59 protein-coding genes, 1 rRNA gene, 3 pseudogenes and 1 riboswitch (1 of these 64 running past the window's edge) are annotated in these 57,671 nt (G+C 36.2%); of the genes and pseudogenes, 11 read left to right on the top strand and 52 right to left on the bottom strand.

The annotated features are described in order from the left end of the window. The 4 genes from AC1FXZ_RS14470 to AC1FXZ_RS14455 form a co-directional block, all read right to left on the bottom strand. Window positions 1-269: the 5' end (the start) of a quinone oxidoreductase family protein gene (locus tag AC1FXZ_RS14470; RefSeq protein ID WP_480055209.1), read on the bottom strand. The gene continues 709 nt to the left of window position 1, outside the view; the window shows 269 of its 978 coding nt (coding positions 1-269); the start codon lies at window positions 267-269; its stop codon lies off the left edge, out of view. Between the two features lie 136 nt (window positions 270-405). Next, the gene (locus AC1FXZ_RS14465; protein WP_480054843.1) at window positions 406-1,986 is read right to left on the bottom strand and encodes a BCCT family transporter; all 1,581 of its coding nucleotides are present in this window, start codon (window positions 1,984-1,986) and stop codon (window positions 406-408) included. Between the two features lie 673 nt (window positions 1,987-2,659). Then, a complete protein-coding gene (locus AC1FXZ_RS14460) occupies window positions 2,660-3,268 on the bottom strand; it encodes a DUF6438 domain-containing protein (protein WP_480054841.1) in 609 nt (202 codons plus the stop codon). Window positions 3,269-3,517: 249 nt separating this feature from the next. After that, window positions 3,518-4,117, bottom strand: a complete 600-nt coding sequence (locus AC1FXZ_RS14455) for a TetR/AcrR family transcriptional regulator (protein WP_480054839.1) — start codon at window positions 4,115-4,117, stop codon at window positions 3,518-3,520. Between the two features lie 139 nt (window positions 4,118-4,256). On the opposite strand from AC1FXZ_RS14455, the gene AC1FXZ_RS14450 reads away from it, so the two are divergent. After that, complete coding sequence (locus tag AC1FXZ_RS14450) at window positions 4,257-5,201, top strand: zinc-binding dehydrogenase (RefSeq protein WP_480054837.1); 945 nt, start codon at window positions 4,257-4,259, stop codon at window positions 5,199-5,201. Between the two features lie 77 nt (window positions 5,202-5,278). Here AC1FXZ_RS14450 and AC1FXZ_RS14445 read toward each other — a convergent pair whose 3' ends face one another. Continuing rightward, the gene (locus AC1FXZ_RS14445; RefSeq protein WP_480054835.1) at window positions 5,279-5,887 is read right to left on the bottom strand and encodes a DUF6438 domain-containing protein; all 609 of its coding nucleotides are present in this window, start codon (window positions 5,885-5,887) and stop codon (window positions 5,279-5,281) included. Window positions 5,888-6,093: 206 nt separating this feature from the next. Beyond that, complete coding sequence (locus tag AC1FXZ_RS14440) at window positions 6,094-7,053, bottom strand: LysR family transcriptional regulator (RefSeq protein WP_480054833.1); 960 nt, start codon at window positions 7,051-7,053, stop codon at window positions 6,094-6,096. A gap of 263 nt (window positions 7,054-7,316) precedes the next feature. On the opposite strand from AC1FXZ_RS14440, the gene AC1FXZ_RS14435 reads away from it, so the two are divergent. Together AC1FXZ_RS14435 and AC1FXZ_RS14430 are read left to right on the top strand one after the other, a co-directional pair. Beyond that, window positions 7,317-8,753, top strand: coding sequence for a sodium:solute symporter family transporter (locus tag AC1FXZ_RS14435; RefSeq protein ID WP_480054831.1), 1,437 nt, complete (start codon window positions 7,317-7,319; stop codon window positions 8,751-8,753). A 133-nt stretch (window positions 8,754-8,886) separates the two neighbouring features. Next, on the top strand, window positions 8,887-10,428 hold the full coding sequence (locus AC1FXZ_RS14430) for an amidase family protein (protein ID WP_480054829.1): 1,542 nt from the start codon (window positions 8,887-8,889) through the stop codon (window positions 10,426-10,428). Window positions 10,429-10,588: 160 nt separating this feature from the next. Here AC1FXZ_RS14430 and wrbA read toward each other — a convergent pair whose 3' ends face one another. The 11 genes and pseudogenes from wrbA to AC1FXZ_RS14375 all read right to left on the bottom strand — a co-directional run bounded on the left by wrbA (window position 10,589) and on the right by AC1FXZ_RS14375 (window position 19,503). Beyond that, window positions 10,589-11,248 (bottom strand): NAD(P)H:quinone oxidoreductase, encoded by a 660-nt coding sequence (gene wrbA, locus AC1FXZ_RS14425; RefSeq protein WP_480054827.1) that lies wholly within the window; start codon window positions 11,246-11,248, stop codon window positions 10,589-10,591. Window positions 11,249-11,397: 149 nt separating this feature from the next. Next, window positions 11,398-11,814 carry a DoxX family protein gene (locus tag AC1FXZ_RS14420; RefSeq protein ID WP_480054825.1) on the bottom strand — a complete coding sequence of 139 codons (417 nt, stop codon included), beginning with the start codon at window positions 11,812-11,814 and terminating at the stop codon, window positions 11,398-11,400. Between the two features lie 129 nt (window positions 11,815-11,943). Then, complete coding sequence (locus tag AC1FXZ_RS14415) at window positions 11,944-13,251, bottom strand: diguanylate cyclase domain-containing protein (protein ID WP_480054823.1); 1,308 nt, start codon at window positions 13,249-13,251, stop codon at window positions 11,944-11,946. A gap of 107 nt (window positions 13,252-13,358) precedes the next feature. Continuing rightward, the gene (locus AC1FXZ_RS14410) at window positions 13,359-13,961 is read right to left on the bottom strand and encodes an alpha/beta hydrolase (protein ID WP_480054821.1); all 603 of its coding nucleotides are present in this window, start codon (window positions 13,959-13,961) and stop codon (window positions 13,359-13,361) included. A gap of 6 nt (window positions 13,962-13,967) precedes the next feature. After that, a complete protein-coding gene (locus AC1FXZ_RS14405) occupies window positions 13,968-14,909 on the bottom strand; it encodes a ring-cleaving dioxygenase (RefSeq protein WP_480054819.1) in 942 nt (313 codons plus the stop codon). A 28-nt stretch (window positions 14,910-14,937) separates the two neighbouring features. Next, a pseudogene (locus AC1FXZ_RS14400) lies at window positions 14,938-15,545 on the bottom strand (flavin reductase family protein). 22 nt (window positions 15,546-15,567) lie between these two features. Then, complete coding sequence (locus AC1FXZ_RS14395; RefSeq protein ID WP_480054817.1) at window positions 15,568-16,506, bottom strand: ring-cleaving dioxygenase; 939 nt, start codon at window positions 16,504-16,506, stop codon at window positions 15,568-15,570. 94 nt (window positions 16,507-16,600) lie between these two features. Next, a pseudogene (locus tag AC1FXZ_RS14390) lies at window positions 16,601-16,867 on the bottom strand (nitroreductase family protein); the annotation flags it as partial. Between the two features lie 88 nt (window positions 16,868-16,955). Then, window positions 16,956-17,417: a MarR family winged helix-turn-helix transcriptional regulator gene (locus AC1FXZ_RS14385; protein ID WP_480054815.1), complete on the bottom strand. Its 462-nt coding sequence runs from the start codon at window positions 17,415-17,417 to the stop codon at window positions 16,956-16,958. A 171-nt stretch (window positions 17,418-17,588) separates the two neighbouring features. Further along, window positions 17,589-17,744: pseudogene (locus tag AC1FXZ_RS14380) on the bottom strand (MFS transporter); the annotation flags it as partial. Between the two features lie 829 nt (window positions 17,745-18,573). Then, window positions 18,574-19,503, bottom strand: coding sequence for a tyrosine-type recombinase/integrase (locus AC1FXZ_RS14375; protein WP_480054813.1), 930 nt, complete (start codon window positions 19,501-19,503; stop codon window positions 18,574-18,576). Window positions 19,504-19,919: 416 nt separating this feature from the next. Here AC1FXZ_RS14375 and AC1FXZ_RS14370 point away from each other — a divergent pair, with 416 nt between their 5' ends. Continuing rightward, a complete protein-coding gene (locus AC1FXZ_RS14370; protein ID WP_480054811.1) occupies window positions 19,920-20,111 on the top strand; it encodes a hypothetical protein in 192 nt (63 codons plus the stop codon). Between the two features lie 118 nt (window positions 20,112-20,229). On the opposite strand, the gene phnE is transcribed toward AC1FXZ_RS14370, so the two are convergent. The 7 genes from phnE to AC1FXZ_RS14335 all read right to left on the bottom strand — a co-directional run bounded on the left by phnE (window position 20,230) and on the right by AC1FXZ_RS14335 (window position 26,438). Further along, entirely contained in the window at window positions 20,230-21,051 is an 822-nt protein-coding gene (phnE, locus tag AC1FXZ_RS14365; protein WP_480054809.1) for a phosphonate ABC transporter, permease protein PhnE, read from the bottom strand. Beyond that, window positions 21,011-21,811 (bottom strand): phosphonate ABC transporter ATP-binding protein, encoded by an 801-nt coding sequence (phnC, locus tag AC1FXZ_RS14360; protein ID WP_480054807.1) that lies wholly within the window; start codon window positions 21,809-21,811, stop codon window positions 21,011-21,013. Before phnC ends, phnE begins: the two co-directional genes overlap by 41 nt. Before the next feature lie 9 nt (window positions 21,812-21,820). Continuing rightward, the gene (locus AC1FXZ_RS14355; RefSeq protein ID WP_480054805.1) at window positions 21,821-22,795 is read right to left on the bottom strand and encodes a phosphate/phosphite/phosphonate ABC transporter substrate-binding protein; all 975 of its coding nucleotides are present in this window, start codon (window positions 22,793-22,795) and stop codon (window positions 21,821-21,823) included. 446 nt (window positions 22,796-23,241) lie between these two features. Beyond that, window positions 23,242-23,490, bottom strand: coding sequence for a hypothetical protein (locus AC1FXZ_RS14350; RefSeq protein ID WP_480054803.1), 249 nt, complete (start codon window positions 23,488-23,490; stop codon window positions 23,242-23,244). Window positions 23,491-23,795: 305 nt separating this feature from the next. Beyond that, complete coding sequence (gene ilvD / locus AC1FXZ_RS14345; protein WP_480054801.1) at window positions 23,796-25,463, bottom strand: dihydroxy-acid dehydratase; 1,668 nt, start codon at window positions 25,461-25,463, stop codon at window positions 23,796-23,798. Between the two features lie 441 nt (window positions 25,464-25,904). After that, on the bottom strand, window positions 25,905-26,099 hold the full coding sequence (locus AC1FXZ_RS14340; RefSeq protein ID WP_480054799.1) for a hypothetical protein: 195 nt from the start codon (window positions 26,097-26,099) through the stop codon (window positions 25,905-25,907). 102 nt (window positions 26,100-26,201) lie between these two features. Continuing rightward, window positions 26,202-26,438: a carboxymuconolactone decarboxylase family protein gene (locus AC1FXZ_RS14335; protein ID WP_480054797.1), complete on the bottom strand. Its 237-nt coding sequence runs from the start codon at window positions 26,436-26,438 to the stop codon at window positions 26,202-26,204. Between the two features lie 592 nt (window positions 26,439-27,030). On the opposite strand from AC1FXZ_RS14335, the gene AC1FXZ_RS14330 reads away from it, so the two are divergent. Continuing rightward, window positions 27,031-29,103, top strand: coding sequence for a sensor domain-containing protein (locus AC1FXZ_RS14330; RefSeq protein WP_480054795.1), 2,073 nt, complete (start codon window positions 27,031-27,033; stop codon window positions 29,101-29,103). Between the two features lie 385 nt (window positions 29,104-29,488). Here the strand turns inward: AC1FXZ_RS14330 and AC1FXZ_RS14325 are convergent, their stop codons facing one another. From AC1FXZ_RS14325 to AC1FXZ_RS14305, 5 genes are all read right to left on the bottom strand, one after another. Beyond that, window positions 29,489-29,983 carry a hypothetical protein gene (locus AC1FXZ_RS14325; protein ID WP_480054793.1) on the bottom strand — a complete coding sequence of 165 codons (495 nt, stop codon included), beginning with the start codon at window positions 29,981-29,983 and terminating at the stop codon, window positions 29,489-29,491. A gap of 539 nt (window positions 29,984-30,522) precedes the next feature. Then, window positions 30,523-31,545, bottom strand: coding sequence for a serine hydrolase domain-containing protein (locus AC1FXZ_RS14320; protein WP_480054791.1), 1,023 nt, complete (start codon window positions 31,543-31,545; stop codon window positions 30,523-30,525). A gap of 783 nt (window positions 31,546-32,328) precedes the next feature. After that, window positions 32,329-32,940, bottom strand: a complete 612-nt coding sequence (locus tag AC1FXZ_RS14315) for a WxL domain-containing protein (protein ID WP_480054789.1) — start codon at window positions 32,938-32,940, stop codon at window positions 32,329-32,331. Window positions 32,941-33,030: 90 nt separating this feature from the next. Then, window positions 33,031-34,074 carry a DUF916 domain-containing protein gene (locus tag AC1FXZ_RS14310; RefSeq protein WP_480054787.1) on the bottom strand — a complete coding sequence of 348 codons (1,044 nt, stop codon included), beginning with the start codon at window positions 34,072-34,074 and terminating at the stop codon, window positions 33,031-33,033. A gap of 107 nt (window positions 34,075-34,181) precedes the next feature. Next, window positions 34,182-34,742, bottom strand: a complete 561-nt coding sequence (locus AC1FXZ_RS14305) for a WxL domain-containing protein (RefSeq protein WP_480054785.1) — start codon at window positions 34,740-34,742, stop codon at window positions 34,182-34,184. A gap of 156 nt (window positions 34,743-34,898) precedes the next feature. Then, window positions 34,899-34,985, bottom strand: a riboswitch (cyclic di-GMP riboswitch). Between the two features lie 1,269 nt (window positions 34,986-36,254). On the opposite strand from AC1FXZ_RS14305, the gene AC1FXZ_RS14300 reads away from it, so the two are divergent. Next, complete coding sequence (locus AC1FXZ_RS14300) at window positions 36,255-36,827, top strand: LysM peptidoglycan-binding domain-containing protein (RefSeq protein ID WP_480054783.1); 573 nt, start codon at window positions 36,255-36,257, stop codon at window positions 36,825-36,827. A 114-nt stretch (window positions 36,828-36,941) separates the two neighbouring features. On the opposite strand, the gene AC1FXZ_RS14295 is transcribed toward AC1FXZ_RS14300, so the two are convergent. The 12 genes from AC1FXZ_RS14295 to AC1FXZ_RS14240 form a co-directional block, all read right to left on the bottom strand. Beyond that, window positions 36,942-37,559, bottom strand: coding sequence for an Ltp family lipoprotein (locus AC1FXZ_RS14295; protein ID WP_480054781.1), 618 nt, complete (start codon window positions 37,557-37,559; stop codon window positions 36,942-36,944). 155 nt (window positions 37,560-37,714) lie between these two features. Continuing rightward, on the bottom strand, window positions 37,715-37,876 hold the full coding sequence (locus AC1FXZ_RS14290; protein WP_480054779.1) for a hypothetical protein: 162 nt from the start codon (window positions 37,874-37,876) through the stop codon (window positions 37,715-37,717). A gap of 414 nt (window positions 37,877-38,290) precedes the next feature. Beyond that, window positions 38,291-38,440 (bottom strand): hypothetical protein, encoded by a 150-nt coding sequence (locus AC1FXZ_RS14285; protein ID WP_480054777.1) that lies wholly within the window; start codon window positions 38,438-38,440, stop codon window positions 38,291-38,293. Between the two features lie 496 nt (window positions 38,441-38,936). Then, window positions 38,937-39,152 carry a hypothetical protein gene (locus tag AC1FXZ_RS14280; RefSeq protein WP_480054776.1) on the bottom strand — a complete coding sequence of 72 codons (216 nt, stop codon included), beginning with the start codon at window positions 39,150-39,152 and terminating at the stop codon, window positions 38,937-38,939. A gap of 421 nt (window positions 39,153-39,573) precedes the next feature. Further along, a complete protein-coding gene (locus AC1FXZ_RS14275) occupies window positions 39,574-40,401 on the bottom strand; it encodes an AraC family transcriptional regulator (RefSeq protein WP_480054774.1) in 828 nt (275 codons plus the stop codon). Window positions 40,402-40,913: 512 nt separating this feature from the next. After that, entirely contained in the window at window positions 40,914-41,150 is a 237-nt protein-coding gene (locus AC1FXZ_RS14270) for a hypothetical protein (RefSeq protein WP_480054772.1), read from the bottom strand. 35 nt (window positions 41,151-41,185) lie between these two features. Further along, entirely contained in the window at window positions 41,186-41,764 is a 579-nt protein-coding gene (locus tag AC1FXZ_RS14265; protein WP_480054770.1) for a DUF2207 domain-containing protein, read from the bottom strand. A 75-nt stretch (window positions 41,765-41,839) separates the two neighbouring features. Beyond that, window positions 41,840-42,715, bottom strand: a complete 876-nt coding sequence (locus AC1FXZ_RS14260; RefSeq protein WP_480054768.1) for an ABC transporter ATP-binding protein — start codon at window positions 42,713-42,715, stop codon at window positions 41,840-41,842. Window positions 42,716-42,727: 12 nt separating this feature from the next. Then, window positions 42,728-43,120, bottom strand: coding sequence for a GntR family transcriptional regulator (locus tag AC1FXZ_RS14255; RefSeq protein WP_480054766.1), 393 nt, complete (start codon window positions 43,118-43,120; stop codon window positions 42,728-42,730). Window positions 43,121-43,138: 18 nt separating this feature from the next. Beyond that, on the bottom strand, window positions 43,139-43,879 hold the full coding sequence (locus tag AC1FXZ_RS14250) for a hypothetical protein (RefSeq protein ID WP_480054765.1): 741 nt from the start codon (window positions 43,877-43,879) through the stop codon (window positions 43,139-43,141). Between the two features lie 14 nt (window positions 43,880-43,893). Then, window positions 43,894-44,376: a small multi-drug export protein gene (locus AC1FXZ_RS14245; RefSeq protein ID WP_480054763.1), complete on the bottom strand. Its 483-nt coding sequence runs from the start codon at window positions 44,374-44,376 to the stop codon at window positions 43,894-43,896. Window positions 44,377-44,579: 203 nt separating this feature from the next. Then, window positions 44,580-45,344, bottom strand: a complete 765-nt coding sequence (locus tag AC1FXZ_RS14240; RefSeq protein WP_480054761.1) for a MerR family transcriptional regulator — start codon at window positions 45,342-45,344, stop codon at window positions 44,580-44,582. Between the two features lie 265 nt (window positions 45,345-45,609). Here AC1FXZ_RS14240 and AC1FXZ_RS14235 point away from each other — a divergent pair, with 265 nt between their 5' ends. Next, window positions 45,610-45,960, top strand: coding sequence for a DUF2200 domain-containing protein (locus tag AC1FXZ_RS14235; protein ID WP_480055207.1), 351 nt, complete (start codon window positions 45,610-45,612; stop codon window positions 45,958-45,960). Between the two features lie 102 nt (window positions 45,961-46,062). Here AC1FXZ_RS14235 and AC1FXZ_RS14230 read toward each other — a convergent pair whose 3' ends face one another. The 4 genes from AC1FXZ_RS14230 to AC1FXZ_RS14215 all read right to left on the bottom strand — a co-directional run bounded on the left by AC1FXZ_RS14230 (window position 46,063) and on the right by AC1FXZ_RS14215 (window position 48,428). Next, window positions 46,063-46,353, bottom strand: coding sequence for an RNA polymerase alpha subunit C-terminal domain-containing protein (locus tag AC1FXZ_RS14230; RefSeq protein ID WP_480054759.1), 291 nt, complete (start codon window positions 46,351-46,353; stop codon window positions 46,063-46,065). Between the two features lie 97 nt (window positions 46,354-46,450). Further along, window positions 46,451-47,179, bottom strand: a complete 729-nt coding sequence (locus tag AC1FXZ_RS14225) for a hypothetical protein (protein WP_480054757.1) — start codon at window positions 47,177-47,179, stop codon at window positions 46,451-46,453. Window positions 47,180-47,181: 2 nt separating this feature from the next. Beyond that, on the bottom strand, window positions 47,182-48,054 hold the full coding sequence (locus tag AC1FXZ_RS14220) for an ATP-binding cassette domain-containing protein (protein ID WP_480054755.1): 873 nt from the start codon (window positions 48,052-48,054) through the stop codon (window positions 47,182-47,184). Continuing rightward, window positions 48,054-48,428: a GntR family transcriptional regulator gene (locus AC1FXZ_RS14215; RefSeq protein ID WP_480054753.1), complete on the bottom strand. Its 375-nt coding sequence runs from the start codon at window positions 48,426-48,428 to the stop codon at window positions 48,054-48,056. Before AC1FXZ_RS14215 ends, AC1FXZ_RS14220 begins: the two co-directional genes overlap by 1 nt. A gap of 158 nt (window positions 48,429-48,586) precedes the next feature. Between AC1FXZ_RS14215 and AC1FXZ_RS14210 the strand changes: the two genes are divergently transcribed. Further along, complete coding sequence (locus AC1FXZ_RS14210) at window positions 48,587-48,730, top strand: hypothetical protein (protein ID WP_480054751.1); 144 nt, start codon at window positions 48,587-48,589, stop codon at window positions 48,728-48,730. A gap of 102 nt (window positions 48,731-48,832) precedes the next feature. Continuing rightward, window positions 48,833-49,195: a fluoride efflux transporter FluC gene (locus AC1FXZ_RS14205; RefSeq protein WP_480054749.1), complete on the top strand. Its 363-nt coding sequence runs from the start codon at window positions 48,833-48,835 to the stop codon at window positions 49,193-49,195. Here the strand turns inward: AC1FXZ_RS14205 and AC1FXZ_RS14200 are convergent. Continuing rightward, window positions 49,164-49,610 carry a hypothetical protein gene (locus tag AC1FXZ_RS14200; protein WP_480054747.1) on the bottom strand — a complete coding sequence of 149 codons (447 nt, stop codon included), beginning with the start codon at window positions 49,608-49,610 and terminating at the stop codon, window positions 49,164-49,166. The genes AC1FXZ_RS14205 and AC1FXZ_RS14200 overlap by 32 nt on opposite strands. Window positions 49,611-49,801: 191 nt before the next feature. Between AC1FXZ_RS14200 and AC1FXZ_RS14195 the strand changes: the two genes are divergently transcribed. Further along, entirely contained in the window at window positions 49,802-50,335 is a 534-nt protein-coding gene (locus AC1FXZ_RS14195; protein ID WP_480054745.1) for a DUF2179 domain-containing protein, read from the top strand. A 53-nt stretch (window positions 50,336-50,388) separates the two neighbouring features. Here AC1FXZ_RS14195 and AC1FXZ_RS14190 read toward each other — a convergent pair whose 3' ends face one another. The 5 genes from AC1FXZ_RS14190 to AC1FXZ_RS14170 all read right to left on the bottom strand — a co-directional run bounded on the left by AC1FXZ_RS14190 (window position 50,389) and on the right by AC1FXZ_RS14170 (window position 56,491). Continuing rightward, complete coding sequence (locus AC1FXZ_RS14190) at window positions 50,389-50,805, bottom strand: SMI1/KNR4 family protein (RefSeq protein WP_480054743.1); 417 nt, start codon at window positions 50,803-50,805, stop codon at window positions 50,389-50,391. A gap of 22 nt (window positions 50,806-50,827) precedes the next feature. Continuing rightward, window positions 50,828-51,712: an HNH endonuclease gene (locus AC1FXZ_RS14185; RefSeq protein ID WP_480054741.1), complete on the bottom strand. Its 885-nt coding sequence runs from the start codon at window positions 51,710-51,712 to the stop codon at window positions 50,828-50,830. 414 nt (window positions 51,713-52,126) lie between these two features. Next, window positions 52,127-54,379 (bottom strand): bifunctional glutamate--cysteine ligase GshA/glutathione synthetase GshB, encoded by a 2,253-nt coding sequence (gene gshAB / locus AC1FXZ_RS14180; protein ID WP_480055205.1) that lies wholly within the window; start codon window positions 54,377-54,379, stop codon window positions 52,127-52,129. A gap of 158 nt (window positions 54,380-54,537) precedes the next feature. Next, window positions 54,538-55,371 carry an S-formylglutathione hydrolase gene (gene fghA / locus AC1FXZ_RS14175; RefSeq protein ID WP_480055203.1) on the bottom strand — a complete coding sequence of 278 codons (834 nt, stop codon included), beginning with the start codon at window positions 55,369-55,371 and terminating at the stop codon, window positions 54,538-54,540. Between the two features lie 4 nt (window positions 55,372-55,375). Next, a complete protein-coding gene (locus AC1FXZ_RS14170; RefSeq protein ID WP_480054739.1) occupies window positions 55,376-56,491 on the bottom strand; it encodes an S-(hydroxymethyl)glutathione dehydrogenase/class III alcohol dehydrogenase in 1,116 nt (371 codons plus the stop codon). A gap of 273 nt (window positions 56,492-56,764) precedes the next feature. Here AC1FXZ_RS14170 and AC1FXZ_RS14165 point away from each other — a divergent pair, with 273 nt between their 5' ends. After that, window positions 56,765-57,127: a winged helix-turn-helix transcriptional regulator gene (locus AC1FXZ_RS14165; protein WP_480054737.1), complete on the top strand. Its 363-nt coding sequence runs from the start codon at window positions 56,765-56,767 to the stop codon at window positions 57,125-57,127. A gap of 425 nt (window positions 57,128-57,552) precedes the next feature. On the opposite strand, the gene rrf is transcribed toward AC1FXZ_RS14165, so the two are convergent. Beyond that, window positions 57,553-57,668 (bottom strand): 5S ribosomal RNA (gene rrf, locus AC1FXZ_RS14160). Window positions 57,669-57,671: the final 3 nt, after the last annotated feature.

Raw genomic sequence — 57,671 nt, 5'->3', positions numbered from 1 at the left:
TCAGGTAGTGCTATAACTTTTTGACCTACGTTAAAAGCGCTTACACCTTTTCCAATATCAACAATAATCCCACTAGCTTCAAGCCCTGGTATAAAGGGTAATTGTACTTGACCAGGATAAGTCCCTTTTCTTTTCTTTACATCTGCAAAATTAACACTGGTTGCTTTTACTTTTATCAAAACCTGATTCTCTTGTATTTGAGGTATTTCTATTTCTTTGTACTCTAAGCAATTAGTTTCTCCTAATTGGCTGACAACGATCGCATTCAGAAGAATCACTCCTCTCTTATAAATTTCACCTCATCTGCCATGTACCATGCAAGATTAACTTTAGTATATCTAGGCTTTCATAAAGAGTCAATTGATTTTTCCGAAATTTCAATAAACTTTTTCGGTATAATTTTATTCATCCTATATTAGCCTTTTTTTCTGTCCTTTGACTCTCACTTGTTTCGATTCCTTGTTCTCTTGCTAACTCTTTAGCAATTCTCGGTGCATGCCATAATGAAGGTAATAACAAAATCGATACCGGCACAGCAGCAATTACTACAAATGACTGTAGTGCACCAACGCCACCTGAACCACCTGAACCTAAATTAATTAAGATAATAGAAATTGCCCCCATAAGTACTGACCAGAATACTCGAACAAAGTTAGGAGGGTTCCCTTCACCTGTTACACCCATAGCTAGTGAGTATGACATGGAATCCACGGTTGTTATGACAAATAGAACTGTTAACACTAGGAAAATTATTGGCATTATTGTTCCAAGTGGTAACTGCTGTGAAATTGCAATAATCGCAGCTGGTAACCCATTTTCAAATAATGGTCCACTTACGGAGCCAACATTATTAATCTCATAAAAAATTCCAGATCCACCTAAAATAGTAAACCAAAAATTAGAGGTTAACGAAGCAACGACTGCAACGACAATAAAAAGTTCCCTTATAGTACGTCCTTTTGAGATACGAGCGACTAGTATAGCCATCATTGGTCCATAACCGATAAACCACCCAAAGAAAAAGAGCATCCACCAACTTAGCCATGCCTCATCTTGACGAAAACTGCTTATATTAACAAATTCACTTACATAAAACCCAAAAGACGAGATAAATGAATCAATAATAAAGCGCCCCGGCCCAAATACCAATATAAATACTCCAATAATGACTGCAAGGATAACATTTACTTTACTAAGCCATTGGATCCCTCTATCAATACCAGTAATAGTAGAAATAGCCACAACAACAATCAGACCTACTATCATAGATACTTGAACGAAAGGATTATCTGGTAATCCAATTATTTGATTAGCACTATAACTAACTTGTAGTCCAAAAAATCCAATTGTACCAACTGTTCCTGCTGCTGCTCCTATAATACAAATTGCGTCAGCAAGTGTACCCCATTTACTAGTTAAAATCTTTTCTCCTAGTATTGGATATAACAACGTTCTTGGCTTTAGCGGCATGCCCTTATGATAATGTGCGTACATAATGATAATTGCACTAATTGCACCGTACACGGCCCATGCAGTAAATCCCCAAGACATATAGGACTGTGCTAAAGCAGGTGCAATTGCTTCATAAGTACCTGGTGAAATATTGGAGTGCATAGGTGGAACTTCCATAAAATAATAGATAGGTTCTGCTGCAGCCCAAAAAACCCCACCTGCTCCTAAACCTGAAACAACAATTATTGAAGCCCACTTAAAAAAACTACCCTCAGGTTTTGTTAATGTTCCCAATCTTACGTTACCATACCTAGAAATTGAAAGAACCAAACCTACAGCAAAAGTAAAGAACAACAGTATTTGCCAGTAAGCACCAAAATATTTAATAGATAAATCAAACCCAGTATTAACCATAGCAGTTACAGCGTCTAAATTTATTAATGATACGAGAACGAATACCACTAGTAATCCACCACTGATGATAAAAACTGGCCAATCAATACTGCCTTTAATGGATTCCCACTTATTATTCAAATCAATTCCTCCTTTATGAATATAGCGTATTAGAATCGGATCCTTCTACTCTTTCTATTTACAATCGCTTAAAATACCTCCTTTCAGCACTCAGTAGAAAGCGCTTCCATTTGTTTATTGTTTAAACAACGACTCCCTCTTGCATGTACCATGCAAGTTTCTATTAGAATACAACACCACTTCGCTTTAGTCAATTGAATTTTCTAAAATTTCTAACTTATTGCAAGTGAACCATTTCCTGCATTCATCATCATTAAATTATTGGCCGTCACAACTTCCTGAAAAGATTCCTGACCCCATTGCTTTAAAGTGCCCGGGACAGGAACCTTTTTAGAAACTTATACAGACATAAGCAATTTTGCTAATAACTTTTAAGCAAATAAAAATAAAAAAGCAGGATGAAATTGTATCACCCTACACTTCGCATGGAATATGTTGTTGCTGGGACTAATCTTTATAAAATCTATAGATCTCATCAATACTAATATCAATCCCACTATTTATAAGCCTTTCCCTTCTACTCTCATATAACTTATTCAGTTCAGAAGATAGAGTATCAATAGCATTAGCATATTTATTTACTGAGCTTGGACTTAGTTTTTTATTGTTTTCTAACCAATTCTTGAATTCATTTTAATCGCCCTCATTATTAGCTAATTTAAAAAAGAACCCCTCATTTAATATTATCCAAAACTTTTTTATCCATCACAACATAAGGAACTATTCCTCCCGTTATGTCTTTACCAATCCTGTTCACATCCCAATTAGTAGCCTCATAATCGGTTTCTGCCAAACCAATTGCTTCTTTTTGGTTAGGAGCAGATACTACACATTCATAATTCTCTGATTTCAAATAAAAAAAATAGAATCGAGGGTGTTTAATATATTTTCGTAACCCTATTATTTGTTCAAGTCTTTTTTCAAATTTTTTAAGATTGTGAAGCGAATGTTTTTGCCCTACTAAATATGTTGCATCCTCCCCTAAATAGTGATCGACGTTCTTATCAAACCCATCTTGGAAGATTACACGTGTAACGCAGGAGGGCTGATCTGTCGCAAACAAATCCGGTTCTGGATAGGTGAATGAGCGAAAATCGAACTCTTCCAATAACTCTTCTAATTTTTGAATCTTATTGTTGGTAATTTTAAATTCTATTTCACCTAAACGAGCAACATACATTTCCCCACGCCATTTAACAGTGCCATCATGATGAACTTCCACATCAAATACGGGACAATCCCCATAGCATGGAGTTCTAGAAAGAAAGATTTTGTTGAACATGCTTGCATCTCCTCTGGTGTTCTAGTAATTATAAACTCGCAAATTGTGGATTTTATATTAAATAGTATGGTTGTACTGTGTAGTAAATGGATCTGCTATTTTTTCGACGTGCATATTCAACATTAGCACCCTAAACAAAAAAGTCGCGTTATGAGATAAACGCGCCCTTTAATGGAGTAACACTTCAACTACTATTAGCTGGTCTTGTTAAAATTAAAATTACTGAAAAGTATTTTTATTTTACCAACGTCATTTCTTAATTTGTACTGTGCCGAGTGAATATTGAAAAGTCTTCACTAGCTCTATTGAAAATTTTTTTGGTTCGATGGGAAAATCATCTATTATCCAATCCAAAATTAAACCAGCTAATCCATATGCACAATAACGTTTCAATAAAATCACTTCTACTTTTTTCTTATCTGATGTGCTTATAATATCAAATTCCTTCAGGTATAAATTGATGATTAAATTGGTTATTCTCTCGCGAAAATTAATTTGAACAGCATCACCAAGTAATAATTGATAATATTCTCCATACCTTATAAAATGATTTAATAAATTTAGTGGCTCGTCTACTAAGCTTTGTATATTAATCGACTTTTTATTTATATATGAACTACGATATGCCTTAGTCATTTCTTTAAATAGGAATTGAATAATATCATTTAATAAATCATCTCTATTATTATAATGTGTATAAAATGTTCCTCGACTACATCCCGCAAATTCAATAATATCTTTGATCGTAATCTTTACATACTTTTTCTGTTTTAGTAATTCAAAAAAAGCGCTGTATAGATCTTGTTTCGTTTTTTGCACGCGCTTATCCAAAAATTGAAACTCTGGCATCATCTCACCTCTTATAACTTTTCTTAGACACTTTATCAGGAATTGTCTAGTTTCGCTTTTTTCAATTTGAAAGGACTTTGATTATATTTTACACTTATTTTGCATAAAAGAATAAAACGATAACAGGGGAGAGATTTTAATGAAAGCATGGATTTTTAAAGGTACAAATCAACCATTAGAACTAACTGAAATACCAGACCCCACTCCAGAAAAAGGGGAAGTTGTGGTTGATATAAAAGCTTCTGGTTTGTGTCATTCAGATGTATCAGCGCTTGAAGACCCAGATTGGATTGTTAATTTTCCAAATCTACCAGTCGTACTAGGACATGAAGCTGCCGGTGTCGTATCCGCAATTGGTGAAGGTGTATCAAATGTGAAAGTTGGCGATCGTGTAGGAATTCCTTCTGGTCCTCCTTCCAATATTGGATATTACCGTAATGGGGCATATGCAGAAAAAATATCGATTCCATCTGATGTAGCTGTGAAAATTCCTAATTCAGTTGACTTCATCAAAGCTGCTGCAGGTACAGATTCTGGTAATGTTGCCCATCATGCAGTTGTTACAGTAGGTCAAATCAAACCAGGTGAAAAAGTGGGTATAATCGGTATTGGTGGTCTTGGACAAATCGGTGCTCGTATTGCTGCACTAAAAGGGGCGGAAGTATACGCAGCAGAAGTTAAACAAGATGTTTGGCCATTAGCTGAATCACTTGGTGTTAAAAAAGTAGTTTCTGATATTAGAGAACTTGCAGATGTCGGCTTAAATTTAATCGTAGACTTTGCTGGTTTTGGTACTACAACAGCAGGTGCTATTGATGTTGTAGCTGATCATGGTCGTGTTGTTCAGGTTGGTATGGGACGTTTACAATCTGAAATCAATACGAATTCACTAATTTTAAAACATGTACAACTATTAGGTTCAATGGGTGGAGGCGTAGATGATTTAGCCGGCGTTTACGAACTAATGGCAACAGGTGAGCTTGACCCAGCTTTATCGACAACTACCTTTGAAAAAATCGATATTGGTTTAGAACGACTAAAACAAGGTGAAGTAAAAGGTCGTCTTGTAGCTGATTTACAATAATTCCTTTATTTACAAAGTCTTTATTAAGAAAAAACAACTCTTAGTAAGGGCTTTTTATCATTTTTTAAAAAAACCCCTCATTTAATATTATCCAAAACTTTTTTATCCATCACAACATAAGGAACTATTCCTCCCGTTATGTCTTTACCAATCCTGTTCACATCCCAGTTAGTAGCCTCATAATCGGTTTCTGCCAAGCTAATTGCTTCTTTTTGGTTAGGAGCGGATACTATACATTCATAATTCTCTGATTTTAAATAAAAAAAATAGAATGGAGGGTGTTTAATATATCTTCGTAACCCTATTATTTGTTCAATTCTTTTTTCAAATTTTTTAAGATTGTGAAGCGAATGTTTTTGCCCTGATAAATATGTTGCATCCTCCCCTAAATAGTGATCGACTTTCTTATCAAATCCATCTTGGAAGATTACACGTGTAGCACAGGAAGGCTGATCTGTCGCAAACAAATCCGGTTCTGGATAGGTGAATGAGCGAAAATCGAAATCTTCCAATAACTCTTCTAATTTTTTAATCTTATTGTTGGTAATTTTAAATTCTATTTCACCTAAACGAGCAACATACATTTCCCCGCGCCATTTAACAGTGCCATCATGATGAACTTCCACATCAAATACAGGACAATCCCCATAGCATGGGGTTCTAGAAAGAAAGATTTTATTGAACATGCTTGCATCTCCTCTGGTGCGCTAGTAATTTGCTAGTTTTTTTAGATATAACAAAGATTGCTAATTAGTATCACTGTACTAGGAGTAAAAGCGCCTGCCCCCTTAACACAGAACCCCCTTCTACTCTAGATCTCCCATCTATTTCAAAGGAGTTTTCACCCGATGCTCTAGAAAAAATAGATTCAACATCAATAATCAAAATAAACTCAAGCATTCCTATGCAAATTCACTTTACAATACTCAAGCTTAAAGTAAGACTCTAATTCCTTCCTAATACTTTGAACCGGATCTTTGAAAATATCTGACTGAGTTTGAGCAAAGTCTATCCTAGCTGCTGGAAATTTTGTTCCTACAGGTATTACCCGGATAGGATATGAAAATTTCGTTAGCTCGGAGTAAACACCTGATTTAGGCAGAATCGTATAACCATCGCCATTAGCAATTATATTTAACATCACATTAATATTATCCACTACATGGAATTTTTCGATAGATAGAGTATCGATAATTAACTTTGTTGTGTCGCTATGATACGTTAATACAGGGTTATCGAATAAGACAAATTTTTGATCCTCTAGTAAACTTGTATTACTTAAATCATCTTCAATACGATATGGACTGTCATCACAATATAGGAGAACTAATTCATCTTCTACCAAGGGTACTGTTTCAAAAATTTGTCTTTGTTCATTATTGTAAAAAACACCCAAATGCAACCCGCTATATTCAAGTAAATTCCAGATTGTTTGTGTTGGTTTAACGACTATTTTATATTTCACATCCGGATATTGGGTACGTAGAATATCCGTTACTGGATTAATACATAATTCGACTAACCATTCATCAATTCCAATATGTAGACGTTGAGATTGACTCGTAACTTCTTCATAAGATGTTTTCTTTTCCCCTACATACCCTTGTAGAACGGATGAAGCGTTATCAATATTCTGCAGAAGTTGAATTGCATAGGGCAAGAAATAATATCCTTGTTTCGTTAGCTTCACCCCTTCCCAATTCCTTTCAAGTAAAGGGAACCCCAACCCTTCCTCCATTTTTTGGATTCTCATACTTAATGTTGGTTGTGTTACATGGAGTAGCAACGCAGCTTTTGATATACTTTTCATTTTTGCAACAGCTAAAAATGACTTTAACCCCTCTAGATTCATAATTACACTCCTCCCTTGTTTATCTATATTAGTTCTAATAATAATCCAAACAACAAGCCTTATTATGATTGTAATATAGGGGGGTATAAAAAGTATCTATATCTAATTATTCAGAAAAGTATGATATATATTAATTAACACAAATTTTCTAAAGGAAGTGGGGATGTAAATGAAATAACAAAAGCCCTCTTACTTTGTAAAAAAGTATTATCTATCTTTCTTTTGTAATTAAAATAAATCTTTTAGGTAAAGGAGGAAAACACATGTCTGTTTTTACGGTGATATTAGTTGCTTCCTTATTCACTCTAGCCATGATTGCCTTTTCTTACTTTGGGGCTGCAAAAAAAATTAATAGTCTTGATGATTACCTTGTAGCTGGTAGGAATGTTTCCCTTGGCTTGGGGAGTTCTTCAATTATTGCTGCTTGGTTATGGGCTGTAAGTTTAATGGCATCTGCAGAGTATGGTTTTATATTCGGGGTAAATGGAACCTTCGGATATGCCGTTGGGGGTGCAATTGGTTTATTAATTTTCGGAATTTTCTCTAAACGAATCAAACAGGTATTCAATCTAGGTACAACGATGCCTGAATTCATTAACCGTCGATACGGAAAGAAAAGCCATATTTTATATCTAACTGTCGCTATTTTTACTTCATGCTTTAGCTTAATGGTCTGTATAAGAGGTACTGCTTTAACATTAAGCGCCATTTCTGATATTTCATACGGCTGGGCCGTTGTTATAGCAGCAGTTACCTTTTCTATTTATGCCGTTGTTTCTGGAGCATGGGGAACGTTCATTACAAGTTTCCTTCAATTAATATTAGTTGCCGTTACATTATTATTGATTGTTCCGACTATCGTTTTTTCTATAGGGATTGAAAATATCCACAGTAGAGTTTACGAAATAAACCCAGAGCTTCTGAATCCATTCTTCACACCTGGTTTATTGTTCTTTATTGGATTTGTTGCATCAGCAGCATCTATGTTACTTCTTAATCAAAGTTATTGGCAACGTACACTTGCCTTAAAACCAAAAATGGAAAGAAAAGCATTTCTTATATCAAGTATAGGGTGGTTCCCATTCCCTATTTTAGCATCCTTTTTAGGATTGGCAGGCCTTGCCGTTTATGGTCCTACCTTTGCTGATCCTTCTGCAATCGCACCAACTATGGCTACAACATATACCTGGATGGCTATCCTATTCTTCTTAATGATATTAGGTGCTATTGCCTCTACAGGAAGTGGAGATGTAAATGCTATCTCAGCTATGCTGATAGTAGATGTCTTTAAAAAGCTAGGTTATGAATCAAAAGACCAAGCGAAAATGATTAGAATGGCTAGAATTATTAGTTCAATCGTTATCGTCATGGCCTGTCTCGTATCCTTACTACCTATTTCGTTACTCTATATATTAGTATGGATTGCTATTTTCCACATGGCACTTGTTTTCCCTTTATTAGCAGGTATTTACAGCGGGAAAATTACAAACGACGGTGCTTTCTATGGGGGTATATGTGGGATTGTGATCGGTCAAATTCTTTGGTTTAACGGTTTTGGCTTAGGTGATCCTTACTCCTTTGTATCGGTTTGGGGTTCATTCTTTGTTTCAATAATAGTTTGCTTAACGATTAGTAATATCCAAAAACCTCAACATATAAAATTAGAAACATTTATCGAAAAATCAAATATAGCTCAATAAATCACCAAAAAGGAAGTGTTTCTATTATGGTATCAGCGAATTTTCTCTTAGTAGAATTTCTATTAGCGTTTGTTGGTGTTGCTATATCATGTATCACCATGTCTGTCATCATGTTAAGGAAGGAGAAATAGCAATGACGAGAAAACGAATACGAGGTTTTATCCGTAAACCTGATGTAAATGAAATAGTAGAATTGGCCGAATTAGATTATATGAAACTTTCTGATGAAGAGGCACTAATTTATAAAGACTTGATTGCTGATGGATTAGACATGATCGATTCAATAGACGAAATGCCTCAACCTAAATATAAAATCAAATGGACAGATCGTGATCCTGGATATCGACCTGATGTAGAAGAAGATCCCTATAACTTATTTATAAGAAAATGTAAGGTAAAAGGAGCAACCAAAGGGAAACTAGCAGGGAAAAAGATCGCTGTGAAAGATAATATTGCCGTTGCTGGCGTTCCTATGACAAATGGATCCCGTGCATTCACTAGTTTCATTCCAGACTATGATGCAGTTGTAACTGAACGTTTACTGAATGAAGGCGCTACGATTGTTGGCAAGCTAAACCAAGATGACATGTCTTTTAATGGCACCTCCGACACTAGTTCATTTGGTCAAGTTAAAAACCCAATCAATCCCAAGTACTCACCAGGAGGATCTTCATCTGCAAGTGGAGCAGTATTAGTAACAGACGAAGTTGATATGACTCTAGCAATTGATAATGCAGGGAGCGCCCGAATGCCAGCTGCATGGACAGGAGTCTACTCTATTAAACCTACCCATGGTTTAGTACCATCTTTCGGTATTTTCCACATGGATCACACATTAGATTTTATCTGTCCTGTCACTAAAACGGTAAGTGATTTAGCTTTACTATTGGAAGCAATCGCTGGCGATGACCCAAGAGATCCCCAATGGGTTCGAGGCCCTATCCATACAGACAACTATACAGAATCATTAAATACAGGTACAGAAGGGATTAAAGCAGCCATTATAAAAGAAGCTTTTGATTGGGAATTTGCCGACCCTGAAGTAATTGACGGGGTTCACAAGTCTGTTGAACAACTAAAGAGTCTAGGTGTTACTGTCGAAGAAATTAGCTTACCGATGTGGAAACATGCTCTTCCCATATGGCTTACACTAACCACTCATTCTGTTTCAGCCATGATCGAATCAGAAGAACAAGGTTATTGGCATAAAGGAATGGCCATTCCCGAGTTTGCAGATTACTTTGGGAAAACAAGAAAACTTGAAAGTGACCATTTCCCTCCAATTGTAAAAATGAATTTAATCATGGGGAAATATTTAAGAAGAAATTATTACAATACGTATTTTGCCAAAGCCCAAAATTTAAGAAATGTACTACGAGAACAACTTGATGACTTACTTAATAAGTTTGATATTCTACTTACACCAACCATTCCAATAAAGCATCTAGAATTATTAGATGAGAATATAAGTGAACAAGAATGGACCAAGCGAGCTGTTGCTAATGTTCACAATACTTGTCCTCTAAACTTAACTGGACATCCAGCACTAGCAATGCCAGTAGGAGTAGATAAGGATAACCTTCCAATTTCTTTGCAAATAATTGGGAAGCCATGGACAGAAAAGCAATTGCTTCAGGTAGCATATAATTATGAACAAAAGTTCAATTTAACTTAATGAATATTGTGATTGGATCCACTCTTGTCAGAAGATAAGAGTCGATCTGGTTTATGTAGCTGTAACGTTCTTATTGAAATGATCTCTTTTAATTTGGCTAGGAGCCTCTGGTTAATTAAAATGAGCCAATCAAATATACTTTGATTGGCTCATTTTTTTATTATTGATTTGCTTTTTTCACCCATTCAGCTACAGTAACTGTACGCTTCGCTTGATGTTTAACAGCTGCCTCTACGTCCTCAATCATTTTGCCATCTTGGCCGACTGTCACACTTACTCCATATGGGTTTCCACCTGATGTAAACTGAACTGGATCTGTGTAACCAGGCGATGCAATAATGGCACCCCAGTGATGCATCGATGTATAGAGATTTAAGATTGTTGCTTCTTGACCACCGTGCGAGTTTTGCGCTGAAGTCATCGCACTAACCACTTTGTTTACAAGTTTCCCGTTAAACCATAGGCCCCCTGTTGTATCAAGGAATTGCTTCATTTGTGCTGGCATGTTACCAAAACGTGTTGGTACACTAAACACAATTGCGTCTGCCCATTCAAGGTCATCTAACGTTACTTCAGGCACATCTTTCGTTGATTCAACATGTGCTTTCCATCCTTCATTTTCATCAATGACTGATTGTGGAGCAAGTTCAGGTATCTTTAATACTTTAACCTCTGCACCTAGTTCTTTCGCACCTTCTTCAGCCCACTTTGCTAGTTGATAGTTCGTTCCACCCATACTGTAATAAATAACTGCTAATTTTACGTTTGACATATCATTCGACTCCTTTGTTTTCCCAAATAATTTTTCTAAAATACCCATAATAGCTAAAACACCCTTCTATTTATATAATTGATTTATAAGAACCACCTCCACTGAAGATAACCATCTTCAATGTTCAAATGTTCTTTACCCTGTGATTTCAAAACACGCCGTTTACCTCTAATTAGCTTTTCTCTATTTCGAGATAATTAAGCTGATTTTGCAAAGGATTTTGATTGATTTTCATTTTTATAGAATAATTGACCTAAAGAATACAACTTACTACCATTTAACGCTAGATGTGCTGCAACAACTAGTAATACTAAATCAAAAGCATAACCATTTAAAAAGCCGTTTGCTAAATTAACTGTAAAAATGGCTCCAATCATTACTAGTCCAATCAATACAGCTGCAATGCGTGTTCCTAAACCTAAAATTAGAGCAATACCACCAACTAATTCAATGATAGCCACAACATACGCAAGTCCTCCAGGTAAACCAATACTGTCAAACCATCCTACTATATTTTCTATACCACCTTGAAACTTTGCAGCACCATTTCCTAAAAATACAAGCCCTAACACTACTCGTAATAATAAAGATCCAATTTCGTTTTTGTTTAACATCATTTTTTCCTCCGATATTTTTTGATTTTATATTTCTGTTTAGTATAGTACCATTTAATATATTACGAATTCAATATATTTTTTTCAAAAAATCATTTTCCTTACCAAATGTATAATAACTTCAACCGTTTAAAATAATAGTAATCTGTTAAACCCTGTATATTTTTCACTCGAAAATTTAAACTGATTTCTTTCTTTTTTAGCCAGATACAATGCTCGATCTGCCTGATAGATTAATTTTCTATACTCTAGACTATCCTCGGGGAAAACCGCCACCCCAACACTAGCGCTAACATGAAGCTTTAAATTGTCAATTTCATAAGTTTGTTGAAATGATGAAATTAACCTTTCTGCAATATTGACAATTTCCTGTATCTCATTAATCCCCCTTAGTAAAACTAGGAATTCATCACCACCCACACGACAAAGAACATCACTGTCCCGGACACCCGATTTTAACCTTTTTGCAAACCGCTGAAGTAATTGATCTCCGACATCATGACCATACGTATCATTTACTGATTTAAACTTATCAATGTCAATATACATAATGGCTAATTTTTCATTCGCTTCTTTCGCTAATTCAAGTGAATCGGTAACAATTTCAGTAAATATTCTTCTATTTTTCAGTCCTGTTAACGAATCATGATAGGCTAGATGTTCTAATTGTGATTCATATACTTTCTTTTCAGTGACATCGCGAAATACGATTTGTATATCTGGTTGCTCTTTGCTTCCAATTGGGATCACTTTTACTTCCACCCATACTTCCTTTCCGTCATATCGAGTAAATTTGTCAACGATTGCTTCAGCAGGTTTCCATTGATTATGATCATCATAGACTGTTTCTATAATCTGTTGAATATCCTTTTTTCTTTCACTTGATATAAACTCCCAAATTGAACACCCTATAATGTCCTCTTGCTTTCTCTTTCCTAAAAATTCAACGCCTGATGAGTTCACAAATTCAATTTTATTGTTACGTTGCTTTATGACGGATTCGGGCAAATACTCAATAAGAGTTCGATAACAGTATTCACTTTCTTCTAGCTTCCGTTGAGTCATCATTTGCTCCGTAAAGTCTTTATACATTCCAATTGCTAGAATATTATCTTTATTGACCGACCAATAAGAAGCTAAAACATCTAGTATTGTCCCATCCCTATTTTTTCGTTTCACAACCTCATAAGGAAAACTTTGACCTTTCTTTAATCCCTGTAATAGAATCTGATGCTCTTCTACGGTCATATTGACAATGAATGGTGGAAACCCTATTCCACTTAATTCCTTCAAGTCCCACCCAATCATGTCCTTAAAAGCAGGATTTGTATTCAATACTGACCCATCATAATCTAGAATAAAAATAGCATCATTTGTATTATCCCAAATAAGATCTACTACACTTTTACTCAGTGTAGGTTGAGTAAGTAAATTCATCATGACCACTCAATTCTGTACACGATTTAAATCATTTTAACTTTAGACAGTAATCTAGGTGTTGTGGTTTCTCTAAGAAAAACCCTGAAAATCTTAACCTGGTCAGATCAAAGTGTTAGATACCATTTTCTTGCTGCTTCTACCTCACTCGGGGTCAACTGATGACCTCTATCCTCCCAATGGAGCTCTACTTTTGCATTTGCCTTTTCTAATATAGAATGTAGTTCAGTTGATTCTTCTGGTGAACAAATTGGATCATTTGTTCCAGCGGCAATAAACACAGATTTTCCTGATAAATCGGGAAGTTCAATTCCTCTTCTTGGTACCATTGGATGATGAAGAATAGCAGCTTTTAGGGCATTTTGATAGTGAAATAGTAAACTTGCCGCTATATTAGCACCGTTTGAGTATCCAATAGCAATGATGTTATCTCGGTCAAAATCATACTGTTTTGCCGCTTCATCTAGAAATTGATTCAACTCATAAGTACGGAAAATTAGATCTTCTTCATCAAATAATCCTTCAGCTAATCTTCTAAAGAACCGCGGCATTCCATTTTCTAAAATATTTCCTCTAACACTTAAAATAGATGCATCTTCATCAATTCTTCCAGCAAGAGGCATCAGGTCTAGTTCATTTCCTCCTGTACCATGAAGCAATAATAATGTTGGTTTTGCTGAATCTTTCCCTTTTTGAAAAATGTGTTTCATTATTTTTTATCCCCTTTCTAAAATGCGAACCTCAATAGGTGGTAAGCTCTCTTCTAATTCTTCTCGTTTTGATTCAAACCAAGTAGGCAGCATAAGTGTTTCTCCGAGCTTATCCAATGGCTCATCAACCGTAAAGCCAGGGGGATCTGTAGCTATTTCAAAGAGAATCCCACCTTCTTCATGAAAATAAAGAGCTTTAAAGTAGTTACGGTCAAGAATTTCAGTAGGGTTATATCCCTTATTAATAAGAAGCGATCTCCATTGCTGAAGCTCTTCTTCGTCCTTAGCTCTCCATGCAAGATGGTGAACCGTTCCAGCTCCCATTAGGCCCCTTACATCAGGAGTGAGCTTAATGTCAACCACGTTTCCAACTTGTGCATCAGACTGAAATCTTAGAAAACCATCTTCCTGACCAAGACACGTTAGGCCTAAGATATTTTCAAGTACGTCTGCTGTTTTATTAGGCTGTCGTGAAATGAGCGTAGCTCCGCCAAATCCGTTAATGGCTACATCTGAAGTGATATCGTCAAAATTCCATTTGTTTACTGGTCCATCTTTCTTTTCCACTAATTCAGTATGTAGACCATCAGGATCTTTAAAACTCACGTACTCTTCGCCAAAGCGCGTTGATGTAGAAAACTCAATTCCAAAATTCTTTAAACGTCTTTCCCAAAATGTGGTTGAACCATACGGGATCATAAAACTAAAAACACCCACTTGTCCTGTACCAATCCGTCCCTTTAGCTGGTTAGCCCATGGGAAAAACGTGATAACCGTACCAGGTTTACCTGTCTCATTCCCAAAATAGAGATGATAGACCTCTGGTCGATCAAAATTAATTGTCCTCTTAACCAGTCTTAACCCTAGTATTCCAGAATAAAAGTCAATGTTTCTTTGTGCATCGTTAACCATCACTGATATGTGATGAATTCCTGCCGTTTTTAACATCTAGATCCCCCTATACTAAAGAATAAAATTACTTTGGTCTTTCAATCGAGAAAATCTCGCCAATTTGGGCGTAGTTAAAACCGGCCAATCGGCTAACGGCCCCTAACCCTTTTGGATCAATCCTTCCGTTTTCATAAATCTCCTCTTCAATGTGAAATTGAACTACTTTTCCTATAATAAAATCACACCCAGTAGAATCCCCTTCACCTAATTCTAAGGAATGTTCTAACGTACACTCCATGCGAACTTTCGCTTCATTAATACCAGTAACTGATATTTTCACACTATCAATTGGCGTTACTTAGCTATTTCAATTTCACTTTGGTCTGGAGGAAGGTTTGCAGCTGTTTGATTAATTTGCTCAACATTTTGTTCATCGACAATATGAATGACAAATTCTCTCATATCTAAAATGTTTCTTGCTGTATCTTTTTGCTTTCCTCCAGAACGTTGAATCGCTAATGAAACCATCGGCGGATTAGACGAGGCAATATTAAAATAACTAAATGGTGCCCCGTTTATAGTCCCATCCTCCACAATTGTGGTGACAAATGCGATTGGCCTTGGAATGATACTTCCTATTAAAAATTTATAATTATCTCTTTCTGTTTGGTTCAAGGGATCAATTGCAATCAAAGCATTCATTCCTTTCATGAAATTAATCTAACTCTCTTACTTCAAATGGAAGCACAATCGATTCAATCTTTTCTCTATGTGGTTCATATTGATTAGGTAGCATCAATTTTTCTCCCATAGTCTTTTGTGATTCATCATGCGCAAATCCTGGTGGGTCTGTTGCAATCTCAAAAAGAATATCGCCGTATTCCTTAAAGTAAATGGCATTAAAATAGTTTCGATCCTGAACAGGAGTAACTCCTAACCCAAAACTTTCAACATGTTGTTTCCAATCAAGTTGATCTTCATCATCACTAGCTCTCCACGCAATGTGGTGAACCGTGCCAACACCCATTGATCCACTGCCGATTGTACTTAATTTAAGATCAATCAGGTTGCCGATATCACTTGTCGATTTGAATCGGATAAAGTCTCCCTCTTCTGCTACTTTTTCTAGCCCCATAATGTTTTCAAGCACTTCTGCCGTTTTTTGTGGATTCTTTGATAGTAAAGTTGCACCACCAAATCCTTTAATGGCCACCTCTGGTTTCACGTCTCCAAATTCCCAAGTATTGATTTCCCCTTCTTCTCTTTCCACTATTTCCAAATGAAGTCCATGTGGATCATCAAATTCTAGATAAGTCTCTCCAAAACGCTCCATTTTTGTAAAGGCAACCTTAAATTTCTCAAGTCTCTTTTCCCAAAATGCCATAGCACCTTTTGGTACTACATAGGAAGTGACCCCAACTTGACCATCACCAATTTTTCCTTGATAAGCATTTGCCCACGGAAAAAATGTAATGATTGTTCCCGGTTTTCCGCCTTCATCACCAAAATACAAATGGTACGTACCTGGATCATCAAAATTGACTGTCTTTTTAACCAAACGTAATCCTAAAACACCTGCATAAAAATCTACATTTTCTTGTGGATGCCCTACAATTGCTGTAATGTGGTGAATACCCATTGTTTTTTTGGTCATTTTTCATTCACTCCTATTACTATTTTGTATTTAAATATATGTTACAAATTCACTAACAGGCTTTCGATAACCACGTGGCTTTCTAGATATCTTAAGCTTGTTCAAAAGCTTTTTTGTCTCCCAAAACGATGATTACCGCTGAAGAACTCAATACTTTATGTTGACCGTATGCAGCTTTTTGTAACCTTTCTTTAACTTCTGGATCTAACACTATTACATAGTTTGTATGCTGAAGATTAAAAGCGAAGGTCCTAATTTAACTAAATCAAGATTTCAATTAATTCCATTTTCGTAATTGGAACGTTAGGTACAAAAAACTAGCTGAACGCCTTTCTTTTATCAACTGAATAAACTCAGGCATATTTTGCTCCCCTCTAGATACAATCCCCACATTACAATAAAACAAATAATTAATATATTATTAATTCGAGATATATGACTAAAAAAAATTATAATTCTATGCTCTTGGCATGGAATCCTAATTTTTTTAATTGCTCAATTACAATCACTTTTTCTTTTTCATCTAACCCACTACATATTTCCTCAATTGCATCTCGATGCTTTGGAAAAATGTCATTCATTACGAGTATTCCCTCTTCTGTAATTGCTGCATATGTGACACGACGATCTTTAGGACAGGGCTTTCTATCTATAAATCTCTTCTTTTCTAATTTATCTACGACATATGTGATGCTACTACTCGCAATCAAAACTTTATCACCAATTTTTTGTATTGGTTGATCCCCTTTGCTATATAGCAATTCAAGAACCGCAAATTCTGTTGGGTTTAATCCAAAACCTTTAATATTTTGCTCAACACGTTTTTTTACCGATTGTAAAGCACGGTTCAACACAATAAATAACTTTAAAGACAAATTTTCTTCTATTTGTTTGTTGTCTTGAATTTCCAAAATCATCATTCCTCATAAAATTATCTCGAATTCGAGGTAATTGTATAATATTTTATTTTATTGTGTCAAGTAAAGAGTTAAAAACAAATTGCTGACATCTTTAGAAATAGAGATATTTTCTGATTTAGACTATGCATTAAAGAGTGCTAATCGCACCAAAACAAGGTTCCTGCCCTCCGGTGTTCCGGAATCCATAAAGACGAAAAAGGTTGAAGTTGCAAGCCCTACTCGGTGTCGAGGAGATTCTTTAATGGCAATAGCTTGACAGCAAGATATCATGGTTCCAAATCCAAAACCAATTAGTGCTCCTGCTAAAAGGAGAGTAAACCCCGGAAAAGGCACCTGTCCCCCAGTACTGTAAATTATTACTGCACTGGGGGGCAGGCGCTTTAATTCTAAAAAGATGAAAAAAAAGACTTCTCAAAAGTTAGTCAACTAATGAGAAGCCTCTTTTATTTTCACTATGTTTTATACAGTGTTACCCTATACCAATAATTATTAATTAACTAAACCTAATCGAGACATATTTGACCTTTAATAATTCTTCAATACCATGAATACGCAGTATCGTTGTACTGCGACTTTACTGAATAATTTTTTTAATGTTCAATCAAGTGTCAGAAACACTTATGTCCTGTTACCGTATATTTTTTGAACTATTACCTAATCTAAACCAGAATAATATCCCATTTAGAGGGTCTCAGAGAAGTCGACTGGCACCCTGAAAATCGAGAAGAGAGAAAATGAGGGCCTCAGAGAAGTCGACTGGCACCCTGAAAATGGAAAAGAGAGAAAATGAAGGTCTCAGAGGAGCCGACTGGCACCCTGAAAATGGAAAAGAGAGAAAATGAAGGTCTCAGAGGAGCCGACTGGCACCCTGAAAATAGAGAAGAGAGAAAAAGAGGGTCTCAGAGAAGTCGACTGGCACCCTGAAAATAGAGAAGAGAGAAAAAGAGGGTCTCAGAGAAGTCGACTGACACCCTGAAAAGGAAGAGGAGAGAAAAAGAGGGTCTCAAAGGATCTGACTGGCACCCTGAAAAGGAAGAGGATTTTTCAAGAATTTACTGCACAGTCTCGGTCTAATGACAATCACTCTTATTGAATTAGATACCTTTTATGCTGCTCGCGTTTTCTTTCGTGAGTTATTTTTGCATACCTAAGTGGTGGTATCTGGCGAACTGTGACCTAACAACTCTTGAATGGCTACGAGCTCAGCTCCATTATTTAATGTCAATGTTGCAAAAGTATGTCTTAAAATATGGGGACTAACTTTGTATTGCAAACCTGCCCTTTTAGCTATTATTCCTATTTCTCTTTGTATTCCTCGTTTAGATAATCTTCTATAAGGTTTTCTCTCTGTAATCATCAAGGCTTCACAATCATCTTTCCGTTCTTTTAAATATTTATCTAAATGATACATTGCTCTAATCGAAAAATAGACCTCCCTTTGTTTATCACCTTTACCTATAACTAATGTGCTCATATTCTGTTGATTGATATAGGTTTTATTTAATCCATGAATTTCAGATAAGCGACAGCCAGTTGCATATAATACTTCAAGAAAGGCACGTTGTCTTACTGTTTTACAGGCTTCTCTTAACATCTCCAATTCTTGGATTGACAAGGATTTAGGAAGCCGATATTCATCTTTTGGAGCTTTTAATTTCGTAGTTGGATCACGTTTAATATATTCTTCTGAGACTAACCAACTAAAGAAACTCTTTATAATAGATAGCTTCTTTCTGATTGTGCTCATTTTTAAGGTACCATCTTGACTTAGGTACATTCGAACGTCTGCTGTAGCTATGTCCTTCACCTTCTTTTTTACGATGTCAGCAAACATACTTAATTCCAGAAGATAGTTATCTAGAGTAATAGAGCTTAATCCTTCAAGTCTCTTTGCTGAAATGAACAATTGAATTTTATCCTCAAGATCAGGATGAACCTCACCTAACTCAACTCTTCGAATATAATACTCTGATAGAACAGTAGACAATTTATTCTTTGTATTTTCCACTTCAATGTTAGGGTACAATTCTTTTAAAGCTACGACTAAATCTGATAAAATTTGCTCTCTCTGGTTCATAATAATCAACTCTCCTTAGATTTTATTAGTAAACTAAGGATTAACTATTCAAGTACAAAAAATACATTTTTTAGAATAGGATAGTTTCATTTCTTGCTAGAGTAGGTATTCTTGATGCAAGAAGAAAGACGATTACGCTAAGCATAATCGTCTTTCAATGGTTGTATATCGCCAGTATCGTTGTACTATGCATTATTGTAATACTTTAAATCTTGCGCCGCATTGATATTTATTTATGTGTTTTTTCAATTCCACTTCACTTTTAAATTTCTGACATTTAACCTTTACCATTTATTAATATTTCCATTTTCGTACTGTTCAAAAAAATGTATTTTTATACCAGGAAGTTCGTCCACTCATTCATATAACTAAGACATACTGTGTAGTACCCTGTTGAAATGGAGGTGACGTATTTTATGGATCAGCTAGCAATGGCCTATCAAGGACAGATGGTTGAAGTTAGAGATGTCTATGGTGGAATTCATACTGGAGTTATCGATGGTGTTAATCAACGAAGAGGATTATTTCTTAGAACATCACCCTTTAGAAGGATATTTATTCCCTTCTTCTTAATCACTTCCCTTCTTCTTTTACGACGTTTTTTCTAAAAAGATTAACTAAAAACAAAGAACTGTTCTGAATAATATTGATAAAAGCTAGTTAAGAATTATCATTCCCAACTAGCTTTTATCTTAGTGTTAAAATAGTAGTAATTTATTTGTTTGACTATGTTATTTTCTTTCGTAAATATGAACTTAACATATCAATGACAACGACCATAACTAGAATGATAAAAGTGACAGTCGCTAACCTTGTATATTCAAAGCTACGCATATATAGCGTAATATAAAATCCAATTCCTCCTGCACCTACCAATCCAAGAATCGTTGCTTCTCTAAAGTTAAGTTCAAATCGGTAAAATGTATAGGCAATAAAGTGCGGTAAGACCTGCGGAATAATCCCGTAGCGGAGGGCTTTTAACTTTGAGGCCCCAGTTGATAGGATCCCTTCAACTGGTTTTGGATCAATTGCTTCAATTGCTTCAGAATAAAACTTCCCTAGCATACCAACAGAATAAATAATTGTTGCTAAAGTACCTGCCAATGGCCCGAGACCTACAGCAACGACAAAAAAGAGGGCGTATAAAATAAGGGGGATACTTCGAATTGTGTTCAATAGCGTACGTACACATACTCTAACCGCAGGATGTACAATATTTGATGCTGCTAAAAAACCAAAAGGGATAGAGAGAATCGCACCTCCTGTTGTCCCAATTATTGCAATCTGAAGGGTTTCAAGAGCCGCCCCCATAACCGTTTGTGTTACTTCCCAATTGGGCGGGAACGTACGACTTAAGAAGTCGAGGGTTCGTTCAAAACTGATTCGATCAGGATTGACGTCTATCCCGCGTACTGACCAATAATGAAGCAAAAATACAACACCAATAATTAATAATAACTTTATATAGTGGCTAGGAGGGCGCTTAGGAGGTATATACATTGTATACTTATTCGTTTGATTTAGAGGCTTCTCCGTGCTCATACTCATTATAAATCACCTCCAGCAAATCATCTGTTAAATTCTTAGGATCCCCATCAAACACTAGTTGCCCTTTTTGTAAAGCGATAATACGAGTGGCATACATTTTAGCCAATTCAATATCATGTAAATTAACCAACACTGTTAACCCATTCTTTTTATTTAAATCTTTAAGCGTATTAAGGACAAACTTTGTTAATGATATATCTAAACTTGCTGCAGGTTCATCAGCTAATACAATTTGAGGTTGTTGAACAAGTGCACGAGCAATAGCAACACGCTGACGTTCTCCTCCAGACAACTGATCAACCCTGTAATGTACCCTATCTTCTAATCCTAAATCCACTAATGTACGGTAAGCAAACTCTTTATCCTTTTTTGGAAAAAGACCGAGTAAACCGCGAATGTTTCCAATGTAGCCCAATCTCCCGCACAACGCGTTGTCAAGAGCACTCATACGCTCAACGAGGTTAAAGCTTTGATAGATAGTTGCCACATTACGTCGTAATTCATAAACCTTTTTTTTACTAGTACACATCACATCAATGTCATTCACTACCAACTTTCCTGCAGATGGACGAACAAAGCCAGTCAAGCTTCTTAAAAACGTTGTCTTTCCAGCACCACTTTTACCGATTACAGCAATGAACTCTTCCTCTTCTACAGTTAAAGAAAAATCCTGAAGGGCCGGAGTAGTCTCCGACCCTTTTCTTTTAGGATAAACAATTTCTAACTGTTCAGCTTTAATCATTTTCTTTTTAGATGTCATAATACACACCTATTCACCTAAGATTCCTGCTTTTTGTGCTTTATCGATAAGTGGAAGGTATAGTTCGACATCAGCAGGAACAACTTTCGTCCATCCATAAAGCCCTTGAAGAAGATCATTGTATTCTGGTTCATTTAATTTTAGAAAAGCCTCTGTAATCTTTTCAACTAGTTCATCAGGAAGCTCACCACTAACAGCAATCGCATGTCTTGGCATTGGATCGGATTGAGCAACATATGTGATTCTTTCACGCTCTTCCTCTGTTAAAAACACTCCTGGACCGTTTTCGGACACACCTGCTACATCAACCGTTCCTTCAATTAAAGCTCTTAATGATAGCTCGGTACCCCCTGCAAAATAAACTTCACTAAAGAAATTTTGGAGGTCGTCTGCATCTTCAACTAAACCTTCACTAATCAACTTTGCAACTGGCATTAAATAACCTGAACCTGATAGCGGATCATTGAAAGCGACCGTTTTTCCTTCAAGGTCTTCTATCGTTTCAATTCCACTATCCTTGAGAACCCAGAATTTAGAATGATAGAAACTTTGACCGTTTCTTTCTTCCTTTAGAACTAAATGAGCATTTGCCATTTTATTCGCAAGAGCTGCTTGTACGGGTGAAAGATTAGTTGCGATATGCGCATGACCAGCACGCATTGCTTCAACGGTTGCCGTATAATCCGCATCGACTTGTGCTTTTACCGTGATACCTAATTCGTCTCCTAAGTATGATGCTAAACCGTCCTTTTCTAATTCTAGGTTTATCGGGTCTGCCTCCGGTGTAAAGCTTATCACTAGCTCGTCAATACCATAATCTACTTTTGTTTCGTCTACATTATCCTGATCATTTGTCTGCTGCTCTTCATTGATTTCATCAACCTCCTCTGACGTTGTGCTACTTCCACAAGCTACTAAAGCCATTGATAATAGAAAAATCAATACTATTAAGAGTCCTTTAACTTTGTCCTTCACAATAAACATTTTCCCATCTCCTCTTTTTTTGCACTTAAACTAAAATGTTTCCTTGTTGCAACTTTTATGTTACTGTCCAAAACTAAGAGTGTCAACAATTATATTTAGATTATTACTAATATTGAACTTAAGTTAGCAAATCATTAGCGTCAAAAACCTTGTTTTGCACCTTATTTAGGAGATTACGTAACCCTTCAATTCTAAAAATGAAAAAGATTATTGATTTAGTTAATAAACATTAGATTAAGCTGCAAGTTGTTCTAAGTCTTAACGTTTAAACAACCCTATGTCACAAAAAAGAAGAGTAGTTCTCTTTAGTGACTACTCTTCAGCTTAATAGCTTAAATATTTAATTAGATCTAGTTTTATTTTTCTTTCACAAAAAGAAGTTATTTGTTGCGTAGTTTGTGTCTACTACAAAATAATTCAATAACCTCAAAAGTTACATTTTCCTTTTACTTCATTGATAAAATACAATTAAAAGAGTCCAAATATACACCCGGTAGAATTAAATCTAGATTCCAGCCACCTTCCGAGATTGGTAAAAAATCGTTTTCTACATTTTCACCAGTCCGAATAAGCAGCACGGAGCCGTTGTATCTTTCCAAAGTAAGCAACACATAATTCGGCTGTTCAGGTTTGATATGTAACAGATCGCCCCCACGATTTCCTAACACAGAATAATAAATCATTCCACTTGCCATATACAACACGACCCCGAGTAAAAGTGCCTGTCCCCCCTCGGATTTTGTCGATAATCATTAAGAGCATCTGTCGGATTATCAAGTTCTTTGGTGATAGATTCCCCTTCAGTGTTATTTCTCTTAAAAGAGCGCCTGTACCAATGCATCCACATAAAAAGTGGACACCCCTCTGTATAAGGTTATCCACTTTTCCCTAATCACTTGCTATTTAACTAATCCACAGAAATGTGGAGCCACGGTGAAGCCTACTTAAACGTGGCAGTAGACTCGAAGGAAACAGCAGAGCCGTTCCGACACTTCACTCCTTAATCAGTTATAGCTCCTTTTGATGCAGACGAAACAGATCTAGCGTATTTTGCTAATATTCCTCTTAAATTTTGTTCCGGAGCAGTCCAGTCCTTTGCTCTTTCTTTAAATTCTTCTTCTGACACATTCACCATAAGCTCCTGTGTTTCACTATCAATCGTAATTAAATCTCCTTCTTTAATTAAGGCAATAGGTCCCCCTACTTGCGCCTCAGGAGATAGATGACCTACTACTAATCCATGTGTTCCCCCAGAGAATCGGCCATCTGTGATTAAGCCAACTTTTTCGCCCAATCCTTTTCCAACTACGATCGCAGTAATCGACAACATCTCCGCCATTCCCGGTCCACCCTTTGGTCCAACATAGCGGATGACAATGATATCTCCTGGATGAATTTCATTGTTTAAAACCGCATCGGTGGCTAACTTCTCTGAATCGAATACACGAGCAGGCCCTGTGATTGTTTTAATTTTCAAACCTGACATCTTGGCCAAGGCGCCTTCTGGAGCTAAATTTCCTTTTAAGATCACAAGAGGTCCTGTTTCACGTTTAGGATGATCAAACGAAATAACCTCCTGCCCCTCGCTCAAATGAGGAACCTCAGCAAGATTTTCCGCGATCGTTTTTCCTGTTACAGTTAAACAATCTCCGTGCAGAAGTCCTTTTTCAAGAAGAAGCTTCATCACAGCCGGCACACCGCCAACTTTAGATAAATCCTCCATTACGTAACGGCCGCTTGGTTTCAGATCGGCAATATGAGGAACGTTTTGACGGATTCGTTCAAAATCATCTAAATCAAGTTCTACATCGATGGTGTGGGCCAACGCTAATAAGTGGAGCACCGCGTTGGTCGATCCCCCTAGAGCCATGATGACGGTAATCGCATTTTCAAATGCATTTTTTGTCATAATGTCCTTAGGGGTAATTCCCTTAGTTAATAAATTCATTACCGCTTCTCCCGCGTCTAGACAATCCTGCATTTTTTCATCTGTTACTGCCGGGTTGGATGAACTGCCAGGCAGACTCATTCCCATCGCTTCGATTGCTGAAGCCATCGTATTCGCGGTGTACATTCCTCCACACGATCCGGCCCCTGGACAAGCATGACACTCGATTTTATGAAGTTCCTCGCGATCAATATCTCCATTGTTATACTTCCCAACTGCCTCAAACGCAGAAACAATATCTAAATCTTTTCCATCTGCCTTACCTGGGCGAATGGTGCCTCCATAAACAAAAACAGCCGGTAAGTTTAAACGGCCTATCGCGATCATACACCCAGGCATATTCTTATCACACCCACCAATGGCAACAACCCCGTCGTAGCTTTGTGCTCCCATGACGGTTTCAATCGAATCAGCGATGACTTCCCTGCTTGGCAATGAAAAGCGCATCCCTACCGTCCCCATCGAGATCCCATCAGAAACGGTAATCGTATTAAAAATAAAAGGAGTTCCCCCTCCCTTTAAAGCTCCTTCTTTTGCTTTCCTAGCTAACTCATCAATATGCATATTACACGGAGTTACCTCACTCCATGTACTGGCGACTCCGACAAAGGGCTTTTCAAAGTCTTCATCTGTCACTCCCATTGCTCGGATCATGGCACGATTGGGTGCTCGGTTTACATCATTAAAAACCTGACTGCGACTTTTCGATAGATTACTCATTACGTTTTCCTCCTTTAAGATGATTAGATTTATAGATTGCTTTTTATACAAAAAAACCGACAATCTTTGAATAATAATAGTCTCATAGCACTATTATTATTTAAAAATTGTCGGTTTACACTTCAACTAACTAGTCAGTTTTTTGATTGTCTACCAAATATTAAATACTCTAAATAATAGAGTTTTCCTATCTATTATCTTATTGTTTATGTGCTTATCTGTCAAGGGAAGCACTAGGGGGCTCTTTAAAAAAGTGCCTGTGCGTTGCGATCCCTTAAAAAGGTGCCTGGCACTACTCGTATATTGTCGATATTAATTCGACACACTTCGATCAGTGACAGGCACCTAAACATTTAAAGTAAGGTCCCATTCGCTTTTTCTGTTTTTCAAGACAGGGAACTGATCATTCAACCATTTACGGCCTGGGAAACAGCTTTAACTTTATTGATACTCTTCTTCCAACTCGATCCCTAAACCCTCTGCCATACGATTGACGAAATTAAAATATGAAGTAATTTGACATAAGTCAAGAATTTCCCGATCTGAGCAGCCTTTTTCTTTTAAAAGCTCGGTATCTTCTTTCGTGATACTTGTCGGTTGCTTCGTTAACTTCACCGCATAATCTAGCATCGCCATCATTTTGTCATCGATTGATGCCTTTTGATAATCGCTCTTGATTTGTTCGACTAACGCAGGATCGTTAGTTAATAGATGGAGCGCCGCCCCATGATGGGCAGTTCAGTAATGGCAGTGATTGACCGTCGAAACCGTTGTCGCAATCATCTCCCGTTGAGCTCGGCTGAGAGGGGACTTTTTAAACATGATCGTTTTATAAAATTGAAGGTGAGCTTCTAGTGAATCTGGAAAGAGACTATGTGCTTTTAGTATATTCGCGACACTTCCACCCATCTTGTCGTAAAGCTCCTTTAATTTTCCTTCTGCTTCTGTTTCATGAATCATTTCAATATAACTCAATGTGGTATCCTCCTTACTAGTTCACACTTCGTATAGTGTAATATAACATTCTAGTCAGATAGCGTATATACCTTTTTCACGCAGGAAATCGGCCAAACGAATGGTTAATCTCTTTGATGAAGATACCATTGCTTGCAATTATCAACGAATCGTTCTAGCTGTTCGATACGCAATGGTTTGCTAAAGAGGCACCCGTGCACTTCGGCACATTGAGCAGAGGTAAGTACGCTCAATTCTTCTAGCGTTTCTACCCCTTCTAAACTAGCCTAAAAGCGCCTGACCCCCAGTGTGATAAAGTATTAACGCACTGGGGGGCAGGCACTTTCATTAGCCTCCGTTATTTAGGTGAAGTTCTTCACAATTACACCCCCTAGTATTTTATTAACTTTTATTAAACGACTATTTCCCCTTCCATTTGAATAGATTATATTCCACCAATCTTTCTCCCGTTCCCCTCTATTGAGTTCCTGAAGAATTTCGAATCTGATCTTCTTGAATTGTCATAACATCTAATAACTACCTTTGAATTAATTGTAAAATAAATTCCAATTAATTGTATATACTAAAGGTATCTTTAATGTGGAGGTATAATATGGCTCTAAATCAAGAGGTGATGACCTTCTTGAACGACCTTAAAACTGCGGTTACTATTGCAGATGCTACCAATCCGAATTTAGAATTTATTTTCGTTAACGAATATTTTACTGAACTAACAGGATTTAAAAAAAGTGACGTTTTAGGTAAAAATGGTCGATTTCTTCAAGGTCCAGACACTGACATTGAAACTATAAAAAAGGTTCGACATGCATTACATAATAAAAGATCGGTTCATGTTGAAATTCTTAATTATAAAAAAGATGGTTCTTCATTTTGGAATGAAATGAAAATTGACCCTATCTTTAATAATCAAGGTGAGTGTATTTTCTTTGTTGGTCTTCAGTTAGATATTACAGAACGTAAAGATGCACAAAAGAAAACTGAACTGCTAAATAATTCATTAGTAAAATCACACATTAATATAAGTAACATTTTGGAAAGCATGACTGATTGTTTCTGGGCAGTTAACAAAGATTGGGAGTTTAGTTATGTTAACAACCCAGCTCTAACAATATTTTCAAAGGACAAGAAGGAACTGATCGGAAAAAATATTTGGAAGATATTTCCCTACATGATTGGTACTAAATTTCACCAGGAATTTAAACGTGCGATTGATAAAGATACAACTGTTCATTTTGAAGCATACTCTACTTATCTGGATAAGTGGTTAGAAGTTCATGCCTATCCAACTCCTGAGGGCGGGTTAAGTACTTATTTCCGAGACATTACTGAGCGAAAAGTAGCAGAGGAACGAATTAATAACCTAGCATATATCGATCAAACCACAGGATTGCCTAATAGAAATAGACTATATCAAGATTTAAGCAAAATGGTAAAACAAGATAAAATTGAAGTAGGATTTTTATTGCTTGATTTGGATAATTTCAAAAATATTAATGATGTTTTAGGTCATGGAGCAGGAGATATGTTATTAAGTAATTTGAGTAAAAGGTTATTGAATTTTTTTGAAAAAGAAAATCTAGAAATATATCGCTATGGTGGGGATGAATTTATTTTTCTTTTAAAAGAAACTAATTCGATAAATCAAGTAGCAAAAAAAATATTGGGATCATTTATAAATCCTTATTATATTAAGGGAAAAAGCCTCTTCATTACAGCTAGTATCGGAATCAGTCTTTTTCCTCAACACGGATCAAATACTGAAACATTACTAAAATTAGCTGATTCTGCATTGTATTTTGCCAAAAAACAAGGTGGGAATCAATATTGTTTGTACCGTCAAGAAATATCAGATATCAATAATAGAAAAATTGAGTTGGAAAATTCTTTAAAAAGCGGTGTACTTAATAATGAATTCAGTTTGTATTATCAACCAAAAATAAATTTTTCTAATAACAAGATAGTTGGTTTTGAAGCACTAGTTCGATGGAACCATCCCGTTCTAGGTTCAATATCACCTGATGAATTTATCTCTTTAGCCGAAGAGACGGGAACTATTATTTCACTTGGAGCTTGGATACTGCAAGAGGCTTGTAAACAGTTAAGATTTTGGCAGGAATCTGGATTTGAAGATATTACCGTTGCTGTTAATGTTTCTGTATTACAACTAAGAGAAAAGGATTTCGTAAACTTGGTTATATCAACTTTAGAAAAAAACAATGTTAAACCGAGCAATTTAATCTTAGAAATTACTGAAAGCCTGGAACTGCACCCAAAAATAATTTCACCTCTTTTATTTGAATTAAAAGAACTAGGTATTAAAATAGCACTGGATGATTTTGGTAAGGGCTATTCAACATTTTACTTTTTGAGACAAATGCCCATTGATACACTCAAAATGGACAAATCACTTATGGATAACATATGTTCAAATGAACGGGATGCGTTTATCGCAAAAGCAATAATTGAAATTGGATATAGTTTAAATATGGATGTTATCGCCGAAGGAATAGAGCTGAAGGAACAAGCAGATCTTTTGCTTGAATACGGATGTGAACTGGTACAAGGCTTTTTCTTTAGCAAGCCATTAACAGCTAATGATGCGACAAAACTTCTAATGAAAGAAAACATAATCAAGATAGAACAAGTTGATTCATTCCTTTATTAAATTCTACCATCCCCAAATAAGCTTCAATTGTTGCGAAGCTAAACGCAAACACAGCACTCAGAATCAAGCATACAAATAGTATTTTTATTGTTAGTACAGTATTGAAATAGAAGCAAGAAACTCAGCAGGTGACTGATTCAGTCATATTAAGTAAGACGACAATACAGTAGTTAAAAAACATGTGTGAACATAGAGAAATTTAATAAAGTGCCTGCGCAGTTTCCGTCTACTGTTCAATAGATAAAAAGCGAAAATCTTTATTCAGCTAGTATGCTTGTAAAATTAATGTAGCTATTTATTACAAATAAAAAATCCTTACACGAAAGAATGAGTAAGGACGGAAGAGATGGTCACATTGCTGGCCATCTCTTCCTTGTTAATAATATTAATTCGTTTGTTTATCAAACTTTCGCTTCGGCTTAAATCCTTCTTCAAGTAAATATTGCTTCGCTTCATTATACGATGGAAACGTTCCGTCTAGTTGTTCACCTGCATAAACGTTCCACATGTCATCTTCAAAAATAATAGTAAGCTTATACCCTTCTTTGTCCATCCAGATTTCATCAATATTTTGAAGAGTTTCCTCTAATTCACTAACTGCGTTTGATTGCAGAGAGTCAATTGAGCGTTCAATAATCGAACGTAATTCTTCTTCTGAAAAATCACGGATATTAACCATCCCTTTAGGATCTTTTTTCGGCACTTTAAGTGTTGCAGCATAAACAAACCCATTTCCGTTTGGATGCAAATGGTATACGACATTTTTTTTATCACTGTCGCCTCCCACATAATGAAAATTAACACGATTTAGCGATACATTGCGGCGTTCTAATTCTGGGAAAGACTCGATAATTGCAAGTTTTTGTTCAAATGTAAGCATAGTTCCTCCAAATAATTCTAATTTAATCATTAATTATATCATTAGTAGATATTAACAAAAAATACACTTGCTCGCGAAAGAAACGGAGTTATGAAACGATGGCTTTTTATTGGTGTTCCATACCCACACCAACGGGAGTACGGATTTTTCCTTTAATTAAACCAACGTTTCTTCTATATGCATTACCTGGGATTGTCGAAAGTATTTATTTCGTAATAACTTTACAACACTTCGAACTATTTTTAACAATTTGTTTGTAACCAGATAAAGAAGTCCAAACTAACAATTCCTTCATTATTTCATAGTTTTCTTAATCTCATGATCAAAAAAAGCCTTACTACCAGCACCTCTTCTAATTATAAGGGTTTAACTTTGTTGCGCAGTATAACGTCAAATACGAAAGACGACCACCAAAAAAGGGGGCCTAAAGTGTTACTGTACTTGGGGGCAGGCGCTACATTCTCCAGAAATATTAGCTTGCTTTTTAGTGCAGTCGCATATAGATATCGCTCAAATGACCAGCTTGATAAGATAGAACGTTATTTTATATTTTTGATTATTTTCAACATCATCCCTGCTGCGACATTTTGCCCGTAAAACTGATTGGTTGTTCCTGTAAAGTATAGGTCACTCTTTGGGTGGTAAAATGAAAAAGCGCCTGTCTGTCCCCAATGTCCTATCAATCCATTTTTCAATTCTTTAAGAAAGATAGGTTGATTGGCAATTCCAACTCCATAAAAGAATAACCCTGGACCAAAAAGGAGTTTCCAATCTTTTAGCTCCTCGAAATATCCCTTCGGAAAGAAATGTCCATTGAAAAATGCCTTTAAAAATATCATTGATTCCTTCGCAGTTGATACTATACCTCCTTCTGGTCCGATAGATGACATATATTTGGGTAGATGGATTTCCTTATCTTTAAAATAGATAGGGGCAGGTTGCATATCATTCACATCTTCAAATAAATACGTATCTTCTAAGTTGAGTTCATCAAAAATAAATTCCTTGAAGACCGTATGGATGTCTTTGTTTGTGATTGTTTCAATAATCTTACCTAAAAGCTGATAATTTGTATCAGAATATTGAGCCTTTTTACCAGGAACAAATTTCGGTTTCTTTTGTTTTGCACTCGCTATTGCTCTTTCGAAGCCCCAACTCTGATCGTTTCCTGATGTTAAATCCTTAACCACATCAGAAGAAAAGTAATCTGGAATTCCCGATGTGTTGGACATTAAGTGTTTAATTGTTATATCTTTAGAGTATTCTTTTCCTTTAAATAGGTGGAGTTCATGTAGAATTTCATCTGACAAATAATCTGAGATTTTATTTTGTAGGTTCAGACAGTTTCTTGACCTTAAGTTTAGTACAACTGCCGTGACGTATAATTTTGTTACGCTTGCAATAAAATATGGCTTATTTGTAGTTAGATTTCCAGCCCCGTGTAAGATCGACAAAGAATTGTCCCCATCTTCGACACATAATACAGCACCATATATGTTTTTCTTTGATACCGCAGTTGAAACTACTTCAGCAATAAATGAAGAATCAATTGTTCGTAACAACTATAACATTCCCCTCTCATTTAATAGAGTCTCTACTATATCATCTTCCAAGAGAATAATTTTTCAAGTATCAACAGTGATAAGGTTCTTCATCTAAATTCTTATATTCATATCCTTGATCCTTATAGCATTATTATTGTTCGATTTCTGCTGAATACTTCAATAAAATGATACTGCCGTAAAGCCTCCGTTAAGGTGCAATTTTTTATAGAAGAGCTAAACCAAAAATGAAAAAAGATGATGTTGAATAGTAATAATAACAATGGAATCCATAAATTGACTTTTTTGATTCATTATTATTCATATCAAATATCCCAGAGTCCAAAAAGAGTTCCTGACACCCGGTGCAGTCAAGTGTTACTGCACTCGGAGTCAGGCGTTATGTTAGGTAGAAGTAATTTAATTCAATAGTTGTTACATATATACCCTCATATGTCGATTGTGGCTCTAGTGTTAACGATAACGCAACGGGACTAAAATGAATCAGGTAAGAGCCTATTAGTCAACGAGCCTTGAGGAAGATATTTCTTAACAAAGCGATAGGCTTGTAAGTCTAATTCATTAAGGTTTGGCTTTCTACCTAATTTCCTCGAAAACTCCTCTCTAAAAGAAAAGACTCCATATGTAAAACAACAACAGTCTGATCCTCCGTATCTATTAGAATTGCATACTTTGTAATTACACTCATAAATTACTCCTTTTGCAATGAATATCTCCAATACATCTTTTCCAGACTATTGCTTTTCACCATTCTTTCTGCATCTATAAAAATATGCAACCTTTTTAGAAAGGTCCACTTACGATATTCCACACTAATGTCGTTTCATAATATGTATCACTTTCTTGTTTACTTATGTTTGATGGGGGATGATACTTTAGTGAATTTGTTCCAAAGTTAATGTGATAAGTCCCCATTCCTTCACCTAGATCAGCAAATAGGACTCTCGTTGGAATAGTATCATAAATTTTATATGTCTGGTCATCAACCCAATTGGGTGAAGGAGCAGATCCATTCTCTGCTATGATATTTGCACCTGCAGCATTGAGTACCAATTTTCCCTTTTCTTCCTCTTTGGTTCTTTCATTCGAATCTACTTGTTTTAGTGGGGTTGATTTTAACAATAACCTCCACCCCGAACCTGATCCACTTGCATCAACAACTGTCAGCGTTCCTACATCTCCAAATGCAGTTTCGGTTTTCTCATTATACCTTAGCACTACATTTTCTTTTGAAGAAAAAACATTCAATGTTCCACCAGTAATGGTGAAGTTTACCAATGAATGATTCTGTGATGAATTAACTGTCAGTATATTCATAAAGAAAACAACCATAAAAGTAGCGAGAAGAACTTGCTTATTAATTTTTCTTGTTGATGTTTCTTGTAACTTAAACAATGGTAGCACCTCTCTCAGTGCTACCATTATATAGGAAACAAATTAACAGTTTAAGCAATTTCCTCAGGTAATATTAGGTAATCCCTTGATTTACTTTTTCCTTGAACCTAGCCAGTAAAAGAAACCGGCTAAAGTGACACCACTTATAACCCATACCCACACTGGAATCCCTCTTGGCGCCGATACAGGAGCATCTTCCCTTATCTCTTCATACTCTCTCACTTGTTCTCTTTCAATTTCAAACGTTCGTTCAGCCGTTATCTCCTCATCAAGTACATTTGCTGATATAAAAACATTATACAGACCAGGGTCTAGTGAACCATGCGTCCACGGAACTGGAAACCGAATCTCCGTATGGGGCACCATCGTAAATGGTTCAAATTCACCAGTAAATAATTCTTCACCACTGTCATTTTCAACTCTATAGTGACCATGTGTACCTCTTAAAATCATTTGAGCACCGTTAATAAACTCCATGAACAATTCCAGTCCAGATGGATTAACGTTAATTCCTACATCGCCCATTGCAAAGTTTTGAGATGCTGTGTTTGGTAAATCAAGTTGCACCGCGAGTGTAAACGTAACTTCATTTCTGATGATAAAACCAATATCTCCTTCTGTATCATGAGATTCGATTTCATCAAGAGTGTCTTCACCTATAGAAGCAAATAAAAGTCCACCTAAAAATGTTCCTTCATCGACAGTAGGAACCGAAATATGTATTGGGACTTCCACCGTTTCATTTGCATCTAGTTCGATAAAAGGTTCAACATCCAATAATTCTGACATAAGGGTAGCATTGTCCAATATTTTTGTATTTTCCGATTCTATAATATCTTCATACAAAATTCCTCCAGTTGGAGCCGTATAAGAATTTAAAGGAAGTACTTGAACAGTTATTTCATGATCTCTCTTATTGTGAATACGAGCATATATCGTTTGATCATCGCCTGGTTTCACGTCTAAATGATAGTAACCACTTACACCTTCGATTTGCGTATCAGGTAAGATCGCTTCAACAGAAAAAGGAGCATCCATTTCTTGCTGAGCGTTAGTTTTCTCTAAGAATAAGTTGTTTATTATCGTAACTATAACAAAAAAACATAAAATATAGACCAAAATGCGACTATACATTCCTATCAAACACTCCTTTCACCTGTTAGTCTATCCCAAATGAAGTTGATTTTATTAACGCAAAAAAAACAACCATGCTTTTAACATGGTTGTTCGTACATCATCTATTATTGTTTAGGACCTTGAGTCAAGTTCCATGTAATTACAGTTGTATAATGACCTGCTAACGCTGTATCAGGACTTAGAGTTAATGTTAACGCATTGCCACCAAAAATTGTGTTAAACGTTCCAAGACCTTGTCCCTCTTGCGCATCCAAAACAGTTACTCCGTATACATTATCTAAGTTGCCACTACCTGGTGTTAGAACCGTAGCATCTGAAGACCCTGCTTCTGCTTGTACAGTAGGTTCGACAATAGCAAGAGAGTTAGCTGGTAACGTATGATTATCGGTAGTTCTCTTTAATGATGATGCTGTTGCACTTACATTCCAGCCACTTCCAGCACCAGTTGGATCAACCACTTTAAGGTTACCTAAATTGGCTGAAGTTGTTTGAATTGTACCATCTAATGTTAATCCTTCAAATGTTACTGGTTCAGGTACTTCAATCTTTAAAGTTCCTCCAGTAACTTCAGCAGTTCCAGTTGTTGTTTCTGATGCAAATGAAACATTTGCGAAAACACCAAAAGATAATGCGAATACTGATAAAGTAGTTACTAATTTTTTCATGTATAAATTCCTCCCGAAAGGTAATTTTTTTGAGATAATCTATACCCCACTCACCTTTATCCTTTTTTAGGCATTAAAAAATTCCTACCATAAAACTTAAAGTCTATAAAAAGGTAAGAATAGAAAGGAAGTATACGTAACTACTTCTTTTCATTCTTTAGCAACCTGTCGACCTTAGCAATAACTTACCTTAGGCACATGGCTTTGCGTCATCGCCTTTCAACGATTTTGCCTTTTATAAAGGAATGAACTATATGAAATTGTTCTATCAGATGGCGTGTGATATATCTTACATGGATTATCATAACGGGAATATTAAAAGTAATCTAGTCATTAAATATTTCCATTGTTACCAAAGGAAAATATAGAACAATGTATTAGTAGGTAATAATAAGAATATCGCCTAAAATGATAAAGGCTCCTCCATCAACATAACGAAAATCCGGAAATCATAGAAAAACAAAAGTGACTGCACCTTCTTTGTCTCAAGAATTTCCCCAAAAAGAAAAAGTGCTCCATCCTGCACAGATTAGCACTTTTTGCTTAGATTTATAAAAAAATTAATATTGTATTCGGCAAGTAATAAATGTAACTTTACCTTCCAAATAACAACATGACTTTATTATTGGAATGGGTGAGTATTGTGGACAGTTCGAGCCAGCCGTGCCAAGTTTTGAACCATGAATGTGGATGTTAGAGCCAGTGACTGTGGAAAGGAGAGCCAAGTTCTTTTCTATGTACTTTTGTTCAATATTTTGCTCCTATTTTCAAAAAAGTATTGGAAACCATATAATAAAATTGCCTTATAAAATATATAGATAAAAAATTGAAAGTGATTCAATTGAGCTAATGTAACCACTCTAAATTTTTTGGTTAGATTAATAATTGGAAAAGCGAATAAAGCGTCTATAATAGCATTTAGTAGTATAAACCGTTTAAAATTCCCATAAGTCCACCTTAAAATCCACATAGATCCGATTAAAAATGGACCTACATGATAAGGAAATTCCCCTAATATATAGGATTTAGGCTTATTATAAAAAAACCACCATTTTCGTTGTTTACCAATTAAAGTATCAGTAAAATGTACAAGTAAAACAAGAATTGACGCAGGTAAGAATCTTTTAATATTACGTATGCCTAAGATGGGTAATGTAACCCACGATAGCACAATCATTACAAAGTTAACCAATACCTGGCTTCTCAATGACATAATGTCCTCCATATTATAGGTTGATTACTTTTATTTTTAACTATTATTTTACACAACAGTCAATGTTATTCTAATTTAAATTAACCTACTACTTTATTTTAAGTTCATTCTTCACAAAGTCACATTAAAATGAAAAGATCTGTTGCATTGAGTCTACTATGTAGTAAGACCATGATCTCACTACGCCTTTTACTCTGCATCACTTGATGATAATTAATTCATGATTCAAAAAAGCATACCCATCTTAAACGTTACCACATACCATAAAATAAGGTTTCTACGATTGGGAGGCAGTATTTATGTATAGACAGCAAGCAAGAATACCAAGAAACTGTCCACAGGGGTTTTTGGGTCGGTATACCGTAATTCCAGGAGACACGTTCTATACCATTGCGCAGATGTTTAGAGTAAGAATTGAAACACTTGCATTCAATAATCCCCATATTCCAAATCCTAATGTATTATTCCCCGGAGACATTCTCTGCGTTCCTGGTTTAATCCCTTACCCCTGCTGTACGTCTTTACAGCCCCGAGGGAGTGCACCATTCGGTACAGGAGGCGTAGCTTATGTGAATTTCGCTCCAAGAGGAGGTCAGGCTGTGAGCATTATGGCAACCTTACCGCAGCCTCAAGTTTTCGGTAATTTTGACAAGTATACAGGTGAAATGATCATTCTCGGAACTGGAAGCTTTAGAACCCAGTTATTTGCTACTCCCGAAGACCCACCTATTTGGTCATCCCGAATAGAACTTCCTACCGCTGCATCCGTTACGCCAAACTCGCGTGTGTTAGTACGCCCTTTTAATTCGTTGGCCGGCACTTCAGGTGCTCCTGTCTTAGAAGGCATAATTCTTGTTGGAAATTGCCAATAACATCAATAGAAGCAAAAGGAGCTGTCCTTCGTCATTTGTGAAAAGGTTCCTGTCCCCCATTACTTTAAAGTGCCGGGGGTCAGGAACCTTTTTTCGCGTTAGCCCTTGGGATTTTTAAAGTCCTATTTCATCTACTGCATAAGTAGCATCTTCATTGCTAAAACCTTCAAATTCTAACTGTTGAATTAGACCGCTTCTTGAGAAACTTGTGTAGTCTAAGTAATCTTGAGCCATTATTACGGCTTGCTCTCGCCAATCAACATTTAACTGATTTACTGCATAAGTAGCGTCCTCATCATCAAAACCTTCAAATTTTAACTGATCTATTAGACCACTTTTAGAAAAAGCTGTATAAGCTAAATAGTCATTAGCCATAGCCACTGCATTTTGTTGTGATAATGTTTCTGTTTCTTCCACAGTTTCTTCTTGTATTTCTTCTTCTACTGGTGCTTCTTCCTCTGAGGTTTCTTCAATATCCTCTTCTAATTCAGCTTCTTCTACTTCCTCAACCTCTTCTTCTATTTCTACATTTTCTTCGTGTTCTTCCTCTGCTATTTCCTCCACAGGATCAGGTGCAGCGATTACGAAAAGGATTAAAAAAACAAGTGTAGATGCAACTGTCACAAGTAATGCTTGTGGTCTAGATTTCGCCTTAATTAAACTAGGTTTTATTAGAGCGACGGGAATAGCGATTAACGACAATAGAAACAAAATAAAAAACAATGTACTCATTTTCCAAACCTCCTCTTTCCCCTATATTTTCCGAAAAAATGCACATTATTCTTTTAAACAGTTATGTCACGATCTCTGTCCCGATCATCATTGTTGTGACATCTTCAACATTGACACTCCTTTCGTATATAAAAAAGCAGCCGTTTCCATGGTAGTTAAAAGAAAAACAATATTAAAATAATTGGTATTGTTACAAGTAAAGTTAATAAACAGCCACAACCCATCATCTTATTTCCAGTTTGCTGCATTCCCTTGCCAACTTTATCTAACTTCTCTGTTCTATCTAACCATTTTTGTTTTCGTTCTTCCTTGTCCATTTTATCAACGCTCCCATTGTCGTTTTTATATACACTGGGCAAAGGGGACAGGCAACTTGTCCTAAAAAAAATTACGTAAAATCAATTGGAAATTTTTCATGACACTTTAAACATTACAGATTTAATCTACCTCTTATATCGACTTCACCATAGAGTTTCGAAGCAGAGGGAACAGATCTTTCGTTTCCTTTAGGTAGGGTATTACAGATCCGTCCCCCTCTTATTTTTAACGGGGAATAAGGCTTTATTCTTCCACGATTGCTCCAATTGTGGCTTATCAATTTTATTGAACAATATTTTTGTACTGCGCAGCAAAAGGTTTTTTCGGTTGATTTTCTTATTATTCCATAAGCTCCCGTTTATGGAATAATAAAAACATAGGGAGATCTTAGTCTTCCTATGTTTTCACTCATATTATTTATCTGTTTGTTTTTGCTTCTTTTTCAAATACTCCGCACGTATTTTTTCAAGTTGCTGCTTTTTATCAAGTTTGGCAGGCTTCTGTTTTTCATGAAACTTTGTCACAGCTACCTGACCTTTGGCATCCAATTGATATTTCCCCACTTTGTTCACCTACTTTTCTTGTCTTTAAAGAGAATCTATCCAACAAATATAATATACCTAATTTTACTGAAGTAAACCTTATTACTTTATTAGTTTACTGCTAACTTTACATATATAAGTAAAGACAATAAAAACTTAGTAAAATAATTCATCTCCAAATGATTTTCATTTCATTGCTATAATCAAAATAAAATGCCTTGACACTTGCATAAGCCTTAATAATTCTATTTCTTGTTTGTTCAGCTCTCTTTTTAAAGGTCCAATTGTTCGGTAAATAAGTTTTAAAATATTAAAACAATTTAAGTCTACTCCATCTTTTTAATGGTTCTTTATGCTAATAACCATTACGTTCTCGATGATTTCAAATTTAGGTTTCTGAGTGGTAACTCCTCAATCGAGTAGATTTCATTTTAAGACACCTCAATTTCAATAAAATCTTGTTAAACTCTTGCTTACCGTTACTCTAAGTACAATTATTCACAATATCAAACATTCCTTAATCCTGTTTGTTACTTAATAACTCTTCCATTTTCTTTTCTAATTCTTCAATTCTGGATTCCTGTTTTATAAAAACTGTAATTAACACTGCTATTACGAACGCAATAAAAATAATTAAAGCCCAGATGTTTTCTACAATAAGACCGAGGAAGAAAAATGCAAAAATCCAACAAATAACTATACAAGCTAAAAATGTACCAATAAATTCTTTCAATTTAAATACCTCCTTCAAATCATAAATAATCTTTTATAGTAAATTAACCTTCCTACTGTGTTACTTTCTTATTGAACAAGCCTGCTCCGTACTTTGTACAACATGATTTACAATTTCATTTGCATCAGCAGCAATTTCTGGATAAGAATCAGGTTCTAAATTCAAGTAAATGGTATCATACGTTAAATAACAACAGGCATTTTAAAATAGTTTCTATCCAGTGGATAATAGCGAATAGTCACTCGTTAATTAGCGTATCCATTGCTATAACAATGAAATTAACAAATGGAAATAGCCAACAGTTTTCTGTTGGCTCTCCACATAGATGGTAAATATCAATTCGATAGATTCTTTACTTCCCAAACCTGTACTCGCGAATGGATGTGCTCATCCCCTTCTCATAAGGTTGGCAGTTGCACTTTTACTTTTTTATAACAGGAACCCAAATTTCACTTTCATTTTCCTTACTTGTCATCATTTCTGGGCCTCCACTATGCTCATATGATGAGGACGGAAACCATTCAGTGTAAATACGTTGCCAAACTTCCTGAACCTCTTGCCACTCACCTTTCACATGAAATATTGCCCAGGTTGCCTTTGGTATTTCTAATTTTGATAGATGTCTTGGACACTCCTTTGTTGTAGCAGCCGCAAGATAAAAATCAATTTCCTCTTCAGCGTAATTAGTCATTATTTGAAGCAATCCCTTTAATTCTGTATTTGCTAGTTTCTTTATTTCATTTATCGTTTCATCGTTATTCTGTAATAATTGTATAATATTAGGATCGACATCTTCGTCCATAACTTTTGTTCTTTTATGAATCCCAACGACACTAAAAGAACCTTTTTCTACGATTTTATAATTCATTTCATTTCCTCCCTTAATTGTAAGTTGAAAGGTCATTTTTGGAAAAGCTTTAAGTGACTGCCCATTTTTTTTAACCTGACTTGGTTTAACCCCATGAAATTTTTGGAAAGCCCTAGCAAAAGAATCAGGTGATTTATAGTGAAATTTCAATGCAACATCGATCACCTTTGAATTCTCATTAATTAAATCATGTGCCGCATACGTTAATCTTCTTCGCCGAATATATTCAGTTAATGTGATACCAGATATAAAGGAGAACATTCTCATGAAGTGATACTCAGAACAATGAGCAATTTTTGCGACTTTCCTAAAATCAATCTCACTCGTCAAGTTTTCCTCAATATAGTTAATTGCTTCATTCAACTTTTTAAGATTTTCCATCTCACAACCTCCTCACTTACAACAATAGCAGTGAATAAAAAGTGATTCCCGACTTTCCTTGCACAATTAAATAGGACTGTATATGTATAAACTTAAAATCCAGTCTCATCTGTTAACGGTTCCAATTTGCGATAGTTATTATCTTTTTGACAAAGCTTTCCACAATAAAGTCACCAAAAAAATGAATAAAATACCTTCTATTATTTTACGAATACCTCTTAAACAAACCTGCTCATTCGTGAAAAAGCGTTCCTGCTGCTGTTGCAGAAACGCTTCCGTTAATTTAATTATGACTATTAGATTTACTCAGAAAAAACGGGATCAACATCATTTGTTAAACAGTGGAAATCGACCTTTCTAAGATGAAAATGGAAAATGAATTTCAATTTGGTTTAGAGGTTCTGCTAAAAGGGATTTAAAAGTGAAATTAAATGAGGCCCTCTTCCGTCCCAATAAAATTAGCGCTTTCCATTCCTAAGGAAAGCGCTCTAAACCTTGAACTACAACTAATATTAAAATGCTCCTGATCCACCGCCAGTAAACCCACCTGAACTTGCACCTGTACCAATACCCTGCTCTGCACTCCTAAAATTTACTGTTGCAGCAGCGGCAATGATCAACCATGTCGGATCAAAGCCATAGGCTGTGCTTGACTGCCGTTCATTTGTTTTAAAGGCATTAACTAGTGATTCGTTCTTCTTAATAAGCTTTTTTTCATTGCTCCCAATCCCAATAATAAATGCCCGCATTTTATCATCATCGGATAATGATTGCCACGTTGACGCTAGTAACTTTGGAAATTCCTGTTTAAAAAACGTGGAACCTCTCCCATCGCAAACTGAACTTGACCGTCATCAAATACGGTTTCCGTTTTGTACGCCTCATCATAGCCAAAGGCAATAAGAGCAATTGTCGACTCTGGTGGAATAACATTAACTATTAAACCTTCATATGTTGTCTCATTACTTTTATCGAAAAATGGCCAGTAAAATTCAGCAACATCCTCATAAACGTCAATACCGTTGTTGATTTTATAAGTTATATCAATAGTTATTGTTTCGTCTTTCCCTCCCCGATGAATACGATGTTCAGTTCTATCTGTCTCTACTAGTAACGGATTGTTGCTTTCAAAAGCTTCAAGCTCAACTATTTCAGTGCCTTCTTTCGGAATTAATTCTCGAATAATCCCCTCGAATTCGCCACTAAATTCATACGTATGTTCCTCTTGAACTATAACATCACCATTTGTTTCTAGAAATGCATGAATTTCTACATTAGTAATGTTGAAATCAACGGCAAACACTTCAGTCGGGATAAAAAATAGGATTGTCATGAGAAGCACGCAGATTATGTTTTTTTTCATTTATTCCATCTACCTTTCCACTCACTATACGAAAACCCTTTTCTAACCTCTTTACGTTTCCAACATAATAAGGTTTCATTTACTTTGACCACGACTAATCATATGCTCTATCACTTCTTCAAGCGATAAACGGTTCGCATGGCTAATCGAAATCCCAACTTCTTCTAACTCTTTCTCGATGACTGGCAGATGATCCGTAACAATTTGTGGCGGGACTTCTTCTACCTTAATAACATGAGGATGATCTTTCAATGCTTCTGGAAGATGGGACACCCACAGCCTCGCCCACTTATCATGAATTTCATCTTTATCGAATGTAGCGATGATTTTTCCATTTTCTAAAAGCGTAATAGAATCACATAATTGCTTTACTTCATCAATATTATGTGTCGCTAGAACAATACTTCTTTCTCCATCTTCCATATAGTTCATTAAATCTTCTTTCATTTTCTGTTGTGAAACGATGTCTACACCAGCTGATGGTTCATCTAACAATAAGACTTTTGATTCATGGCAAAGTGCAAAAATAAATTCTACTTTTTTCTTCGTTCCTTTCGAGCACTTACCAAACTTTTGCTCCTCATCAATGCTGTACCGTTTAAACAAAAGCGCACAATGCTGTTGATCCCACGTTGGATACCAATAAGCAATCAATGAAGCAAGCTCTTTCACCGTTAAATGACCAAATGGTTCGAGTAAATCACCAACATATCCAATTTTTTGCTTTATTTCGGTCTCTTTGCTAGCAAAATCCTGACCAAATAGATGAATCGACCCTCCATCAGCTTGAAGAAGGTTCATCATCATTCGAAAAAAAGTAGTTTTACCAGATCCATTTGCTCCAACTACTGCGACTGCTGTACCTTTTTCCACTTGAAAATCGATTGGACCTAGAGAAAATTTTTTATAGTGTTTGCTTATCCCTTTTATATCAACCATTGAGGTTTTCATGATCATCCCCCATTATTTTTCGTGAAAATTTCGCTTTAACACTTCATTGAAAATCGTCATCAAATCATCTATCGAGCATCCGACCTGCATTCCCTGTTCAATTGCTTTTTGGAATGCGTCATACACAACCTTTTGTTTCGCTTCTTCCTTTTGTAGCTTCTCAATCTCTCTTACAAACGTTCCTTTCCCTTGAACCGTTTTGATATATCCGTCACTTTCCAAATTTTGATAAGCTCGCCTCGTTGTTATAACACTGCACGCTAACTCACTTGCCATCGCTCGAATGGAAGGGAGCGGTGTTCCTGGTGAGAGGTGCCCACCTACAATTAGTGATTTCACTTGGGTTTCAATTTGGTGATAGATTGGTTCTCTACTTTCCTCTGAAACACGAATCGGTAGCTTCATCGCTTCCCCCTCCCTCCATTACAAGTAATCTCTTTTTGATAATCTCATTGTCAGCAATTTGTTCCAAATATAGCTGCCACAAACGCCGACAAAAAGGGAGACGGCTGCTAATGGCCAACCATGACTCTTAATAAGGATCAATACCGTTTCAACGATACCTTGCCCTACTAAATTGTAGAAAATAAACACTGTTGCGAGAAAAACGACAATAAAAACCAACGGAAGTAGATGTAATATTTTCCCATTAGTTCCATATTCAACGAATGGATTTACCCCTCCTATCGCTAAAGCATAGCCTAACCAAAAGAGGATAAATACTAAGTACTCTACCGGAGTCATAAGCTCAAAAAAATGTGTTGGTAAGGCTATTGTTATCGTTACATAAAATGCTAAAGACATAACGATGAATGTTCCAATCATAAGAAGTATTCTACTTAACGATAGGGTAGCAATTGGAATAGGCAACGTACGGAATAAGGCCATTCTTTTGCTAAATGGATCGTCCTTTATCGTTTGAAAGGTTAAATATGGTCGGGACATAAAAATCGCTGCAAACGATGGAGTCATTACAAGGAAAATAATGTCCAGTAGCGTATGATTATAAAACATCATTTCAGCCCCAAATAACTTTCTAACTGATTGTTCAAGCAGAATACTGGAAAATAATCCAATAAAAATCGTTGCTCCTAACGTCATGGCAATTGCTACCCATTGCGATTTTAATTCTTTTTTAGCTAACCAAACTGCTTGCTGAAACAAGTCACTTCCTCCTCTTACTCAAAAATATTTTGTCGCTCTCCATGCCCAAATAAATCGATTCCGAAGTAAACCAATACAGCTATTGATAAACTCCAAATTACGATACTTCCTGTCATCCAATACGCTGTTTTCTTTTTCGTTCCTCCAAATGATAAGCTCATAAACGCAGTCAAGTGACTTCCGACAAAGAAAGGACCAATCATAGCAAGCCCTGGTAAGCCGTACTTTTTCCATAGCTTTTGTGCTCTTACTGTTCGTTTACTTGGTGTTTTTTCTTCTTCCTTTTTTCGCTTTTGTCTCCATTCTTTAATTTTATTAACAAATATTATCACAAATAAAACCGTTAGAATATTACCAATAAGTGCAAGGATGATGACGGGAACTGGAGATAACCCAGCAATCATTGCTAACGGAATAACTCCATATGACTCAAAAAAAGGCACTGCAGCAAATAAAAAAACAAGAACATAAGCCCATAAAGTATCTAATACATTCATTATAAATCCCTCCTAGTGTTATGGTGTTTATATCTATATACACACTATAACATCTGAAAAACGGATTGCAAAGGATAAAATAAAAAATAGGGAACCCATATTATGGAATCCCTATAATGCTTTTTCATTGATGTTACTATTTTTTTGCATATTCATTCTCTTTAACCATTTGCTCATATTTCATTGAAGTTCTAACAAATAGATCAGTTGTTCCTCATAGGGCCTGTATAAATTAGAATTGCGTCTCTTAAAAAATCTGTCATCCCTGGCATCCTTTCATAATACTTCTTAAACCGATCATCACCCACATACATTTGAGCAAGATCAGCATGAGCGTCCTTGTTGTATTCCCTCCAATAATACATAAGCCACTTCTTATGCAACTTCGCCGTTTTCTGTGCAATATCGCTCCCTGGGTCTCCAGTTTTAAATGCTTCTTCCAGAGTCTCCAGGACTTCATTTGCAAGACGACTAACCTCGTCATGCTCTTCTTTCGTCATATTAGTAAGTTTTTCATTAGACTGGTTAACTACATTATCGCCATATTTTTCACGAATCTCTTTCCCGTATTTCTCCTCGTTGTTATCAATCAATTGCTGCTTAAAACCTTCAAATTTCTCTTTATCTGTCATTATGATTCTCCCTTCCATTGAATCAATTGTTTTTTCTACATTGGCAATCAACACATCTAACTTCCTTTGTCCAAGAAGTTGTTCCCGGTGTTCCTTCAGTGCATGGGTTTCATCATAAAAAGGGGAAGTAATGATTTCTTTGATCTTTTCAAGACTTACCCCTAATTCTTTATAAAACAAGACTTGCTGTAATCGATCCACTTCTACCTGACCATAAATTCGATATCCCGACGAGTTAATTCTTGCTGGCTTAAGAATATGGATTTCATCATAATACCGAAGTGTTCTCGTACTGACTCCTGCTAGCTGAGCAAGTTTCTGTATGGTGTATTCCATTTGCTCACCTCCTGATACTATCACTCTACACCTTTACGTATGCGTGAAGGTCAACTGAATCTTTTCACTATCGCCCCTTTTTTTCCGAGAAATGGTCATTAGTTTATAATCACTCTTAACGAATACGCTGAAGTATCAGGTCGAAAGCCATGCATGAGACAGCTGGTCATATGTTTGCTAGTGAGAGCTAAATGACGGTTACTTTCTTTGAACCTGAATATTTTTCGTACTATAATAGAGAAAACCATTTAAGGGATGATGTATCATAGCTAAACATAAGATCTATACAATGAGTTTTGCAAGTGTCTATCCACATTATGTTACGAAGGCAAAGAGAAAAGGACGTACGAAAACAGAAGTCAACGAAATCATCCGTTGGTTGACAGGGTATAGCCAAGAAGAATTAGAAGCACAAATGGAAAAACAGACAGACTTTGAGACCTTCTTTGCGGAAGCTCCCCAACTGAATCCTTCGCGGGCTTTGATCAAAGGTGTGGTCTGCGGTGTCCGGGTGGAAGACATTGAGGAACCAACTATGCAGGACATTCGCTATTTGGATAAGCTAATCGATGAGTTAGCAAAGGGAAAAGCGATAAAGAAGATTTTGCGGGAATAATTTAAAACGAAAAAACACCGATTCCACTTTATAAAAGTCGGTGTTTTTTGTTGAATCGGCAAACTAACCCAATTCCAAAATCATAGAAATATTGTAGATTATTTATTCTTTAAATGATAACCCTTCTTCTTCTAATGAAGTTCTCAAAGTAGGTAAGGAAGCTGGTCCAATACCATGGATTTTTAGGATTTCTTTTTCGGTGTACTTTGAGAGTTTTTGCAGAGTATCAATCTCTTCGTGAAGTAAGGCATTTCTGGTAGGTGAACTTAGTTTCGATAGGAAGCCACTTTCAGGTTTATTCTCTTTATTACAAATAGGGCAACTTGGACACTCACTACTTTTGTAATACTTATGTCCCTTTTCACAGATTCTTAAACTTTTTTCTACTGTCAACATAATCGCTCCTAACAAATTTTGTATTCAATTTTAAGGTGCCTGCCCCCAAGCTGGAATATTGCACCACACTTACTGGGAGACAAGCTACCTCACTCTAATCCATCTTAATTGGTACTCGTTTCGTCAGTTGGCGAAGCAGCCATAGTCCAACGACAAGGAGGACGATCGTCACCACCATGGCAAGGGGCAACGTTAAATCAGGATAGGGAATACTGATAAACCCGAATAGTTGAAGTGAGCTTGCTCCATCCGATCCCAGATCGGTTAGTCCTACATAAATAATTGCACCAAGGATGGAAAGGAACCCACCAAAGCCACCATAGCGATAAAACCCGATACTAATGAGCCAACCTGCTAAATAATATGCGACAATCGACATGCTATAAGCCACGAACGGCACGAGCCAAACCGACCCCATATACCAACTTTCCCCATGGCTTGTACTTGGCACATAGGCAGTAACCCCCCCAACAAATTGGAGCATCCCTTGTAATGCACTGGCGATAAGCATAATCGCCACCACTACCCCAAAAGCAGCGGCAGCCGATCCGAGATAATAATCCTTTCTCGTAATCCCATTCCCTACGAAATATCCAAGGAATGCAAAGCACGAGAGGATGCCAATAATCAACATAAAAATTTTTGCAGGCTGAAAGATAAAAGCGAGGAAATGTACATTAAACTGTTCCACATTCGTTACGAACATAGGAACGACAAGATAAACAATGAAGACAATTCCGATGAACCAGAGAGCCCACTTCATTTGGACAGAAAAAAGGTCTAATCCTACTTTAGCCGTAGTAGAATTCTGTTTAATACTCATATTTAATCCTCCTCCCCTGTTAAATGGATAAATAATTCCTGAAGGGAAACTGGTCCAATCTCTAAGCCTAATCGCTCCCCTTCCAAACGCTTTTCTTCACTCATTTCTCCGTATACCATTACCGATTTCGTCTCACCAAGCTGTTGCGTTTTCAACTGCTGCATACCCACTACAAACGAATCCACTGTCTTCACGGAACCTGTAACCGATGCTCCTCTTTCAACGAACTCGTCGTACGGCTCATCCACAAGCAACTTCCCGTCATGAAGCAACAAGACATGATCAAACAAATACTCCATCTCCGACACAAGATGCGTTGAGAGAATCATTGTCCTCGGATGGCGCGCCTGCTCCTCAATCACTTCCTCGTAAAATAGCTCACGGGTTGGAGCATCCATCGCCAAATACACTTCATCTAATATCGTCACCGGCGATCGACTAGCGAGACCGAGGATGGCATTCAATGCTGATTGCTTCCCACTAGAAAGTTTATTAATCGGTTTATCAAGGGGCAGTTTAAACCGATGAGATAGCTCCTCCGCATAGTTCCTGTCAAAATGAGGGCGATACCGATCTGCAAAGTCAAAATATCCTTTCACCACTTCATCTTCATCGCTGTAATCAGACTCATACACGAACCCTACATGAGGCATAATCTTCTTATTTTCAAAAGGATCTTCCCCTCCAATCGTTAATGATCCTGAGGTTACTTCCCGATAAGAAGCTAACAAGGAAAGAAAACTGGTTTTACCAGCACCATTTCTCCCAAGCAAACCATAGGTTTTCCCATATTCAAGCGTAAAGGAAATATCCTTCAGAGCCTCAAACTCTTTAAAATTAAGATTTACATTTTTCGCCACTATATCAAAACTCATTAAGATCTCTCTCCCTTCAACTGCTTGATGATGTCGGTGATATCCTTCTCTGATAAGCCCAGCTTCTCAGACTCCTGAATCATAGGAAGTATAAATTCATCAGCAAAGACAAGTTTCCTATTCTCCAGTAGTTTCTCTCGCGCTCCCTCTGTAACAAACATCCCAACACCTCTTTTCTTATAAATAATCTCCTCGTCCACGAGCAAATTAATCCCTTTGGAAATGGTAATATGATTCACTTTATAAAATTGCACCATCTGTGTCGTTGAAGGGATTTGATCATGCTCCTTCAATTCCCCTTTCACAATTTGGTCCTCAATCCACTCTTTAATTTGAATAAAAATTGGCTTCTTATCATGGAACGAAATGGTCAATCGCCATCCCCCCTTCAAACATTTGTAACCATTTATCACCCTACAGGACATATACCCTTATAGTTATATATATGAGTATATAACCAATTTAAAAATTGTCAATAGGAGCACCGGGACGATTCCAGTTGAATTGTCCCCATTGGAGTGATATTCGTGGGATGAATCAGGAAGAAACTGATGCAGGAAAATTCCATGTAGCACACCATGGAATTCCTACAACGGTTGCAATCCTTTTGGTTGTTTTGTTATCTTTATTTATTGATGCTAATTTACTAATCGGGTCTTATTCAAAAAAACAATAATAAATATTCGACACTTCTTTGCTCTTGTATAAACCCTCAAGTACACTAGAGCGAAGTAGTAGAAGGTCTTTATAGAAAGGTGGAAGTATTTTTGAAGGAGCAATGGAAGAATATATTGCCATTGGAATTGGCGCAGCTCTCGGGACGATTAGTCGATATTGGTTAAATCTTTTGACGTTAGAAACGGGATACCCATTTGGGACGATTATTGAAAATCTCTTTGGAAGTTTACTCTTAGGATTTTTAACTGCTTGGTTTCTTATTTTTGTACCAAAGAATTGGGTGAAAACAGGGTTAGGAGTTGGATTATGCGGTGGTTTTACAACAATGTCGACACTAGCAGCAGATGCGACATTTTTATTTCATACATATACACCCTTTGAATCTGCTATGTACGTATTTGGATCGATGTTGGGTGGTATTCTACTTGCTTTTATCGGTTATTATGTTGGAGCAACCCTATAAAGGACCTTAGTGAAGTCGTTAAAGCTCCTTCAGAAATTGAACTGTACTCATTCCCTTCAAATACTAGCGTCTCATCTCCTCCCTGAAATGGTTTACCTACTAACTCACTGTCCGGGTGAGAATAGCGAATCCCATTCATATCCATGACAACAACAAAAAGAACTTCAGCTAATTGACGAACTTCATTAGCATACTGTTGAATTTCCTCAACTTTCCCTTCAATTAACCCTTTTTGGACACTTTCTGACTGGGCGACAATTCGAGCGATCGTTAATGCCTTCTCTTCTTCCTTATTGATACTATTTTCATTAATCGATTTACTAACTAGAAGATCTGTAAGGAGCAGAGAAAAGAGCACAACAATACAAATAAGGCAAATAATAATCGTGCGCAAAGTAAACTTTCTATTTAGCAAAAAATTACCTACTTCCTCAAGTAAAATATGAACTGCTATTCATAGTAGTCAAAATGTTTTCTATTCTCAATCCTCGTAAAATAATGTAACATGTTTGGTTCTGCACATGATTTCACGGTTTTTGGTGATTCTAAATGTGAGCTATTTGGACGTTTCATTATAAACTTTTTTATAGAAAGGAGTGATTACATATGTCTAGCATCCTTTTGATTTTTTTACTACAAATTATATTAGTACCCATTTTATCTCTTCGCATTATATTTGTTGTTAAGAATATGAGCACCCTTGCTTCTATTTTCGGATTTATGGAAGCATTGATTTATGTTTTCGGTTTATCGATTGTCCTTAGTGGTGAGCAAAGTATTGCTGAGATGCTTGTATATGCCTTAGGCTTTGCTGCTGGTATTTATTTAGGTGGTTTTATTGAAAATAAATTAGCTTTAGGATATACAAACCTTACTGTTAACTTGATGAATAATAATACTAAACTAATTTCGACTCTTCGAAACAATGGTTTTGGAGTGACCGTATTTGAAGGAATGGGGAAAGACAGTATTCGTTTTCAGCTTCAAATTTTGACTAAAAGAAGCATGGAAGAAAAACTAATGAAGATGATTGAGGAATATGAGCCACATGCCTTTATTATTTCTTATGAGCCTCGTAAATTTAAGGGGGGCTACCTATTAAAAGCAATGAAAAAGACAAAAAGAAAAGCAGATCTGTAAAATAGCTTAGCAGTAAAGCTCCCGTTACGATCCACTTAGCGGCTTTATTAAAACTAAACCGTATAACTTAACAATTCAAATGACTCATTAGATATGATTGTCATTTCACTAGTTTCATGTTCAAAAAATAAAATAACTACGGCATCCTTTTTACGAAAATCAAAGCAAAAATAATTTCCAAAATCATCATTTGCAAAAGCGATTACACCTTTTGGCAGTGACTCTTGTAATGCTTTGTTTATCATAACAAGGTTATCTGGAAAGGACTTTCCTATAGGTAAAAACGATCTTAGTTGTACATCTAAACCAGGCTTTATAGATATAATATTTGGACGCGGCCTTGCCCCATTATAATTTCGAATAATCTTCTTATAAAATCCAGGAAAGGTTACCTGGTAAAACGACTCCAATTCAGAAAGTGTGGCTTCATTCACTACACCCTTACTATATTTCCATTGAACGCTTTCCACGAAAACACCACCTTTGAAAAAATTAATAACCTCCACCCCATAAACTCATACCACCACTATGGCCTGATTGTGCATGAATCACTGTATCCATTAACTGCATTTTCCCCGGTTGCTCATGGTGATGCCAAGTATACCCATCGGGTGTTTCACCATCATATATTTGTTCAAGTTGAATATCCGTAAATTGCGCTTTGAGTTCGGGAGACAAGTGAATAGCTTCGTAGAGTTGATCATTACTAAGCTTTTCATGCATATAGCTAGAGGATTCATAGTACTCTTCTGGAATTTGGGTATCATAAACGGATTCAAACACTGGAAATACACCTTGTACAACGGTTCCATCTGGTAGTTGTACTGTACTAGATTCATAAAGCACGCCTGTTTCTGGATGTGTTGTACCATCTAAATCAGCATTTATTGTTTCAATGATCGCAACCTCAACATCAGCATGAACCTCACCAGTTACATTATCGACCACATCAAATACTCCGTAAGCGATTACGAGAACCGCACCGACCTTACCGATATTTTTTAAGCCATTCTTTACTTTAACCTGATCTTTGCCAACTATACCTGTTGCAACTTCATACATATTTTTAGATGTATACCATACACCCTTAGCCATTCCTTTCGTTACATTCCACGTCGCACCACCGACTTCACTTAAGCCCTCATTCCTTAATTTCTTATCTTTTTTGACTAGACCTATTGTTGTATCAACTACTCCTTGACCTACACCACCAATATTTCCAAAAAAGAATCTAGTCGAATTTGAGACACTATCGCCAATCTCTTGAATGTAATCATTTTTTATTACACTGCCTCCAAGTTTAATAGGTCCACCCAAAACAAAAGAAAAAGCCTTTCCTAAACCTTCAGCTGTTTGGAGCACGTACTTTTTTTTCATACTTCACCTCTTTTCTTTTATTAGTAGAAAAGAATTCATTATATTATTTTAACACTAAGCCACAAAAAAGTGTTTCAAAAGGGGAAAGCCAGATCCAAGCACTTTTAGATAAGGGCAAACCATACCACCTTCTTTGTCTCAAGAATTTCCCCAAAAAGAAAAAGTGCTCCATCCTGCAAAGATTAGCACTTTTTGCTTAAATTTATGAAAATTCAAATCAGCTTAGATTCGGCAAGTCGTCTTTTTATAGGGTATTCTATTATCAATCTAGTGTATTTGCAAAGTGGGACTGCCCCCCATTACCTCTGATTGATAAACTAACTTTTGGCGTAATCGTCTCTTAATGGTTGTGTATTACCAGTATCAGTTCCTACTGTGAGGCAAAAGAACCTGTTATAGTTGCTAGTAGTTTTCCTACTGACTTTGCAATAGTTCAGGGAATAAAAAATGGATAATATGCTTAGTTAAACGTCGAGACTCTCCTTTGTATGGATAGATATGCATATACATAGATGGGTTAAAGTTGGCCTCAATAATCCCGTAAGCATTTTTATGAGATGCAGGTACTTCTGTATTTTCAATAATCAAATCGATTCCACAAACTTTAACTCCCAGTGTAGATACCGCATCCACGGCTATTTTTTTATAATCATCAGGAATTTGATCGGTCACATCAATCGAGTCCCCACCTGTACTAATATTAGAGTTTTCACGCAAATAGACGATTTCTTCATTTTTTGGAATCGAATCCATTCGATATCCTTGACCTTTAAGCATAAGGTCCTCCAATTCACCTAATTGTATACTTTCTAAAGGTTTCCGATGGTCTCTTCCTCTTAACGGGTCACGATTCTTTTTCATGACTAACTCTTCAATTGTATGTTTACCGTCACCTTTAACATTCGCAGGAATTCGTAATAAAACAGCATAAACTTGATTATTTAACACAAAAAATCGATATTCTGTTCCATTAAGAAATTCTTCTATTAATATAGAAGAGTCTTCTTTAAATGCTAGTGTAATGGCATTTTGATAATCTTCGTAATTTGCGCTTTCTTTGAAGATCGATATTCCTAATCCATAGTTTGTGGTTTTCGGCTTCACAACAAAAGGTTTGCTGGAAAATAAATGATAGGATCGTAAAGCTTGCTCGATTGTTTGAAACTCCTCACCCTTAGGCACTTGAAATCCATGTTGGTGAAGAATTTTCTTGGTTACTGTTTTATTTTCCATAATTAAAGTAGATACATAATTATCTTTACTTGTCATATTTCCATTTTTAACATATTCAACATGATCTTTTAATTTCAGCTTCAAAAATTGATCTTGTCGGTCCAAAATTTCTACTTTAATTCCTTGTTGAATGGCATCAAACATTAAAATCTGAGTGGACAACTCCATATCAGTAAATCCTGCTAATTGATATGGCTTACCCCATGATTTTTTATAATTATTTTTTGCAATTGACGTAGCCACTTGAACTTGACTACTTTTTTCACCTTCTTTATAAAGCCTTCCCGCTAAAGTCTTACTTGGGTCCATCAGCATTTCTCTCAGATTAATGAATAACGTATCTGAAATAGGCAATTGTAAGAGTTTTACTAAATGTTCCATTTCATCAATTATATTTTTAGCCTCTTTTTCGAATTTTGTATGCTCGAGTGGATGCTCAAGAGCCACTACATCATTGTAGTAATCCCCCATTTTTACCCAGTCATCACAATTTTCCCCTTCATCTTTCCATAGCAAATAAAGTAAGAAAAGATGGAGAAATTCTGCTTGTTCATAGCTAATTCCATACGTTTCAAAAGGATTTAAATCTATATTGCGCAATTCAATATAACGAATACCGTGTTCTTCTAAATCTGAAACATGATGTCCACCTCTTAAACGGACAGCTGAATAAAATTCTTTTTCTTCTGATAGAAGCCCTCTTTTAACCATCAACGAAAGATCTGATAGATAATTCTGTATACTACTATATGACACTTGAACCTCATCGGAATTTGTATACCCATACTTACTGCTTCTAATGCTTCTTACTGCCTCATTCAAAGAATCTTCTTTGAAAAAATTCTTTTCACTACTAGGAGAAGCTCCATAAAAATAAGTGAATATCCACCGATAGTGTAAATAGTTTCTTGTGACTTTTAGATAAATCTCTGTTTTAAAATGTCGATAATCTTTACTCTCCGATTGCGCGTTAAATAACGCTTGGATTAGCTCATCGCCGAATTCAAAGTTGAAATGAACACCACAAAACATTTGTTTACGACGTCCATAAGACTGGGATAAAGTTTGGCGATATCGAACATTTTCAGCACTTTTCAATTTCGCAATCACAATATCTTCTTCTTTTTCTGGTAAATTTGGCGGCATACTTAAAGGCCAAAGCATTTCCTTATCACCCATAGAACGATAAGCAACATCATGGATCGCCGCTAAGTAATTAAACAGTTCCTCTAATGTCTCAGTAACAGGTGTGATGATTTCCATTTGTAATTCTGAAAAGTCGCGCTGAATATATGGATGATCATCTCGCAGTGAAATACTTTTAGGATGATCCGTTTTAGCTAAATTTCCGGATAAGTCAACTCGTTTACTTTCTTTTTCAATCCCATAACGGGCTTTTAATAAGTAGGGTCTAACGTGGTCATTGACTAACATTTTTTTTATATCCGTTTTAACGATAATCCCCAATTAGCTCACCCCTTCTTCAAACCATTACTCATTTTTAAATAATAAACTTTAAAATACATCGACATGCAGTAATCGAAAATATCCACATTCAATTGTCATGTGGATATTTTTATTTCTATTAAATATTATTTTAAGTGCTTCATATGGAAAGCAAAATGGTCTTCTAAGAAAGTAGCTATAAAGAAATAGCTATGATCATAACCTTCCATTTTCTCGTAATTTACTACTTGATTATTTTCATGAATATTCTTTAAAAAATACGTTTCATCTAGCTGTTCTGGATAAAAATTATCTTGAGTTCCTTGCGTAATAAGAGTAGGCGGCATACCGGCTTCTTTGACCAGTTCTGAAGCATCCCATTCTTTCCAGGAAGCTCTATCTTCTCCTAAATAAGTGGAGAAAGCTTTTATTCCCCACGGGACTCTACTAGGACTTAAAATAGGAGAAAAGGCAGAAATTGCTTTGAATCTTGTCGCATTTTTCATGCCAATCACTAAAGCACCATGACCGCCCATTGAATGCCCCATAATACTTTCTTCTCCTGAAAAATGTGGTACCAAAGTGGGCACAATAGCTGTTAATTCTTCTACTATATACGTATACATGTTATAATGCGTTGCCCACGGGTCTTGTATCGCATTTAGATAAAAACCTGCACCTTTTCCAAGATCCCATCCGTCATCGTCAGCCACATGTTCTCCACGTGGTGAAGTATCTGGAATCATAACGGCTACTTGATATTTTTCAGCTAATCTTTGAAATCCACTTTTTTGACTAAAATTATCATCTGTACAGGTTAAACCAGATAGCCACCAAATAAGAGGAATTTTTTTCTTTTCTTTATTTGATGGTAAGTAAATACTAAATGTCATCTCACATTGTAAAACTTCTGAATAATGATTATATTTACATTGCTGCCCATCAAAAGAGCGATGTTTTTCAATAAGTTTAAGACTCACTTTCTCACTCTCCATATGTTAAAATCGTACGAATCGACTCACCTTTATGAAGCAAGTCAAATGCTTCATTGATGTCTTTAAAGTCTAAGTGGTGTGTGATAAACGAATCCAAATCGATTTCACCGTTCATATAATCTTCGACCATTCCTGGCAATTGAGTTCTTCCTTTTACCCCACCAAAGGCTGATCCACGCCATACTCTACCTGTTACTAATTGGAATGGACGAGTATGAATTTCTTTACCTGCACCTGCTACACCGATAATCGTACTTTCACCCCAGCCTTTGTGACAGCATTCAAGAGCAGATCTCATGACTTCAACATTTCCAATACACTCGAAGCTGTAATCGACTCCTCCATCCGTCATTTCAATGATTACTTCTTGAATTGGTTTATCAAATTTAGCAGGATTTATAAAGTCAGTGGCTCCCATTTTTTTAGCCAACTCAAACTTATCCTCATTTAAGTCTATCGCAATGATTCGGCTTGCTTTTGCTTGAACCAATCCTTGAATGACGGCTAATCCAATCGCCCCAAGACCAAATACTGCTGTTACAGCTCCTTCTTCTACTTTTGCTGTGTTGTGTACAGCACCAATTCCTGTAGTCACACCACATCCGAATAGACAAACTTTATCAAGTGGAGCTTCTGGGTCAATTTTTGCTAAAGAGACTTCAGAAACAACTGTATATTCACTAAATGTACTAGTTCCCATGTAATGATAAATCGGCTCTCCATTATAAGAGAAACGAGTAGTTCCATCAGGCATTAAGCCTTTCCCTTGAGTTTCTCGGACGGCACTACATAAGTTTGTTTTTCCAGAACGACAGAATTTACATTCCCCACATTCAGCTGTGTATAGTGGAATCACATGGTCTCCCGGTTTTACTGAAGTTACTTCATCTCCTACAGAAACAACAACACCAGCACCTTCATGACCTAGTACAGCAGGAAATACGCCTTCCGGATCATCACCAGATAATGTAAATGCATCTGTATGACAGACTGAGGTATAGAGAATTTTAACTAATACTTCTCTTGCTTTTGGTTCTTCTACATCTATTTCTACAATTTGAAGTGGTTCTCCTGATTTAAATGCAACAGCAGCTCTGCTTTTCAATTGAATCCCTTCTTTCTTTTTATTTTCTGATTCTTTTTAATAATCACATATTAAAAACATAGTATCAATACTGACTTTTTTGTCACTACAATCAAAATAATCAAAAAAAGTGTTTCTCTCGGGTTAAAAGAACAGTAGCTTTACATTTAAACGAATCACACCTACCTTTATTTCCCAATTTACTTTTTCATCATTCCATATTATAATCCAACAGTAAATACTGACTTTTTTGTCACTATATAAAAAATAAACCATAGAAAGGCATGTGATAATATGGTCATTCATTATAAAGAAAAGTCTTTTTTTACTAACAAAGATTTAGCTCTGTCCGTAATTGGGGGGCGTTGGAAAATAGCGATTATCTGGTGTTTGCTTCAACAATCTCCTTTAAGATTAAGTGAAATACAAAAATACCTACCAGATGTCAATCAACGTATGTTAATTAGACAATTAAGGGAGTTAGAAGAGGATCAAATTATTACTAGAAAGGTATACCCAGTTGTTCCTCCTAAAGTAGAATATGAACTAAGCGAAATTGGTCTTCAATTAGAACCTGTTGTCACTTCCATTTGTAATTGGGGTGATCATTTTAGAGCATTTTTGGATGAAAATGCTGATAAAAAATCAGTTAAATAAAGTTAAATTCGATTTTGATTGGTTATTACTAGTAAATAATCTGCATTCAATTTACTAATATATTTTAGTAAATATCCATATGTATTTTACAAGTGTTGGAAGAGTTTTATTTTGTTCGTAGAATGGAAACCCCCGTACACTTGTAGTGTAGAAGGGATTTAGGGTAGGGACAGACGTATTATACTGAAAGGATAGACCATACAACTTCTCTAGTTAATAAAAATTATGTCTTTACTTGCTATTTATTTGTTCAAACAGCTTCTCATCTAGCACGTTGCCAACCAATAGAATTTCCGCGCTTAGCTTCGCAACTCCTATAAAAATACCTATCAAAATCATACAATTTGATAGGTATTTCACTCTATTCGTACTTGTTTGTGGTAAGGAACGAAAAAAAAGACAATCCAATGGATTGTCTTTTAACTGCCTGGCAACGTCCTACTCTCACAGGGGGAAGCCCCCAACTACCATCGGCGCAAAAGAGCTTAACGACCGTGTTCGGCATGGGAACGGGTGTGACCTCTTCGCTATCGCCACCAGACTA

The organism is Halalkalibacter sp. HAAS-P014 (genome assembly GCF_056619965.1).
This window is presented reverse-complemented; position numbering and strand designations above follow the sequence as displayed.

Excerpts from the sequence above, each read along its gene's own strand:
- AC1FXZ_RS14435 (WP_480054831.1), top strand. The coding sequence starts at position 7,317 with ATGTCTGTTTTTACGGTGATATTAGTTGCTTCCTTATTCACTCTAGCC.
- AC1FXZ_RS14195 (WP_480054745.1), top strand. The coding sequence starts at position 49,802 with ATGTCTAGCATCCTTTTGATTTTTTTACTACAAATTATATTAGTACCC.
- AC1FXZ_RS14330 (WP_480054795.1), top strand. The coding sequence starts at position 27,031 with ATGGCTCTAAATCAAGAGGTGATGACCTTCTTGAACGACCTTAAAACT.
- AC1FXZ_RS14290 (WP_480054779.1), bottom strand. The coding sequence starts at position 37,876 with ATGGACAAGGAAGAACGAAAACAAAAATGGTTAGATAGAACAGAGAAG.
- AC1FXZ_RS14350 (WP_480054803.1), bottom strand. The coding sequence starts at position 23,490 with ATGGCAAGTGGAATGATTTATTATTCTGTGTTAGGAAATCGTGGGGGC.
- AC1FXZ_RS14255 (WP_480054766.1), bottom strand. The coding sequence starts at position 43,120 with ATGAAGCTACCGATTCGTGTTTCAGAGGAAAGTAGAGAACCAATCTAT.
- AC1FXZ_RS14395 (WP_480054817.1), bottom strand. The coding sequence starts at position 16,506 with ATGACCAAAAAAACAATGGGTATTCACCACATTACAGCAATTGTAGGG.
- AC1FXZ_RS14355 (WP_480054805.1), bottom strand. The coding sequence starts at position 22,795 with ATGTTTATTGTGAAGGACAAAGTTAAAGGACTCTTAATAGTATTGATT.
- AC1FXZ_RS14210 (WP_480054751.1), top strand. The coding sequence starts at position 48,587 with ATGAATCAGGAAGAAACTGATGCAGGAAAATTCCATGTAGCACACCAT.
- AC1FXZ_RS14295 (WP_480054781.1), bottom strand. The coding sequence starts at position 37,559 with ATGAGTACATTGTTTTTTATTTTGTTTCTATTGTCGTTAATCGCTATT.
- AC1FXZ_RS14445 (WP_480054835.1), bottom strand. The coding sequence starts at position 5,887 with ATGTTCAATAAAATCTTTCTTTCTAGAACCCCATGCTATGGGGATTGT.
- AC1FXZ_RS14420 (WP_480054825.1), bottom strand. The coding sequence starts at position 11,814 with ATGTTAAACAAAAACGAAATTGGATCTTTATTATTACGAGTAGTGTTA.
- ilvD (WP_480054801.1), bottom strand. The coding sequence starts at position 25,463 with ATGAGTAATCTATCGAAAAGTCGCAGTCAGGTTTTTAATGATGTAAAC.
- AC1FXZ_RS14440 (WP_480054833.1), bottom strand. The coding sequence starts at position 7,053 with ATGAATCTAGAGGGGTTAAAGTCATTTTTAGCTGTTGCAAAAATGAAA.
- AC1FXZ_RS14405 (WP_480054819.1), bottom strand. The coding sequence starts at position 14,909 with ATGTTAAAAACGGCAGGAATTCATCACATATCAGTGATGGTTAACGAT.
- AC1FXZ_RS14340 (WP_480054799.1), bottom strand. The coding sequence starts at position 26,099 with ATGGCGATGCTAGATTATGCGGTGAAGTTAACGAAGCAACCGACAAGT.
- AC1FXZ_RS14220 (WP_480054755.1), bottom strand. The coding sequence starts at position 48,054 with ATGAGTTTTGATATAGTGGCGAAAAATGTAAATCTTAATTTTAAAGAG.
- AC1FXZ_RS14260 (WP_480054768.1), bottom strand. The coding sequence starts at position 42,715 with ATGAAAACCTCAATGGTTGATATAAAAGGGATAAGCAAACACTATAAA.
- AC1FXZ_RS14270 (WP_480054772.1), bottom strand. The coding sequence starts at position 41,150 with ATGCGGGCATTTATTATTGGGATTGGGAGCAATGAAAAAAAGCTTATT.
- AC1FXZ_RS14415 (WP_480054823.1), bottom strand. The coding sequence starts at position 13,251 with ATGAATTTACTTACTCAACCTACACTGAGTAAAAGTGTAGTAGATCTT.
- phnE (WP_480054809.1), bottom strand. The coding sequence starts at position 21,051 with ATGAGTATGAGCACGGAGAAGCCTCTAAATCAAACGAATAAGTATACA.
- AC1FXZ_RS14300 (WP_480054783.1), top strand. The coding sequence starts at position 36,255 with ATGTATAGACAGCAAGCAAGAATACCAAGAAACTGTCCACAGGGGTTT.
- AC1FXZ_RS14185 (WP_480054741.1), bottom strand. The coding sequence starts at position 51,712 with ATGAAAAAAAAGTACGTGCTCCAAACAGCTGAAGGTTTAGGAAAGGCT.
- phnC (WP_480054807.1), bottom strand. The coding sequence starts at position 21,811 with ATGACATCTAAAAAGAAAATGATTAAAGCTGAACAGTTAGAAATTGTT.
- AC1FXZ_RS14240 (WP_480054761.1), bottom strand. The coding sequence starts at position 45,344 with ATGGAATACACCATACAGAAACTTGCTCAGCTAGCAGGAGTCAGTACG.
- gshAB (WP_480055205.1), bottom strand. The coding sequence starts at position 54,379 with ATGTTAGTCAATGACCACGTTAGACCCTACTTATTAAAAGCCCGTTAT.
- AC1FXZ_RS14245 (WP_480054763.1), bottom strand. The coding sequence starts at position 44,376 with ATGAATGTATTAGATACTTTATGGGCTTATGTTCTTGTTTTTTTATTT.
- AC1FXZ_RS14165 (WP_480054737.1), top strand. The coding sequence starts at position 56,765 with ATGGTCATTCATTATAAAGAAAAGTCTTTTTTTACTAACAAAGATTTA.
- AC1FXZ_RS14430 (WP_480054829.1), top strand. The coding sequence starts at position 8,887 with ATGACGAGAAAACGAATACGAGGTTTTATCCGTAAACCTGATGTAAAT.
- AC1FXZ_RS14325 (WP_480054793.1), bottom strand. The coding sequence starts at position 29,983 with ATGCTTACATTTGAACAAAAACTTGCAATTATCGAGTCTTTCCCAGAA.
- AC1FXZ_RS14370 (WP_480054811.1), top strand. The coding sequence starts at position 19,920 with ATGGATCAGCTAGCAATGGCCTATCAAGGACAGATGGTTGAAGTTAGA.
- AC1FXZ_RS14205 (WP_480054749.1), top strand. The coding sequence starts at position 48,833 with ATGGAAGAATATATTGCCATTGGAATTGGCGCAGCTCTCGGGACGATT.
- AC1FXZ_RS14410 (WP_480054821.1), bottom strand. The coding sequence starts at position 13,961 with ATGAAACACATTTTTCAAAAAGGGAAAGATTCAGCAAAACCAACATTA.
- AC1FXZ_RS14265 (WP_480054770.1), bottom strand. The coding sequence starts at position 41,764 with ATGAAAAAAAACATAATCTGCGTGCTTCTCATGACAATCCTATTTTTT.
- AC1FXZ_RS14225 (WP_480054757.1), bottom strand. The coding sequence starts at position 47,179 with ATGAGTATTAAACAGAATTCTACTACGGCTAAAGTAGGATTAGACCTT.
- AC1FXZ_RS14310 (WP_480054787.1), bottom strand. The coding sequence starts at position 34,074 with ATGTATAGTCGCATTTTGGTCTATATTTTATGTTTTTTTGTTATAGTT.
- AC1FXZ_RS14455 (WP_480054839.1), bottom strand. The coding sequence starts at position 4,117 with ATGCCAGAGTTTCAATTTTTGGATAAGCGCGTGCAAAAAACGAAACAA.
- AC1FXZ_RS14375 (WP_480054813.1), bottom strand. The coding sequence starts at position 19,503 with ATGAACCAGAGAGAGCAAATTTTATCAGATTTAGTCGTAGCTTTAAAA.
- wrbA (WP_480054827.1), bottom strand. The coding sequence starts at position 11,248 with ATGGGTATTTTAGAAAAATTATTTGGGAAAACAAAGGAGTCGAATGAT.
- AC1FXZ_RS14460 (WP_480054841.1), bottom strand. The coding sequence starts at position 3,268 with ATGTTCAACAAAATCTTTCTTTCTAGAACTCCATGCTATGGGGATTGT.
- AC1FXZ_RS14275 (WP_480054774.1), bottom strand. The coding sequence starts at position 40,401 with ATGGAAAATCTTAAAAAGTTGAATGAAGCAATTAACTATATTGAGGAA.
- AC1FXZ_RS14450 (WP_480054837.1), top strand. The coding sequence starts at position 4,257 with ATGAAAGCATGGATTTTTAAAGGTACAAATCAACCATTAGAACTAACT.
- AC1FXZ_RS14305 (WP_480054785.1), bottom strand. The coding sequence starts at position 34,742 with ATGAAAAAATTAGTAACTACTTTATCAGTATTCGCATTATCTTTTGGT.